The organism is Amycolatopsis sp. NPDC003865 (assembly GCF_053605345.1).
The window spans coordinates 404,944-462,614 of sequence record NZ_JBSGJA010000001.1 but is presented as its reverse complement, the minus strand read 5'-3'; the positions used below and the strand labels follow the sequence as shown (position 1 = coordinate 462,614).

The following is a 57,671-nucleotide window of genomic DNA, read 5'->3' as shown; positions in this document are numbered from 1 at the left end:
GCAGTCGAAGCCGTCCGGCCGTTCGACGACCGAAAGCGTCAGCGCGCACTTCGCCTCGGCCGCCTCGATCCACTGTGGACTGACCGAGCAGCCGGGCAGGCGCAGCGCGGCGAAGTCGGTGTTCTCCAGGACGAACAGGTAGTCGAAGGCCGCGTAACCGGGGTCGAGGTCGGCGAACGCGACGTCCTGGCCGTCCAGCGCCGCACCCGCCGCCCGGCCGAGCCGGCGCAGCTGGCTGTCCAGGTCTTCGCCGGGGTCCACGGAAAGGGGCAGCCGGACGGTGTTGGCGAACATCCCGACGCTGTCTTCGAACTCCCGCACCGGCCGGTTCGCCACCGGGGCGGCGATCCGCGGCCGGGTCCGCCCGGTCACGGCGTGGAGGGTCCAGGCGAACACGCCGAGCAGCAGCTGGAACCGCGTCAGGCCCAGTTCGCCTGCCTGCTCGTCGACGCGCTCGCGGTCGATGCGGGTCGTGTGCAGCCGCCCGGCCAAGGATGCCGCGCCGAGCGGCTCGGCGTCGTCGGACCGCTCGGTCAGCTGGGTGCGGTAGCCGGGGGAGGCGAACCAGCGCGACTGCCAGGCGGCGAAGTCGAGTGGCGTGTGCGCGTCCGGTCTCGGTGGCGCGCCGGACAGTTCCCGGAACAGGACGTTGAGCGACCAGCCGTCGACCGCGATGTGGTGCAGGCAGAGCACGAACGTGCCGCCGGGTCGCCAGGCCGCGCGCAGCAGCCTGCCCGAGGCGAGGTCGAACGGCGCCGTGAAGAAGTCCTCGCCGGGTTCGGTCCACGGGTCGTACGGCGCCTTCGTCACCTGCCGCAGGCCGTCGGAGGTGGCTTCGAACGCGGTGCGCAAAGCCGGGTGCCGCTCGACCAGCATGCGCACGTCCCGGCGCAGCGCGTCGACGTCCGGTGCGCCGGTGACGCGGAAGGCCAGCGGCACGTGGTACGCGGTGGAGGCGGGATTTCTCTGCTGCACCAGCCAAAGCCGCTGCTGTTCACTCGTGGCGGGCGCCGTGGTCGCGGTGGTCGGGGCACCCGGTTCCGGGTAGGCCGCCCGCCCCGCGCCCGAGATCGCGGCGGCCAGATCGGCGAAGGTGCCGTGCTGGACGACCGAGGGGGCGAGGTCGGTGCCCCAGCGCTCGCGGACGGCGAACCGCAGCCGCAGCGCCTTGAGCGAGTCGCCCCCGGACCGCAGCCACGTGTCGCCGGGACGGAGGTCCGGGACGTCGAGGGTCTCCGACACGACGTCCAGGACTTCGCGTTCCCACGCGGTCGCCTCCCCGCCGGTGTCCGGCCGCCACGCCCGGTACCCGCCGGCCAGGAGCGCGGTTTCGTCGACCTTCCCGTTCGCGTTCCGGGGCAGTTCGGCGACGCGGAACACGTGGTGCGGCCGCATGTAGGCCGGCACGGTCTCACCCAGGTGCGCTTCGAAGGCGTCGAAGGTCAAGTCGCCGGCGACGACGAAGGCGAGCAGCTCGGCCGTGGCCGCCCGGCGCACGGCCACGTGGACCTGCCGGACCCGCGGATGCGCGAGCAGCCGCTGCTCCAGCTCACCGGGCTCGATCCGGAACCCGCGGACCTTGACCTGGCGGTCGGTGCGCCCGACGTAGGCGAACCGGCCGCCCGGGAGCACCCGGACCAGGTCGCCGGTGCGGTAGAAGCGCGCGCGGCCCTCGTCGAGCCACGGCAGCCGGACGAACCGCTGCCCGGTCTCCGCGGGCAGGCCGCGGTAGCCGAGGGCGACGCCCGCGCCGGAGAGGTACAGCTCGGCGACCTCGCCTTCGCCGGCCACGCGCTGGTCGTGCGTGACCGCCACCGCGCCGGTGCCCGGCAACGGACGGCCGATCGGCACGACGTCGCCGTCGAAGCCGCGCGGGATCGTGTAGCTGAGCGCGAACGTCGTCGTCTCGGTCGGGCCGTAGCCGTTCTGCAGCCGCGTCGGCGAATCCGGGTTGGCCCGGTACCAGCGCCGGATCAGCGGGGCGTTGAGCTGCTCGCCGCCGATGACGACCCGGCGCACGGTCGAGAAGCTGCCCGGCACGGTCTCGGCGACCGCGTTGAACAGCGTCGCGGTCACGAACATCGTGTCGATGCGTTCCCGGACCAGCGCGTCGGCGAACGCCCGCGGATCACCGACGGTGTCGTCGTCGAGGACCACGCACGTGCCGCCGGTCAGCAGCGGCACCCACACCTCGAAGCTGATCGCGTCGAACGCCGGGTTGGCCAGGCAGGCGAACCGCGCGCCGATGTCGAGCCAGCCGGGTTCGGCCAGCCGCAGGATCCCGGCGTCGCGCACTTCGACGCCCTTGGGCCGCCCGGTCGTGCCGGAGGTGGAGAAGAGGAACGACGCCGGCGCGGGCTCGGCGGGGAGCCCGATCTCGGCCGGCGTCGAGCCGGGCAGTTCGTCCTCGACCACCGCGACCGCGCCGGAGTCGGCGAGGATGGCGTCGCGGCGCGCGGGCGGGCTCTGCCGGTCCAGCGGCACGACCTGACCGCCGAGGCGCAGCACGCCCAGCATGACCTGGACCAGCTCGAGGGACCGCGGCAGGCCGACGGCGACCGCGTCACCCGGGCGCACCCCCCGCCGGGTCAGCTCGTCCGCGACGGCGGCGGCCTTCGCGTTCAGCTCGGCGTAGGTCAGGTGCCGGCGGCCGTCGGACACGGCGACGGCGTCCGGGTGCCGCAGGGCCCGGTCGTGGACGCGGCGGGCGATCGACGTCATCGGGCCGCCAGCTCGGCGGTGACGAGCTTGGCGACCAGCGGCAGCGCGTCGCTTTCCAGCATGTCCCAGTGCCCGCAGTCCGCGGGGACCACTTCGAACCCGCCGCGGGCGCGGCGCCGCCAGAACTCCACCGCGCCGGGGACCGGGTCCTCGCCGACGGCTTGGACGAACACCACCCGCGCCGCCGACTCGCCGGGATCGTGCTCGCGCGCGGTCAGCCGGTTGTGGTTGTACGTGCGGTGGTAGCGCTCGATCTGCGCGTCCTCGATCCCGGGGTACATCCCGTTGAAGCGCACCAGTTTCTCCCGGAACTCGGCCGCCGGAACGGGTTCGATCGCCGCTTTCGCGGCGGGGTCGTCGGTCGCGGCCGTGTCCAGCAGGACGACGCTGACGCGCGGGTGGTGTGCGGCCAGCCGCCTGCCCATCTCGTAGGCCACCAGCCCGCCGTACGAAAGTCCGCAAAGGACCAAGGTTTCCTCCGGCCGCGGGGCCACGAGCCGCAGGTACTCCTCGGCCATCGCCTCGACGCTCGGCAGCGGCTCTTCGCCGGGGTTGAGCCCGGGGGACTGGATGCCGAGCACGCCGGCGTCCCCGGGGAGCAGTCCGCTGAGCGGCAGGTAGCAGAACGCCGTGCCGCCCGCCGGGTGCACGCAGACGACGCGGGCCCGGCCGTCGCCGCGGCGGAACTCGACCAGGCTGCCGGTCTCCGCCGGCCGGTCCGCGCGCAGCAGGGCGGCCTGCGCCTCGATGGTCGGGTGCAGGATGACGTCCCGGATCGGCAGCTCGCGGCCGAACTCCGCGCCGATGGCATGGGCCAGCTTGATCGCGGAGATCGACGTGCCGCCGACGTCGAAGAAGCCGTCCGAGACACCGATCGAGGGGTGCAGCAGCAGGTCTCGCCAGATCCGCAGCAGTGCCAGCTCGACGTGGTCGCGCGGGGCGGCGGTGTTGACCGCGGCGGGCGCGCTCGTGCGGGCGCGCGTCAGCACGGCGTCGCGGTCGAGCTTGCCGCTGCGGCTCAAGGGCAGCCGGTCGAACTCGGCGAACACCGACGGGATCATGTAGTCCGGCAGCCGGCCGGCCAGCGCGGTCCGCCACTCGTGCGGGGTCCGGCCACCGCCGCCCGCGACCCCGGCGACGAGCCGCGGCTCGCCTTCGCGGTCCACCAGCACGGCGGCCTCGCGGACCCCGGGCACGGCCAGCAGCGCGGCCGTCACCTCGCCGGGCTCGATGCGGAACCCGCGCAGCTTGATCTGGTCGTCGCGACGGCCGGCGTACTCGGCTTCCCCGTCCGAGAGCCACCGCGCCAGATCGCCGGTCCGGTACATCCGCTCGCCGGGCACGAACGGGTCCGGCACGAACCGCTCGGCGGTCAGCGCCGGCCGGTGCAGGTACCCGCGGGCCAGGCAGGCGCCGGCCAGGAAGACCTCGCCCACGACGCCGGGTGGCACCGGCCGCAGCCGCTCGTCCAGGAGGTACAGCCGCGAGCCGGGCAGCGGCCGCCCGATCGGCGCCGGGCGGTCGCGGGGCTGCGGGTCGAAGTGCGCGGTGGCGTAGAGCGTGGCTTCGGTCGGTCCGTAGCCGAAGCAGATCCGCAGGCCCGGGAGGGCGGCCTCGAACCGGGCGAGCGCGGACTCCGGCAGCGGTTCGACGCCGGTCAGCAGCTGCCGCAACGCGAGCCCGTGCAGGCGCGTGGGGTCTTCGTCGACCCACCGGACGTAGGCGGGCGGCAGGAACGCCTGGACCACCCGGTGGTCCCGGAGCCACGCCAGCAGCGCCGCCGGGTCGGGCCGGACGGCTTCGGGCACGACGTGCAGCACCGCGCCGGTGGTGAGGGGGAGCAGCAGTTCGTGCACCGAGGCGTCGAAGCCGATGCTCGACCACGCCGACGTCGCCTCGCCGGGCGTCGCGCCGAAGCGGTCGAGCCACTGGTCGAACAGGGCGAGGACGCTGTGGTGGGTGACGGCGACCCCCTTCGGGCGCCCGGTCGAGCCCGAGGTGTAGATGACGTAGGCCGTTTCGCCGCGGTCGGTCGTCGCCGGCCGCCGGGTCTCGTCGCCTTCGGTTTCGAGGGCGGCGACGTCGTCCGCGAGGACCAGCACCGGGCGGGCGTCCTCGACCATCGCGGCGCGCCGGGCGGCGGGCTGGGCCGGGTCGAGCGGGAGGTAGGCGGCGCCGGTCTTCAGCACCCCGAGGACGGCGACCACCAGCTCGGCCGACCGTCCACTGAGGATGGCCACGACCTCGCCCCGCCCGGCTCCGCGGGCGCGCAGGGCGTTCGCGAGCCGGGTGCTGCGGCGGTCCAGCTCGCCGTAGGTGAGGGTGTGGCCGGCACAGACGAGCGCCGGGGCGTCCGGCGTGGTGTCGGCGTGGGTGGTGAACCGGTCGACCAGGCCGCCCGGGCGGGGGTGCGCTTGCGGGCCGGTGCTCCAGGCCGTGAGGATTTCCCGGCGTTCGGCGTCGTCGAGCAGTTCGTAGCTCGCGAGATCGGCCTCGGGGCGCGTCGCCAGCTGGTCCAGCAGCCGGACGAGGTAGCGGGCGTACCGCTCGGCGGTGGCGTGGTCGAAGAGGGCCACGGCGTAGTCGAGGTGCCCGGCGACGCCACCGTCCTCGGCGGCGAGGCCGAGGGCGAGGTCGAACTTGGCCGGCGCGTGCTCGACGTCGAGGGATTCGACGGAGACGCCGGGCAGGTCGAGGACGTCGTGCAGGGTCGGCACCCACGCGAACATCGTCTGGAACAGCGGGGTGTGCGCCGGGCTGCGCGGCGGGTTCACCAGCTCGACGACCCGTTCGAACGGCAGCCCGACGTGGTCGATGGCGCCCCGCAGGGCCGCGCGGACCTGCTTGAGCAGCCCGGCACCGGTGGGCGACCCGGTCAGCTCGGCGCGCACGGCGAGGGTGTTGACGAAGAACCCGATCGTGTCGGGGTACTCGCCGCCGGCCCCGCGGTTGGCGGTCGGGACGCCGACAACGATGTCAGTTTGCGCGGAAAGGCGGTGCAGGAGGATGAACCAGCAGGTCAGGATGGTGGAGTAGAGCGTGACGCCGTGTTCGCGCGCCACGGTCTTCAGCCGGGTGGTGAGACCGGGCCTGAGGGAGACCGGCACACGCGCGCCGCGGTGGTCCTGCCGGGCCGGGCGCGGCCGGTCGGTGGGGAGGTCCAGCACCGGCGCCACGCCGTCGAGCTGTTCGCGCCAGTACGCCTCGTGCCCTTTCGGGCCGTCGCCGGCCAGCCAGTCCCGTTGCTCTTCCGAGTGGTCGCGGTAGGGCCGCGCGGGCGGCAGGTCCGGTGCGGTGCCGCTCAGCCGAGCGGCGTAGAGGAGGCCGAGTTCGCGCAGGAGCAGCGTCCGGGACCAGCCGTCGAAGACGACGTGGTGGACGGTGATCAGCAGGACGTGGAACTGTCGGTCCTCGTCGGTGGCGTGGCAGTCGGGGGGCGGCGCCCCAGCCACCAGCCGCGCGCGGGCGAGCGGCGCGCGCGTGAGGTCGAACGGCTCGAAGGCATCGCCGCGCCGCAGTCCGTCCGCCTCGTCCGCCCGGCCGCCGACATCGGTGACCGGGCAGGGAAAGCCGTGACCGGCGGGTTCGACGATTTGCACGGGCCCGCCGTCCTCGACGACGATCCGCGTGCGCAGGGCTTCGTGCCGGTCGGCGAGGTCGTCGAAGGCCCGTTGGAGGGCTTCGCGGTCCAGAGGGCCCCGCAGCGCGAAGGCCATGGTCTCGTTGTAGGCCGGTCCGGCCCCGTCCAGCTGGGAAACGGTCCAAAGGCGCTGCTGGCCGGACGACAGCGGGGCGGACACTCGCATCGAGGACGGCCTTTCCTGGCGGGGCGGGCGAACGGGTACAGCGTCGTGCCGTCGCAGCCGAGGTCGGGGAAACGCTCTCTGTCTGTCCGGACAGTTAACACCACACCATCGGGTGATGACGAGGGGTGACGGAAGTTTGCCCGGAAGTCCCTGCCGCGGGTTCCCGGCCGGACGGGGCGCCGGGGGCGGCGGGGTTCCGGGCCGGGGCAGTCCACTGTGGACACGGCGAGCGCGGCGCGGCGACCCGGCGCCCGCCGTGGCCGGGCCGAGCGCCGGATGCGCCTACCGGAAGCGCGCCTGACTGCGTGCGCGCGTCGCCCACCAGCACAGAACGCCGCAGCGGGCCCCTTACCGCCCTGCGACCTCGGCCGCGGTGAGCGCCCGGTTCCACACCACGACGTCGTCCACACTGCCCGGCCAGAAATCGCTGTGCCGGCCACCGGAAACCGCGCGCCCGATCGCGAGCGGGCCGGGCGCCGCGTCCCCGGCGGGCTGGGTCCACGTCCTGGCCTGCGCCACGCCGTCGACATACAGCACGTACGTTCCCGCGTCGGCGTCGTGCACGCCCACCAGGTGGTACCACCGCCCGGTCTCCGGGACCGCGTCCGACAACGCCCGTCCCGAGCCGGTCGAGAACGCCCACCGGTTGTCGGCGGCCGAATACTGCAGGTAGAACCCGCTGCTCGGGTCGCCGTCCTGGCTGACCGCCGTCGCCCACGAACCCGTGCGGTCCAGCCGGACCCACGCGCCGACCGAGTAGTGGCCCGTCGTGTCCACCACCGGCCCGCTCGTCTGCGCGGACTGACCCGAGCCGTCGAACTGCGCCGCCGTGCCGGTCACGCCGGGGACCCAGGAGCCGGTCAGGGTGGCGTCGTGGGAGCCGGCGGTGTCGTGGGCCGTCGTGCCGGTGCCCTCGTCGAACGTCCACGCGCCGACCGGGTCGTGCTGACCCGCGGCGTGGGCGACCTGGAGGTTCTGCCGCTGGTGCGTGGACGCGGCGCCGCCGGGACCCCGGTAGGACGCGGTCGCCGTCAGCGTCGCCGCGCTGCCCGGCTCGGCGTCCGCCGGGGCGCTCAGCGCGTAGGTCCACGTCCGGGACCCGCCGGGCGGGATGGTGGCGGTGGACTGCCCGGCGGGGACGGCCGACCAGCCGGCCGGCACGGCGACCGCCACGCGCGCGGCGACCAGCGGGCTCCGCGTCGTGTTCCGCACCGTCACGGTCACCGGTGTGCTCCCCTTGACCGTGACGACCCCGCCGGCCGGCCCGACGGTGATCCGGGCGTCGGGGCTCGACGGCGTCCAGGACTGCAGTTCGGTGACCCCGACGAACGCGCCCGGCGGGTTGGTGAACACGAGCCGGACCTTGCTCGTCGTCAGCGCCGGGAAGGTGATCCGGTTGACGCCGTTGCCCACCGGCGCGGCCGGTGCGCGGACCTGGCCGGGAACCTCCTGCCAGGCCGAGCCCGTCCAGTACTCCAAGCGGTACGCGGCGGCCGGCCGGACCCCGCCGCCGTCGTCGTAGCCGTGCCAGCGGATGTCGGAAACCGTTGTGGGAGCACCGAAATCGACGCCGTAGAAGTCACTGGCGTTCGGCGACGAGTAGTTGGTCCAGCGCGTGTTCTCGGGCACCTCGTCGTACCAGACCTTGCCGTCGAGGGCGTTCCACGCGTTGTCGTAGGTCCAGGTGTAGGACGTGATCGGCCGGGGGTAGCCGGTGCGCAGCGGGTTGGCGGCGTCGTTCACCAGGTCGTCGGACCGGGGGAGCACCGTGGCGCCGACGTCGATGGTGGTGTTCCGCAGCGTCGCCGAGCGCTGGACGAGCCGCCCGTCGACGTACAGCCGCATCCCCGCGCCCTGACCGTAGTGCCGGCCGTCGCGGTCCCACAGCACGGTCACGTCGTGCCCGTGGTACGGCGCGTTTTCGACGGCGAAGTGGTCCCATGTGGACGGTGTGAGCGGCCGGACGTCCAGCGTGGTCCCCGGCTGCGGGCGGAGGCCGAGCAGTCCGGAAAGGACGAGGTCGGTGTAGGTCGAGTGGTTGTAGTCCTCGCTGTGGTTCGTCCCGTCGTAGATCCAGGAATCCCGGTCGGGGTCGTGGGCTTCGGCGACGTAGGGCCTGCCGTTCTTGGTCTGGGTGCGGGCGTAGGTCGCCAGTGCCGTCGCATAGTCCTCTTTGGACGCCACGGACTGGGCCGGGTAGTCGTCGAGGAGGTTCGCCATGCCCGTCAAGGTCTGCGAAGTCGCGAAGGGCCAGCTCGGCCCGTCCCAGCGGCAGCAGTTGCCGGCGTCCTTCATGAAGAACGGGCTGCGGCGCTCCGCCGTGGTCGGGCCGTAGGCGCTCGCGAAGCCGTTCGGGTCGAGCAGCTGGGACCACGCCGCGCTGTCGGCCGGCTGGGCCGCGCCGAACATCCAGGGCACGAACCCGATCTGCTCGCGGCTGCCCGACAGCCGGTGGTCCGGGTTGCCGTCGCGCGGCATCGCGTAGTAGAAGCCGCGCGACGGGTCCCACAGCCACTTCCGCAGCGCGGCCTTCAGCCCGGCGGCGCGCTCGGCGTACTCGGCGGCGAGCCGGTGGTCGCCCGCGGAGTCCGCGATGCGGCTGATCGCGACGGCGTCGCTGTACTGGTAGGAGTTCAGCGTCGGGCGGTACCCGGCACCGCCGTGGTAGGGCTCGGGCGACTCGTAGGAGGAGGCGGAGAACTCCATGGCGTCCCAGACCGGCACCGACCAGTAGAGGCCCAGGTCGGCGTTGAACTGCTTGTCCCAGCCGCGGTACTGGCGCACCAGGGCGGGCAGCAGGTCGCGCAGCGGTGCGAAGTCGCCGGTCACCTGGGCCTGCCCGTAGGCGGACGTGGCCAGCCAGACGCTGTACTCGTGCGCCCAGTCGGTCGTGTCGGCGTTGACGTCGTCGGTGGCCGGCTTGGGGCCGGCGCCGGGCCCGGTGAGCCAGAACCTGAGGTAGTCCTGGGCGTAGCCGGGGTCGCGCAGCCAGCGCCCCTCGGTCAGCTGGTGCCCGGCGGCGGCGTTGATCGCCTGGTAGGGCGCGGCGTAGCCGCAGCAGTCGAGGAACTCCGTCGAGATCCAGCCGTCGGCGGGGTCGGTGTAGCGCAGGTGCTCCTTCCAGGCCCGCCACCGGTAGTAGTAGACGCTCTGCATCGTGGCGTCCGGCAGGTCGACGAACGGGATGTTCGCCTCGTACCACGCGGGATCGGCGTAGCCGGCGAGCGCGGCGGTGTGGTCGAGGAAGTGTGTCCCGCCACCCGGTGCGGGGGTGTTCCCGGTCGCGTTCGCGACGTCGGCGAAACCGAGCTGGGCGACGAGGACGGCCGTGGCCAGCCAGGCTCCGGTACGTCTCCAGGACCGCCGCATCACGCCTCCCGCGAAGGATTTACAACGTTGTAAAACACAGGCTCGACCACTATCGCTCAAGAGAGCCCAAAAGGGAACACCCGGCGTGGGGACAAGGCCGGACAGGAACGCCCGCCGGTAAGTCCGGAATGCCTGGCCGGTGCACGGTTCCGGAGCGCGACAATGATCACTCCCGGCGCCGGCGGCCGCGCCGGCGCCGCATGATGGGCTCGAGATGGTCGAAGAGTTCCGCCTGCGCTCGGTCGCCGCGGCGGCGTACGGGCCGGCGGCCCTCTTCGGGCTGTCCGAAGGAGCCGTGCTGCCCGTCATCGTGCTCAGCGCGATCGATCGCGGCGCGAGCCCGTCGACGGCCGCGCTGATCGCCGCGATGCTCGGCGTCGGGTCGCTCGCCGCGAACATCCCGGCGGGCGTCCTCGCGACGCGGGTCGGCGAACGCCGGACGATGCTGGTGGCCGCGGCCGTCATGGTCGCGGGTGTCTCGACCTGCCTGGCCGACCTCGGCCGCGGCCTGTGGTCGCTGCTGCTCTACGGCGGCGGCGTCGTGCTGATCGGGGCCGCGAGCGCCGTCTACGGCCTCGCCCGCCAGTCCTACCTGACCGAGATCGTCCCGCCGCACCTGCGCGCCCGCGCGCTGTCGACGCTGGGCGGCAGCATGCGGATCGGCCTCTTCCTCGGGCCGTTCACCGGAGCCGCGGCGATGCGGTTCGCCGGGCTGCCCGGCGCGTACTACGTGAGCCTGGCCGCGATCGCCGCCGCGGCCGCGCTGGTGCTGCGGGTGCCCGACCTCGAGGTCACCGCCGACGACCGGGCCGCCGCGTCGGCGGTCACGACGCGGAAGATGCTGGGCCGGCAGTGGCGGGTGTACGCGACCCTCGGCGTCGGAGTACTGCTGTTGTCGGCGATCCGGCAGACCCGCCAGACGGTCGTTCCCCTGTGGGCGGCGCACATCGGGCTGTCACCGACGACCAGTTCGATCATCTACGGCGTCGCCGGCGCCATCGACGCGCTGACGTTCTACCCGGCGGGCAAGGTCATGGACCGCCACGGCAGGCGGTGGGTGGCCGTGCCCTCGACCCTCGTGCTCGGCACGGCCTTCCTCCTCATGCCGCTGACCCACGGCGCGGTCCTGCTGACGGCCGCGGCCGTGGTGATGGGTTTCGGCAACGGCATCGGCTCGGGCATCGTGATGACGCTCGGCGCCGACGTGTCGCCGTCGGTGGGCCGGCCGACCCACCTCGGGATCTGGAACGAGCTCGCGGACATCGGTACCGGGGTGGGCCCGTTGATCCTGTCCGCGGTGACGGCGGTGGCGGGTCTCGGCGCCGGGATCGCGGCCAGTGGTCTGGTGGGTTTCCTGGCGGCGGGGGCGATGTGGCGGTGGATCCCGCGCCGCGCCGCCGGCCGGTCCCGGGCGTGACGCTGCCGGGAGCGCCGGCGTCAGGCGCCGGGCCGGTTGCCGGTGGGGATCGTGATCGGCGTGGTCGTCGGCGAGGAAACCTTGTTCAGGAACAGCATCGCGATCGCGCGGAGGAACTGGTCGAACAGGAAGAACCCGGCCGGCGCGATCGGCAGCAGCCCCTCGCGGAACGCGATGTAGGCCGGCCACCCGGTACGGACCAGCGCGGCCGCCGCGTAGTCGCGGGGCAGGCCGAGCCAGTCGCCGACCGCGTCGCTGAGCACGTACCGCACGAACTCGTCGAGGAACCCGCGCGTGACCCCGAGATCGATCTGCGCGGTCAGCCCGAGCAGGTCCTCGGCCAGCTCCCTGCCCTCGGTCGTGGGGGAGAGCAGCGGGGTCAGCACCCGCGCCGACTGCGCGTCCGCCTCGGCCCACGTCTTGGGGATGAACTCGTCCCGCACGCCGAGCAGGTGGATGGCGACCTGCCACTGGTGCAGGAAGGCCTCCTCGTCCGCGGCCGACATCGGGACGCGCCATTCGAGCAGCTTCCGGTGCACGTAGGTGCCGAGACTGTGGAAGGTCACCAGGATGTCGCCGTTGCTGATCGGGATCTGCTCGTCGGCGACCGCGCGCCAGTGCGGTGACTGCGGCAGCAGGTGGCGCACGGCGGCGTGCACCAGGCGCGTCTTGGTGGCCGTGACGACGAACTGGCCGCTCGGCTGGAACGCGTTCAAGTCGCTCAGGTCGTAGCCGAAGGTGAACGTCTTGGCCGCGCGGTCCTGCATGTTCGCCCCGCCGGCGGACCAGTAGACCGACTTGGCCTCCCGCGGGATGACCGTGCTCATGATGCCGCTGCCGAGGCCGTAGAGCAGGAACAGGTAGGTGTCCTTGCGCCGGTTGAAGTCCGCGGCGCGGCGCAGCTTCACGGGGTCGGCCCACGACGGCAGCCGGTTGACCCGCTGGAGGTAGCCGGCGAGGTCGGTGGGCAGCCCGGTGGGCAACGGGTCGCTGTTGTTCACCCACGGCCGCAGCGCGGTGTTGACCGCGGGCACCCCGCCGGTGTCGAGGACGCCCGCCATCAGGCGGTCGGCTTCGTCGTCCCAGACCCACCACGGGTCGGTGGTGGTGCCCGCCGACGCCCAGGCCGGGACGACGCCGGTCGCGCTCGCCAAACCCAGCGCGACGCCGAGCGAAAGGACGTTCCTCCTGCTGAGATTGCTCATTGACTTACCTAGCTTCCTTGGTAGGTATATGCCCTGTCGAGCCCGCATCCGAGGAGAGATTCTCCATTAACATAGCGAGCGGTGTCTCCGGTCGGCAAGAGTGAGCGGGGGTCGTGCGGGGCCCGTCGTGGTTGACTGGCGGGCATGGCCCCGTTCGCGCTCGACCCCGCCCGGCGGCCGCGGTGACCGCGGAGCCGGCGGCGGCCGTCCGGCCGCGCAACCGCAAGCAGCTCATCGTCGAAGCGGCGGCCACGGTTTTCAGCGAGCGCGGCTATCACGCGGCGTCCATGGAGGAGATCGCGGCCGGGGTCGGGATCACCGCGGCCGCGCTGTACCGGCACTTCCCGAACAAGTACGCGCTGTTCGCCGAGTGCGCGAACATCATGGCCGATCGCCTCGTCGCGGCGCTCGACGAGGTGCCGCCGGACGCGGCACTGGCGGACGTGCTCGCCGCCGTCACCCGGGTCACCGTCGCCCACCGGGCGGCCGGTGGCGTGTACCGGTGGGAGGCCCGGTACCTCGACCGCGACGACCGCCGGGTCCTGAAGGGCAAGTTCGCGCGCGTCGTCGGCCGGGTGGCGGACGTGGCGCAGCGCGAACACCCGCTGCCCGGCGGGCACCTGCGTGCCGTCGCGGCGCTGGGCGTGATCGGGTCGATCACGATGCACCACAACTCGATCGGCCGGCGCCGCGTCGAAGACCTGCTGCAGGCGTCCGCGCTGCGCGTGGTCGCGACCGATCCGACGGCGGCCGCGGACGCGGGCCTCGTCGAACTGCCCGCCCGGCCGGTGCCGCGCACGCGGCGCTCGGAGATCCTCGCGGCCGCGATCCCGCTGTTCGAACGCGACGGGTTCACCGCCGTCACCAACGGCATGATCGCCGACGCCGTGGGGCTGGTGCCGTCCGGGCTCTACCGGTACTTCCCCGGCAAGGCGGACATCCTGGCGGCGGCGTGCCTGCAGGCCGCGGACCTGCTGGCCCAAGCGGTCGAGCACAACCTGCGCGGGGTGACCGGCGTGGCCGCCCTGACCGCCCTCACCGCCACGTATGTGGCCTACAGCTTCGAACACAGCGCGCTCAACAGCGTGGCCAACGCCGAAGTCGTCGGCTTGCCCGCCGGGCTGCGCCGTCCGCTGATCGCCGCGCAGCGCGAGCACATCGCCGTGTGGGAGGAACACCTGCGCCGGGCCCGGCCGGACCTCGACGCGCGTCAGGCAAGGGTGTTGGTGCACGCCGGCTTCGGCGTGGTCGTCGAAGCCGGGCGCCACCTGCGCTGGCAGGACAGCCCCGAGCACCGGGCGGCCGTCGCCGCGCTGCTCATGAGCGCCTTGGACCGGTGACCGGCTGTCCGGTTCAGGTGCTCGTGGTGACGCGCGCGGGGGTCGGGCCGTAGCCGGGCCAGGTCAGGCGCCCCCGGCCGGCCAGGTACTCGATGTGGGCGACCGTCTCGGCCACCGCCGACAACCGCATGAAGCCGATCTCCGGCCACGGCCGTGACCACGTCAGCCGCGTCGCGATCTCCCACGGCGTCGGCCACCCGAGCTCGGTGACGACCGCGACGATCTCCGCGCACCGCCGGTCGTGGTGCTCGCGCAGCAGTTCGCCGCGCCGGGCGAGCCCGCGGAAGCGGTACTCGTGCGCGGGCAGCGCGTCGTGGTCGTCATACGTCGCCGTCCGCTCCAGCGAGCCGAGGAACTGGCCGAGGGGCGGCTCTTCGGCGCCCGGCCACGAGCCGATCGCCGGGGTGATCCGGGGCAGCACGTGGTCGCCGGTGAGCAGCAGCTGCGCGTCCGGCTCCTGCAGGCAGAGGTGACCGGGGGTGTGCCCGGGCGTCCACACGGCCCGCAACCGGCGGCCGCGCACCGGGACGAGGTCGCCGTCCTCCAGCAGGACGTCCGGGTCGGGCAGCTCCGCGGCCGGCCGCGGAGCGGCCCCGAGCGCGTCGAGGAGGTCGGCGATCTCCGCTTCCGGGGCGCCGCAGCCCCGCAGCCACGTCGTGATCTCGGTGCGGGTGTCGCCGTGCTCGTCGCGGCGGCGCTGGGGGAGCGTGTCGCGTTCGGCCGGGTGCATGCCGATCCACGCGCCGGACGCCGCGCGCAGCCGGGCGGACAGCCCGTGGTGGTCGGGGTGGACGTGCGTGGTGACGATCCCGGCCACGTCGGCGGTCGACGCGCCCGCGGTGGCGAGCCCCTCGAGCAGGGCCGTCCAGCCTTCGTCGGTGTCCCAGCCGGGGTCGACGACCACCAGTCCTTCGTCGGCGGGGACGAGGTAGGAAAGCGTGTAGCGCAGCGGGTTGTCCGGGATCGGCACCGGCACCGACCACAGCCCGCCCGGCAGCTTCTCGACCGGCGGCCGCCGCCGCGCCCGCCACGCCGCCTGCTGCTCGGTGCCGAGCACTTCGATTCCCGGCATGTGTGCACCTTCCGCGAGATACTGAACAAGGTGCGTCCAGTAATGGTCCGACTCTATAGTGGGCGGATTCCGTTCGGCAACGACCCCGAGCACGGGGCGAGGTGAGGCGCATGGCGGGCGAAGCCGGGCGGCCCCGCGACCCCGAGGTCGACCGGCGGGTGCTGAGCGCGGCCGCGGAGGTCTTCGGCGAGGACGGCTGGGGCCGGTTCACGGTCGACTCCGTGGCCCGGCGCGCCGGGGTGGGCAAGGCCTCGATCTACCTGCGCTGGCCGAACAAGACGGAACTGCTGGCCTGCTGCCTGGAAGCGCGGGTCACGCCGGTCGCCGACATCGACACCGGCTCGGTGCGCGAAGACCTGGTCCGCCTCGCCGAGCAGATGCTGACGGCGTTCTTCGGCGAGTCGGGCCGCGCGACGACGAGGCTGCTGCTGGAGGCGGACCGGATCCCGGGCGTGGCGGAGCGGGTGGCCCGCCTGCGCCAGGCCCAGGTGCTGGCGGCGCGCGCGATCGTCCGCCGCGGCATCGCCCGGGGTGAGCTGCACGGCGGAACGAGCGTGACACTCCTGCTGGACGCGATCGTCGGCGGCTGCCTCAACCACGCGCTGGCGACCCCGGCCCACCTGCGGCCCCAGGTCGCGGCCGGGCTGACCGGCTACGCCGGCGAGCTGGTCGACTTCGTCCTCGGCGCGGTGACCGCGGGGTGACCGCCGCTCAGCCGTAGACCTCGAACCGGGCGAGCTGGCCGGCCGGCCACCCGGTGTTGCCGGTGCAGGTCACGCGCAGGAACCGCCGCGCACCACCGGGAAGCGCGATCGTGACGCTGTTGCCCCGCGCCGGGTCGAACACGTACCCCGTCGCCGGGACGAGCGTGTCGAACGTGCCGCCGTCGGCCGAACCGGACACGGTGAGCGTCTGGGTGCGGGTGCCCCACGCGCTCGCGGGCGGGACCGCCAGCACGATCCGCGTCACCGCGGTCGCCGCGCCGAGATCGACCTGGAGCCACTGGGGGAACGCGTTGTTCGCGCTTTCCCAGTAGGTGTCCGGGTTTCCGTCGACCGCGTTGCCCCCGCCGTAGTTCTGCGTGTGGCTGCTTTCGCTCGTGGCGCGGCCGCGGGCCAGATCCACCGAGCCGCCGGTGGTGAGCGTGGGCCGGGTCGGGCGGACCGCCGTCAGCGGGAGCTCGCCCTTGAGCATCCGGCCACCGTCGGCGGTCAGCCGCAGGTAGTAGTCCGCCGAACAGGCCGTCCCGTCCTCGTCGAGGGCGAGCAGGCCGGAGCCCACCGGGGTCATCGAGGCGTTCTCCGCCGTCTTCGCGATCTGGTTGCCTTCGCCGTATTCGTCGAACATCGAGATGTAGATGCCGGCCACGCCGGCGCGTACCACGTTGTAGAACTGGCGCCACATGAAGTCGCCGTGGGCGCGCTGCCGCCCCGAGACGTCGCCGGGCAGGACGCACGGCTGGTAGTCGATGCCGTGGGCGGCGCAGTCGGCCTGGTCGGGCACGGTCAGGTTCGCATACGCCCAGTCCGCACCCGCCGCGTCGCCGATCGCGCCGACCATCCACGGCGAGAGCATGTGGAACGAGCGGTAGACGTCGCCGAAGCCGGGCCGCGACCCGCCGTCGCTCGTGCGCCATTCCCGCGGCACGCCGCCGATGACGTAACAGCCCTGGGCCTTGAACCAGTTCACGACGTCGAGGCAGGTACCGGCGTCCCACGGGTGGTTGGCGTCGTTGTACCCGAAACCCCAGACACAGACGACCGGTTTGCCGTTCTGGCGGGCGTAGGCCGGCGACGCGGTGTGCGCGGACATCTTCGCGGTCCAGTCGGCTTTCATCTCCGTCTGCATGGCCGCCCAGCCGGTGGCGTCGTACATGATGTAGAACTTCCGCCCCTGCGCCTCGGCGGCGGCGCGGACCTTGGCGGCCATCGCGTCGCGCGTGGGGCCTTCGCTGCTGTTGGGGTTGAAGCGCTGCAGAGCGGCGGTGTCGCAGCCGTTCTCCCGCATCCACCGGAAGTGCGTGTCGACGGTCTGCTGGTCGTAGGACGAGAAGAGCCCGGCCGCTTGGCCGTTTCCGAGGTTGCCGTAGGCGGTCGGGTAGGTGCGGGTGTACTCGCGCAGGTCCGGCCAGGCCTTGATGACGTTGTTGCCCGGCGACGGCGTCCGGCCCCAGTCCTGGCTCCAGTGCCACCAGCCGCCGATCGGCGCGCCGTCGCCGGCACAGGCGAACCAGCCCTGGTACCCGACGGTGATCTTGCCGACGACGTCTCCCGGCGGGCTCGCCGCGGCGGCGCCCGGCGCGCCGAGGGCGGAAAGCGCGCCCAAGGCCGCGGCCGAACCGAGGAAGACCCTGCGCGAGATCGCCATGCCAGTTCCTCTCGCCACGCTGCTCGAGTACGTGACCGGACTGTAGGCGGCCGGACAGGAACTGGCAATAGTCGAACCGATTGCGGAAATTTTCGTACCGATCTCCGCAAGAAATGACGTCAGCTCAGGTCCATCGCGTCCGGATCCTTCTTCTTCGCCCAGTAGTCCGCGATGTCGGCGTCGGTGATGTTCTTGAGCTGCGGCGGGTCGAGCTCGCCGCGCTCGAGCTTCGCCCAGTCCTCGGCCGTCGGGTTCTTGTAGAAGCCGCCATAACCCGGCCATTCGCCCGTGCGCGCCGCGTCGCGGGCGCCGTGCATCTCGGCCGCGTCCCACTTGTCGATCGGCTTCGTGGTCACCGTGCCGTGGTCCGCGGTGTGCCCGCCGGTCGGAACCGCCTGGCCCGCCTGCGGGTTGTACCGCATGCCCTCGCCGCTGGAGCGCATGTCGTCGACCATCTTGTGGTACGAGTCGTCCGCGATGGCCATCCGCTTCTGCTCGTCCTCCCAGGCCTTGCGGTCCGGGTGGTTCGGGTCGTTCTTGACGGCGTCCCGCCGGTCCTGCTCCGCCTTCGCCGCGTCCGCCTTGTCCTTGTCGTACAGCGGGTGGTCTTCGTGGTGGACGTGGTTCTTGTCGTTGCCGTGGTAGACCTGGTCGGAAAAGGTGTGGTCGCCCGCCTTGCCGAAACCCTGCTGGTGGCCGTAGCCGAGCTGGTTGAGCTGGACCGCGGTGCTCGGGTCGTTGGCCTCGATGGCGTTGCGCTGCGCGTTCCGGTACGAACCGAGGCGGTCGTCGTACTTGAGGTTCGCGTCCGGCGAGGTGTTCGGTGCGTCCCGGACGTCGCCCTTGGTGAACCCGGACTCGTGGTTCGCGCCGCCCTTGCCCGTGCCGGGGTGGAAGCGGTGGTTGGCGTGGTCCTCGTAGTAGGCGTAAGCGTTGTTCTCCAGCGGCTTGTTGTCCTTGTCCTTCCGCAAGCCCTTCGCGCCGCCGTTGTCGCTCAGGATGTCGTACCCGGCGGCGTGCTCGTTCTGGTGCGTCTTGTCCCCGTCGATCTTGTAGTCGTACTTCTCGTTGAGGCGCTTGCGCTCGGCGTTGCGGTCGCCGTAGGTGCTCTCCGGGTACTTGCGGTTGCTCGTCGACGGCCCGTCGTTCCCGCGGGCGTAGGGGTGGGCCTGGGCCCGGGCGGCCGCCGCCGCGCACGGCGTGGTCCGCTGCGGGCCCAGCCCGAGCGGGTCCGTCATGGCGGTCGGGTTGTCCACATAGGACATCGAGTCCGGCGCCGGGGTCAGGCCCAGCGGGTCGTGCGAGAGGAACCGGCCGGTCTCGGGGTCGTAGTAGCGGTGGCGGTTGTAGTGCAGCCCGGTCTCCGGGTCGTGGTACTGGCCGGGGAACCGCAGCGGGGTACGCGCCGTGCCCCCGGCCGAGACGGCCGGGCCCCACAGCGCCGTGTGCAGGTGACCGGCCAGCGCGCCGGTGTCGTCGACCAGTTCCGCGGGCGCGCCGACGAGGTCGGGCACGATGGCGTGGAACCGGTCCCCGCCGGCGCCGAGGACGCGCTCGGTCTGGGTGAGCGGGAGCGGCGAGCCGGGTGCGTACTCCCACACCGTCGCCACCGGCGGCCTGCCCGGTCCACTGTGGACCTGTTCGGCCGGGACCTGGCCGTCCCAGGCGAACTCGACCTGCTCGGCGACGGCGCCGCTGCCGTCGAGGCGCTGCTTGGCGATCCGGCGGCCGAACGGGTCGTACCGGTACCGCCACACCGTGCCGTCGGGGGTGCGCACGCCGGTCAGCCGGTTTTCCGCGCTCCACTCGTAGGTCCACCGCTGCCCGTGGCGTTCGCGGGCGACGACCCGGCCTTCGCCGTCGTGGCTGTAGCGCGTCGGACCGGCCGAGGTGAGCAGGGTGCCGGTGTAGGACCGGGGCCCGCCGGACTGCGTCCCGCCGGACCAGCCCGCCCCGGTGACGGCGCCGCTCGCGTCGTACTCGTAGTCCTCTTGCCAGTGCGGACCGCGCACGGCGCGGACCCGGCCGCGCGGGTCGACGTCGAGGGTGCGCTGCCCGGAGATCAGGTCGGTCACGCGAGCGAGGTAGCCGTCGGGCAGGTAGCCGTACTCGCGCCGCTGCAGCGTGTCCGGGCCGCGCAGCACCGTCTGCGCGGCCAGCTGCCCGGTGGGTGTCCAGTCCTGCCGCAGCTGCGCCACCGGCCCGGTCCGGGTGACCAGTTCGCGCACGGTTTCCCGGCCCGCGGCGTCGTAACCGAACCGCAGGGTGCGCCCGGCGGTCGTCAGGGCGACCGGGCGGGCGGCGGCGTCGTAGCCGACGACCGACTCCGCGCCCGAGGGCGTCCGGCGGCTCACGCGGCGCCCGAGGGCGTCGTAGCGGTAGGTCACGACCCGGCCGTTGATCGACTCCGCCACCACGCGGCCGAGCGCGTCGTAGGTGAACCGGACTTCGCTGTGCGCGTTGGCCGCCGACACCATCCGGTCGGCCTCGTCGTAGGTGAACACGGCGACCTCGTCGGCGCTGCTGCGCCGCACGACCCGGCCCACGCTGTCGCGTTCGAGGGCGATGGTCTGCCCGGCGCCGTTGGTGCGCGACACGAGCCGGCCCGCGGCGTCGTAGCCGTAGCGCAGGACCCGGCCGTTGTAGTCGGTTTCCCCGATCTTCCGGCCCGCCGCGTCGTACTCGTAGCGCCACACCAGGCCGCGCTCGTTGGTGACCGAGGTGAGCCGCAGTTCGGTGTCGTAGCCGTACTTCAGCGTGCCGCCGTCGGGATCCCGCTCGCTGACCGGCAGGTCGAAGTGGGCGTACTCGATGCGGGTGACGCCGCCGCGCGGGTCCGTCCGCTCCTCGAAGCTCCCGTGGGCCGTCGCGGCGAACCGCTCGACCGCGCCGTCGGCGTCGCGCCGCTGCACGAGCTTGCCCGCGGCGTCGCTGACGAAGGTCGTGGTGTGGCCCAGCGGGTCGGTCTCGGTCGTGGTGTTGCCGAGCGCGTCGTAGCCGTAGCGCCACGTGGCGCCGTCCGGCGCGGTGACGAGCAGGGGGAGCCCGGCGGCGTTGGCCTGGATCCGGGTGACCCCGCCGAGGGCGTCGGTCACCGAATCGAGGGTGCCGGTGAAGGGGTCGTAGGTGTAGGAGGTCGCGGCGCCGGCCGGGTCGACGGCGCGGGCGAGGCTGCCGGCGGAGTCGTACTCGTAGCGCCACACGGCCCCGTCCGGCCCGGTCACCGCGACCGGGCGGTGCCGGTCGTCGTAGCCGATGACCATCCGCCCGCCGTCGGGCCGCGTGACGGCGGTGAGGTTGCCGGCCTCGTCGTAGTCCCAGCGCGTGACGTTGCCGAGTTCGTCGGTCTCGGCCACCACGCGCCCGAAGCGGTCCCGCTCGGCGCTCGTGGTGTTCCCGAGCGGGTCGGTCTGCCCGATCACGCGCAGCCGCTCGTCGAGCCGGTAGCGGGTGACGTTGCCGAGCGAGTCGGTGACCGTCGTTTCCCCCTCCGCGAAGGCCAGCGCCGTGTCCAGGTAGCCGTCGGTGCCCTGGGCGCGCACGCAGCGGCCCTGGCTGTCGTAGCCGTAGCGGTACCAGCGGCCGTTGACGTCCTCCCAGCGCGTGAGCCTGCCGTCGGCGTCGTAGGTGAACTCCTGCGGCGTGCCCACCGCGTCGACGACCCGCACGAGCCGGCGCGCGGAGTCGTAGGTGTACTCCGCCAGCGGGACCGGGGAACCCGCCGCGCGCACGGCGGTCACCAGGCCGCCGGCGCTGTCGATCTCGACGCGGTAGCCGCCGGAGTGCTCGATCGCCACCGGCACGCCGTCGCGGTAGCGCAGGACGATCCGGTTCCTCGTCCCGTCCACGACCGCGCGCAGCGGCAGCGTGGCGTCGCCGGGACGGCCCGCGAAGTAGCGCATGCGGTCGGACTGCGGGTCGCCGACGACGAACCCGTGCCGGACCCGCCGCAGCGCCAGGTAGGGCCCGCTGTCCGGGACGACCGCCTCCACGCCCACCGGGACCGGGAAGCGCAGCAGCGTGCCGTCGGCCAGCGCGAGGTGCAGCCCGTCCGGCTCCACTTCGAGACGTTCGTCCAGCGTCGAGGCCCACGTCGGGCCGAACAGCCGCCCGGCGCGGTAGGACGACAGGTGCGTGCGCTCGAGCACCAGCGGCAGGGCGCCGGGCAGCGAAACGTCCTCCTGCACGAGCATCACGGCCCCGGTCGCGACGTCGATCGGGTCGCCGCAGTCGGTCTTGTCCTTGGTCTGCGTGGTGTGTTCGTCCGGCTTGGGGTTGTTGTCCTTGATGCGCCCGCCGTCGCCGCCCTTGGGGTTGCCCTTCGGCGTGCTCGACGGCGTGGTGTCCGGGCCCTTCGACGCCGGGGGCGGCGTGGGGTCCGGGCTCTTGGGCGTGTCGTCGGGGCCCTTCGACGCGGGCGGCGGGTCGCTCTTCGGCGGGGGCGGGGTGTGGTCACCGGACGGCGTGGTCGAGTCGCCCTTGGCGCCCGACGGGGTCGTGTTCCCGTCGCCGCCCTTCGGCGTGGGCGGCGGGTCGGTCTTCGGCGGGGGAGCGTCCGGCCCGCCCTTGCCGTGGGGGCCGTCCAGGCCCTTCGGGTTGCCGTTGATGTCGGCGTGCTTCGGCGCCGGGGCGGCTTTGCCCGGTTTGATGTTCTTCAGGGCCTTGGCGGCGTCGGAGAACAGGTCGCCGGCGCGCTTGAGGAGCGGGATCAGCGCCTGCAGCGCCTTGACGAGCCGCTTGGTCAGGTCGGCGATCTTCGACGCCGTCTTCGCGACGGCGTTGATCACCTGGGGGACGACCCAGGTGAGCCCGATGCCGAGAGTGAACACGACCTGCAGGGCCCAGCTGATCAGGTGGCCGACGAGTTCGGCGATGATGTCGCGCACGAGCGCGCGCACCGCGGCGACGACCTCGCCGGCGGTTTTGACGCCGCTGGAAGCGCCTTCGCAGCCCTTTTGCGCCGTTTCCAGCAACGTGACGGTGTCCTGGGCGCGCTGGCGGTAGGCGTCGCCGGCGTTGCCGGTCCAGGACGCGGTGTCGGCCTTGACCATGCCGGTCAGGTCTTCGCCGATGCTGCCGAGTTCGGTGGCGACGTTCTTCCAGGTTTCGGACTGGGCGGCGATTTCGTCGGCGTTGCCGGTGAGGGCGTTGAGGGCTTCCTTGAGGGGCCCGACGTGTTCGATGAGCCAGCCGACGCCGGCGGCGAGGATGGCGCCGAAGGGGTCCATCGCCATGGAGAGCGCGTCGAGGGCGGTGCCGACGGCGCCGAGGGCGACCGACGCCCAGTCGCCGCTTTCGATCGCGGATTTCAGGTCGTTGGCCGACTCCAGCAGCGAAATGCCCGAATACGCCTTCGTCGAATCCTGCGTCTGCGCGATCAGCGGGTTGCTCACGGGTGCTTCTTCCCCTCCTCCGGCCTGACGGCCACAAGCGAAGTTAACAAGTGGTGGCGGCGGGAAGAATGCGAGCCCCTCGGGTTGCCCTTTCGGTCAGGCGTTCGTGTCCCCGAGGCTGCGACCGGGCTCACACCCGCGGGCTGTCACAGGGCCCGCGCACCCGGTGTCTTGAGGTCGTTCACCCGCCACGACACGAGTGAGGACGAAGCCATGGAACCCCGAATCGACCTGTTCGCCACCGACACCGGCGCCCGGCTCGGCAAGCGGTTCGCCAACCTCGGGCAGGTGGTCGCCCGGTCGCCGCTGCCGAAGTCCACCCAGGAGCTGGTGAGCCTGCGGGCCAGCCAGATCAACGGGTGCGGATGGTGCATCGACATGCACACGAAAGAGGCCGCGGCCGCCGGGGAGACCGCCGTCCGGCTGCACCTCGTCGCCGCCTGGCGGGAGTCGACCGTGTTCACCGAGGCCGAGCGGGCCGCGCTCGCGCTGGCCGAGGAGGGCACCCGGCTCGCCGACCACCACGACGGCGTCTCCGACGCGACCTGGGCCCGGGTCCGCGAGCACTACGACGACGAGCAGGTCGCCGCGCTGGTCGCGCTGGTCGCCCTGATCAACGCCGCCAACCGGCTCGCCGTGATCGTGCACCAGAAGGGTGGTTCCTACGAACCGGGGATGTTCGCGGCCGTCGAGGGCTGACGCCGCAGCAGGCCGGCGAGGACGGTGCCGAGCACGACCACCGGGGTGATCGCCAGGAAAGCCCCGCCGATCGTGTGCGCGACGTCCTCGCCGAGCAGGCTGCCGAACACCGCCACCCCGAACGCCGCGCCGATCGAGCGGGCGAAGGTGACCACCGCGCTCGCCGCGCCGATGTCGGCCGGGGACACCGCGTTCTGCGCCGCCGTCAGCGCCACCATCGGGACCATGCCGATGCCGACGCCGGCGACCAGGAAGTACGCGATCAGGGCGAGCTGGGCCGTCCCCGGGGCCAGGGTGCTCAGCAGCAGGAGCCCGGCGACGTTCAGCCCCATGCCGGTCACCAGGACCACCCGCAGCCGCGCGGGGTTCGCGACCCACCGGCCGGCCAGCGACTGGCTGACGACCAGCCCGATCACCAGCGGCAGCAGGTGCACGCCGGAGAGCGTGGCCGACACGCCGTCGGCGACCTGCAGGAACGTCGGCAGGTAGACCAGCACGCTGAACATCGCCACGTTGGCGATGAACCCGACGAGCGAGGCGACGACGACCGTGCGGGAGGCGAACATCGACAGCGGCAGGACCGGCGCGGCGGCCCGGCGTTCGACCGGGATCACCAGCAGGGCCAGCGCGACCGCCGCGGCCGCGAGCCCCAGGGTGCCCGGGGACGTCCAGCCCCAGCGCGGCCCGAACGAGGTGATCAGGACCAGCGCGGTGGCCGCGCCGGCCAGCAGCAGCGCACCGGGGTAGTCGACGCGTGCCGTGGGCCTGCGGACCGCGGCCGGCAGGGCACGCGCCGCGAGGACGACCGCGACCAGCCCGACGGGCACGTTGACCAGGAAGGCCCACCGCCACGACAGGTGGTCGGTGAACAGGCCGCCGAGCAGCGGGCCGGCGATGCTGGCGACGCCGTACACCGAGCCGAACCGGCCTTGGTGGCGCCCGCGCTCGGCGGGTTCGACGATGTCGCCGACGAGCGCGAAGGTCAGGACGATCATGCCGCCGCCGGCCAGGCCCTGGACCCCGCGGGCGGCGACCAGCTGGGGGAGGTCCCGGGCCAGCCCGCAGAGGGCGGACGCGACCAGGAACGCCGTCGTGGCGACGAGGTACAGGCGCTTGCGCCCGAGCATGTCGCCGAGCTTGCCCCACAGCGGGGTGGCGGCGGTCGAGGCGAGCAGGTAGGAGGCGGTGATCCAGGCGATGTCGCGGAAGCCGCCGAGGTCGGCGGCGATCTTCGGCAGCGCCGTGGAAACGATGGTCTGGTCCAGCGCGGCCAGCAGGACGGCGAGGATCAGCGCCGCCATCGCCGGGCGCACCGCGGGTCTGACGGGGACGTCGAGGGTCATCGGACTCCGCCTTCCGGGATCGTGATGGTCTGGTACTCGGTGTAGGTGCCGAGGCCGACGGCGCCGTATTCGCGGCCGAGACCGCTGGCCTTGAAGCCGCCGAACGGGCCGTCGAAGCCGATCGGCGCGCCGTTGACGGTGACGGTGCCGGTCCGCACGCGGCGCGCGACGGCCAGCGCGTGCGCCGGGTCCGCCGACCACACCCCGCCGGAGAGGCCGTACTCGGAGTCGTTGGCGATGCGGACCGCGTCGTCCTCGTCGTCGTAGGCGATGACGACCAGGACCGGGCCGAAGATCTCCTCCTGCGCGATGCGCATGCCGTTGTCGACGTCGGCGAAGAGCGTCGGCGTCACGTAGTTGCCCTTTTCCAGCCCCGCCGGGACTTCCGGGCCGCCGGTGACGAGCCGCGCGCCTTCGGAGACGCCGAGGCGGATGTAGTCGAGGACGCGCTGCTGCTGGTCGCGGCGGATCATCGGGCCGATGAAGGTCGCCTCGTCGGCCGGGTCGCCGACGCCGAGGGACTCGATGAGCGTCTTGAGCCCGGCGACGACCTCCTCGTAGCGGCTGCGCGGCGCGAGGATGCGGGTCTGGGCGATGCAGGATTCGGCGTTGTTGAGCAGGGAGCCGAACTTGAGGCCCTGGACCGCCGCCTCGATGTCGGCGTCGGGCAGGATGATCGCGGCGGACTTGCCGCCCAGTTCGAGGCTGACCCGCTTGAGCTGCTCCCCGGCGAGCGAGGCGATGCGGCGCCCGGCGCGGGTCGATCCGGTGAAGGCGATCTTGTCGACGCCCGGGTGCTTGACGAGGTATTCGCTCGTCTCGCGGTCCGCGGGCAGGACGCTGATGACGCCGTCCGGCAGCCCGGTTTCCGCCAGCAGATCGGCGAGCAGGCTCATGCTCGGCGTGTTCTCGGGCGAGACCTTGAGGACGACGCTGTTGCCGGCGAGCAGCGCCGGGACGATCTTGGCCATGGCCGAGGAGAACGGCGAGTTCCACGGGATGATCGCGGCGACCACGCCGATCGCCTCGCGGCGCACGACCGACCGGAACGGCAGTGCCGGGTCCGACGGTTCGAGGGTCGTCTCCCAGTCGAACTCCGCGGCCGCCTTGAGGTAGGCGTTGGCCTGCCGGGCGAGTCCGGGCTGGCCGGCCTTGGTGAACCACAGCGCCGAGCCGTTCTCCGCGGAGATGAGCGCGGCGATCTCGTCCGCGCGCTTCTCGCGGAGGGCGGCCAGCCGGCGGAGCACGGCGATCCGCTCGGCGGGGGTGGTGCGCGGCCAGGGGCCTTCGTCGAAGGCCTTCCGGGCCGCCTCGACGGCGCGGTCGACGTCGGCGGGCAGCGCCTGCGCGGCGCGGGCGATGACCGCGTTGTCGTGCGGGGAAACGATGTCCAGCAGCTCGGCGCTGCTCGGGGTGGTCCACGCGCCGCCGACGAAGAGCTGATTGCGGGTGATCACTGGGTGCCTCCTGGTACTCGATATGCCACATCAATGTAGCACTTACTGCGAACAAGAGTCGCATGTGTGAGGCGGTGCACAGCGGCGCGCTTGTTCTCCCGGGCGAGGTGGTCGCGCTGTCGCGGCGGTCACATCAAGTCGCACGATGTGTCACTAGGTGCTCTAATTGACACATCGATGACGCACTTAGTGACAGGAGCACGGCAATGAACAAGACCTGGTTGATCACCGGCGCTTCCCGGGGCTTCGGCCGCAGCCTCACCGAGGCGGTCTTGGCGGCGGGTGACTCCGTCCTCGCCACCGCGCGGCAGCCCGGGCAACTGGCCGACCTGGTGGCCCGGTACGGCAACCGGATCCGGCCGTTCGCCCTCGACGTCACCGACGCCGGTGCGGCCGCCGGCGCGGTCGAGGAAGCCACGGCCGCGTTCGGCCGCCTCGACGTGGTCGTCAACAACGCCGGCTACGCGAACAGCGCGCCCATCGAGGAGATGGCCGAGGCCGACTTCCGCGCGCAGATCGAGACCAACCTCTTCGGCGTCGTGAACGTCACGCGGGCCGCGCTGCCCGTCTTCCGGGCGCAGCGCTCCGGCACCTTCGTGCAGTTCTCCTCCATCGGCGGCCGCGTCGGCGGCACCCCCGGCATGGGCGCCTACCAGACCGCGAAGTTCGCGGTGGAGGGCTTCTCGGAGGTGCTCGCGAGCGAGACGGCTCCCTTCGGGGTCAAGGTGATCATCGTCGAGCCCGGGGCGTTCCGGACCGACTGGCAGGGCTCGTCGATGACCCGGCACGCCGTGGGCGCCGACTACGAGGGGACGGTCGGCGCCATCCACCGCTACCGGGAGGCCCACGACGGAAACCAGCCGGGCGACCCGGCCCGCGGCGCGCGGGTCGTCGTCGACGTGGTCGGCTCGGACGACCCGCCCCGGCGGCTCATCCTCGGCGGCGACGCCGTCGTGGCCGCCCGGAAGGCCGCCGAGGAGCGGGCCGTCGAGACCGAGCGGTGGGCCGAGGCGAGCCGCGCGGCCGACTTCCCGCTCGAAGACCGGTGAGCGGCCTCAGCCGGGTGACGGTTACGCCGGGGAAAGCGACACCGGAGGGTAGGTTGAGGACGTGAGAGCCGACGCCGCGCGCAACCTGGAACTCCTGCTGACGACGGGCGCCCGCATGCTCGCCGAAGACCCGGGCGCGAGCATCGCGGCGATCGCGGCGGAGGCCGGCGTGGACCGCCGGACGGTGTACCGGCGCTTCACCGGCCGCGAAGAACTGCTGACGGCCGTGTACCAAGCCCGGCTCGACGCGATCGAGGCGGCGATCGAAGCGGCCCGCCTCCGCGAGGCGCCGGTGCCGGTGGCCCTGCACCGGTACGTCGAGGAGATCGTCGGGGTCAACCGCAAGTGGCCGACGGAGGTCAGCCGCATGCGTTCGGACCCGGAGATCTGGGCCCGCCGCCTGCGCGCGATCGACGAGGTGGACGCGTTCCTCCAGCGCGCCGCCGACGAAGGTTTCCTCCGCACCGGGCTGCCCGCCCGCTGGCCGGGCAACGTGCTCGGCCAGCTGGTGCACCTGTCCACGCGGGAGCTGCCCGAGCTGAGCGACGCCCAGGCGGCCGACGTCATCGTCGACACGTTCCTGCGGGCGTTCGGCGCGCACTGAGCCGTCAGCTCCGCCGGGCGTCCGACCGGGCCCGCGCGCGCTACGCCGAGCTGGGGCCGGCCGCCCGCCGCATCGTCAGTTCTCCGCGGACGTAACGCACTTCGGCCATCCGCAGATCGTCCTCTTCGAGCGGCGGCAGGCCGTGCACCGCGAGCAGCTCCCGGACCGTGCGGCCCGCCACCGCCCAGCCGAGCCCGGCCAGGTAGGGGGCGGCCTCGTTGCGCTCGCCGAAGTAGCGCAGTCCGGCCAGGTCCGAGTCGAAGTTCGCCGACCGGAACAACGCGGAGACGCGGTCCAGGCTCTGCTTCGTCCGTTCCTCTTCGCCCGGGCGCGGGTTGGGCCGGCTTTCGGTGGCCACCCGGCTGCCCGGCGCGCTCAGCTCGGTGATGGTGTCCAGCAAGCGGTCCTGCGCCTCGGGGGGCAGGTAGCCGAGCAGGCCTTCGGCGCTCCACGCGGTCGGCAGCGCCGGATCGAACCCGGCCGCGCGCAGGGCGGCGGGCCAGTCGTCGCGCAGGTCGGCCGCCACCACGCGCCGCCGGGCGGTCGGTTCCGCGCCCAGGCGGGCCAGCGCGCGCGTCTTGAACTCGACGACCTCGGGCCGGTCCAGCTCGTACACCACCGTTCCGGCCGGCCAGTCCAGCCGGTACGCGCGGGAATCCAGCCCCGAAGCCAGGATCACGGCCTGCGCGATGCCGGCGCCGGCCGCGTCGAGGAAGAACTCGTCGTAGAACCGGGTGCGCACCTTGGCGCCGTCGACCGCTGCCCGCCCCACCAGGTCGCCGGGTGGCTCCTCGCCCGTCGCGAGCCGGGTGAGCAGATCGACGCCGACCGCGCGGACGAGCGGTGCGGCGAAGGGGTCGTCGACGAGCGCGTCGTCCGCACGGGTGGCGATCGCCCGGGTCATCGCGGCCATGGTCGCGGTCGCGCCGACACTGGACGCCAGGTCCCACGTGTCGCCGTCGCGGCGGGAGGAAGTCATGGTGCGATCATGCCCGCGAGCGACCACGGCCCGCTCGCGCTCGTGGCGTCCGCCGCGGCCGAGGTGTTCGGGCGCTGGCCCGGTGGAGGGCGCGACCCCCAACGACGCGCCCGCCACCGGGTCGCCCCGGCATTCCCCCTCTTTCGCCGTGCCCCTAGGGTTCCCGACGCCGTCCTCGTTTCGTCCTCGCGCCGGCATCCGGGGTGCGACCTGCGTGTTTCGGAGCCGGGGCGCGCGGCGCTGGTCTGGCGAAGAGGGGGATGCGATGAGGTTCCGGATTCTCGGGACGCTGGAAGCACGGGCGTCCGGGGATCGGGTCACCCTGGCGAGCCCGCGCCAGCAGCGCGCGCTCGCCGTATTGCTGCTCAGCCCGAACTCCGTCGTGCCGGTGGAGCGCATGGTCGACGCGCTCTGGGAGGACGAGCCGCCCGCCACCGCCGTGAAGCAGGTGCGGAACTGCGTTTCCGCCCTGCGGGCCCGGCTCGGCGAGGCCGGCGCGTCGATCGTCACCGACGGCCCGGGGTACCGCCTGGAAGCCGGGGTCGACGATCTCGACGCCCTCCGCTTCCGACGGCACGTCGCGGCCGCGCGAGGACTCGCCGGACAGGCGAAACTCGTCGACGCCGTCGAAGAAATCCGGGCCGCGCTGGGGTTGTGGCGTGGCCCGGCGCTCGACGGGCTGCGGACGGCGACGCTGGCCGGCCGGGCCGCGGTGCTCGACGAGCAGCGCGCCGACGCGGTGGAGCTCTGCGCCGAATGGCGGCTGCGGCTCGGCGAAACGGGCGAGGTCGTCCGCGAGCTGACCGAGTTCTGCGGCGAGCACCCGATGCGCGAGCTGTCGCACCTGCTCTTGATGCGCGCCCTCGCGAAGGAAGGCCGCTACGCCGAGGCGTCGACGCTGTTCCACGGCCTGCGGCGGCGGCTGGCCGACGAGCTCGGCGTCGACCCGAACCCCGAGCTGCGGCGGCTGCACGAACAGATCCTCGCCGAGGCCACCCCGGGTGAACCCGAGCCCGAACCGGAACCCGCGCCGGAGCGCCACTTCTTCGACCGGGCGGTCACCGAGCTCGCCGAAGCCGTCACGTGGCAGTGGCGCGCGGAAGCCGAACTGCGGTCGCTGCACCGGCCGCAGCCGATCGTCCTGCGCTGGTCGGCTCTGCGGGGAAGGCCGCGCGGCGAGCTCGACGACATCGCGGAGACCTTCGCGGCGTTGCCCGTGCCGCAGCTGGTCGTCCTCGGCGAACCGGGTTCCGGGAAGTCGGTGCTCGCCCTGATGCTGACCCTGGAGCTGCTGCGCGCCCGCGTGCCGGGCGGCCCGGTGCCGGTCCTGCTTTCGCCGGCGTCGTGGGATCCCCGCCGCGACCACCTGGACCGGTGGCTGGCGACCCGGCTCGCCGAGGACCACCCGGCCCTGCTCAACGCCCGCGAATACGGGCGCGACGCCCCCACCCGGCTGGTCCTCGGCGGGCACGTCCTGCCGGTGCTCGACGGCCTCGACGAGATGCCGGCCGACCTGCGCGTCGCGGCGCTCGACGCACTGGACCAGACCATGGGGACGGGCCGCCCGCTCGTGCTGACGTGCCGCTCCGCCGAGTACGACCAGGTCGTCCGGGATGCCGGCCGGGTGCTGGGCGCCGCCACGGTGGTGCGGCTCGAACCGGTCGCCCGCCAGGAGGCGATCACGTACCTGTCGGCGCGGGACGGCCGGGACCGCTGGGGTCCGGTGGCCGAGCGGCTGCGCCGCGACCCGGAGGCGCCGCTGGCCCGCGTGCTGCGGACGCCGTTGATGGTCGACCTCGCGCGGATCGGCTACGGCCGTCCCGACGCGGATCCGGCGGAGCTGCTCGGCGCTGCGGACGTCGAAGCGCTCGAAGGACAGCTGCTCGATTCGTTCGTCCCCAACGCCTACGCGCAGGTGCCGCAGCCGCCGGGGCGGAACCCGAAGACGAGCCCGTCCGGGCGGTACACCGCGGCGCAGGCGACGCGCTGGCTGGGTTTCCTGGCCCGGCACCTCGAGCAGGCGCGCAGCCGCGACCTGGCGTGGTGGCAGCTGTACCGGGCGGTGCCGGCGCGGACCCGGTCCGCTCTGGCGGGCGTGCTGGTCGCGCTGTTCTTCGTCGTCACCGGCTGGGTCGACGACGGCCCGGCGCTGGCCGCGATCTACGGCGGCTCGTTCGGCGGCGCGGCCTGCCTGACCCACCGCTTCGGGCGCGCGCCCGAGCCGTTGCGCACCGAAGTGCGGTTCGCCGGGGCCGCGCGGAAGTTCGCCGGCCGGTTCGCGATCGGGGCCGTCGTGGGCGTGCTGCTCGGCCTGGGCTGGTCGCTGGCGACCGGGCTGGTCGTCTTCCTGGCCGTGGTGTTCGGCCTGGTGTTCGCGGTGCACGTGTGGCTCGCGAAGCCGGTCGACGCCAGCCGCGTGTCCAGTCCGCGGACGATCCTGCGCAACGAGCGCACCGGGGCGATCGCGTTGTCGGTCTCGTTCCTGGTGTCGCTGGGGTTGTTCGACGGGATGGCGTTCGCGTTCACCGCGAACACGCGGTTCCTGCCGGTGCTGGGCGGCCGCTACGACCTGGCGCTGGCCGTCGCCGGCGGGCTCGCGGGCGCGCTGTTCGGGTGGTTCATGGCCCGCGGTACCGCCGCCGTGTGCTACGGCCTGGCGGGCGCGATCGCCGGCGGCCAGGTGTTCCCGCCGGCGACGGATCCGGTGCTGCCGGTCGTGGCCGGCGTGTGCTTCGGCGGCGGGATCGGCTTGGCGGTCCTGGTGACGCGGGCGTGGGGTACCTACTTCGTCCACCACGTCTGGCTCGCGGCGACGGGCCGCTTGCCGTGGCGCCTGATGCACTTCCTCGACGACGCCCACCGCCGCGGCGTGCTCCGGCAGGCCGGCGGCGTCTACCAGTTCCGCCACGCCCGCGTGCAAGAGCGGCTGGCCGCGACCGGCCAGGAGGAGAAGCCGTGACCGGCGGGGAAATCGTGCCGGGCGGGCGCCTGGCCGGTCAGCCCTCGCCGGGCACCAGGGCGGCCGCCGCGTCGACGAACGCTTCGATCAGCGGTGACCGTCGCGAAGCGAGCCACGCCAGGCACACCCGGTTCGGCGCGATGTCCTCCACCGGGACGGCGACCACGTCCGGCCGGGTGTAGAACGCCGCGGTCGAGCGCGGGATGATGCTGATCCCCGCCTCGGCGGCGACCAGCTCCAGCTTTTCCTCGACGCTGTGGATCGGCGGGACTTCCCCGCGCGGCCCGACGGCGATGTCCCGCCACTCCGGGACGGCGTCGGGGTCCTGCAGCAGGTGCTCGTCGGCGAGTTCGGCGACGGAGACCGATTCCTTGCCCGCCAGGCGGTGCCCGGCCGGCACGGTCACGACCCGCGGTTCCTCGAACAGCGGCCGCACCGCCAGCCCGCGCCGGTCGAAGGGCAGCCGGACGACGCCGACGTCGACCCGGCCGTCGTGCAGGACCTCGACCTGGTCGTGCCAGCTGGTGCGCAGCAGCCGGACGGCGAGGTCCGGCCGCCGCTCGGCCAGCACCCGCACCGCCGGGGTGACGACGATGCCGGGCATGAACCCGACGGTGAGCACGGGCTTCGCGGCCGCGGCGACCCGCCGCCGGACCGCGTCGGCGGCGGAAAGCAGGCCGCGCGCGTCTTCGAGGAGCCGCTCGCCGGCCGGGGTGAGCACGGTGCCTCGGCGGTCCCGCACGAACAGGGCGGTCTTCAGTTCGTCCTCGAGCGCGCGGATCTGGCGGGACAGGGCGGGCTGGGCGACGTGCAGGCGGTCGGCGGCCCGCCCGAAGTGCAGCTCTTCGGCCACGGCGACGAATCTTCTGATGCGCTCTAGATCAAGCGCTGACCTGCGGTTATCCACTTTGTCACTCCAGATCCCGATCTGGTCTCCCCGCGCCGGCAAAAACGATCACCAGAACGGGCAGGTACTCCCGTCCCGGCCATCCTGCCGTGCGCCGCCACGAACCGCGCTGATTTCAGGCCCGGACGTAGAAGGAGCCGCTCGATGCTGTGTCTACAGCGTCGGGCAACGCGGCATGAGTGTATGACCGCTGCGCCGAACGACGTAGCACTTTAGATCAATTAGCGGATCGTAAAGCAATTTTTACCCCCACTATAGATGCACTATGTTAATAGATCACCCGCATGGCAGATGTCAACAGTTGGGTTGGCAAATACGCTTATCTGTCGTTATATCTCAGCGACGCGTGTCAAATTAATACGAGGGGTGTAATGCGTAAGCGCAACAAGAGGATTACCTCACTTCTCCTTGCGACCTTTTGTTCTTTAGTCTCCGGGGCTTCGTTGGCTTCGGCAACGACAGTTGCAGGCTCGAATCTCGTTGATATTCCCGCAAACGAATTGCAGGCATTGGTAAGCGCAGCTTACGGAAACTCGACCTTGTATTCAGGTCTACGTTTCGACGTAGTGAGAAATACTTACATTCTCGGCGCAGTTGACGTTGACGCCGCCACCAGGAACCTGAATCAGCTTTTTCACGGTAACACTGTAAATAGGACGAGTTCGATCGCGGACTCCTCGATTCGAGTGGAGGTCACAAAGCAAAGCACGAGCCGAAGCATTCTCAAATCTGTCATGTCGCAAGTGGCGGCCGATGTCAAGAACAAGAATATCGCTGACGGTCGAGTAACTGCCTGGCACATCGACGAAGATACCAATCAGGTCGTAATCGAGATCGCCAATCCGTCCGACAAAGACGTTCTGGCATTGCGCGATCGTTACGGATCGGGACTTGTCAGGGTTATTTCTGGTAGTCGGCCGATAACGGCGAGGAAAGTGACAACCTCGGAGAAGCCGATAAAACTTCAGAAAGTGAGTAAAAGCTCGATTGCAATGCTTGATCAGGCTAAATCTCCGAGCCGACTTCTTGATTTCGCGGCGTACAACTCCGCGGTTCGCATTTTTACGCTTGACCCCAACGGTAACAAAATTTATCAGTGCACTACCGCGATGCACCGGAAGTCGTTGACCGAAGTGGTCACTGCGGGGCATTGTGGACCGACGGGCGCCACATTTTATCAGGGATACTACGACCAGGCTGCCAGTACCGCCTACTATACGGACATTCTCGGCACTGTCAGCTTGAGTATTGACGGAAATGGCAATCCTGATTTCGCGAATATTAAGGCATCCGTCCCGCTTTCCGACCAGCAGTACACCTCCGATGTCGTTAATCTCGAAGAATACGTCGCCACAACCCAGACTAGCGATTCGATCAAGTTTGTGGTCGGTCAGAGCGTTTGCACAAACGGGTCATTCACAGGGTACGTGTGTCGCGGTGCGACGGTCAATGCCGTAGATATTTGCATAGACACCGACGCGGCAGACCTGGTCTGCGGCATTGACCGCGCAACATCTGGTGATGGCGGCTCGATCGTGCAGTCCGGCGACAGTGGTGGCCCTATTCTGACTGGATCCCTTTCCGCTGGGGCTCAGGTAGGAGGCGTAATAGTCGCAGAGGACCGCTTTGGCCTCGACGTCTTCACATCTGAAGCCAGTCGCACCTAACCAGTCGGATAGCCTGAACTGTGATATAGTAGGGGTGAGCCGTGACAATGACTCACCCCTACTATATCGACTCGGACAAGGCTGAGAAGTGAATAGCTCAAGACGGTATGGCTTGCTGGCAGGGAGTGTCCTCGTTATCATCGTTGCGATCGGGGTCGTTTTTTATTTAATCGATAAATCCCAGCCCCCGCACGCTACTCTGGTTCCCCCGGTAACTGGGACGATTAAATCGCTTGTCCAAGTGACTCCTACTGCGACTAAATAATCAAACGTCTAAAATAAGCGATTCTCACGTTCGCGTGAGGTCGGTCGCTCTGCAGTCTGGAAGAACAGCAGCTCTTCGGCCACGGCGACGAAGTACCGCAGCTTCCGCAGGTCGAGGTCCACGGCGGGTCACCACCTCCTGTTCCCCTCGGATCGGCGCACCGCCCGGGGCACCCCGTCAGTCTACTGTGGAGTGTTGCGCGCGTACTCGGTCAACGCGCTGCGGTTCTCCAGGTGGGACTTCGCCATCAGGCTCGCCACGTGCTTTTCCACCGTGCGCGGGGAAATGTGCAGCCGGCGGGCGATGTCCTTGTTGCCCATGTTGTCGGCCAGCAGCTGCAGCACCTCGTACTCGCGGACCGTCACGCCCGCCGAGCGCAGCTCCGCCGGGAGGCGGTCCGAACCCGTGCGGCGCTGGCCGACCGGGGCGCCGATCTTGCGCAGCAGCCCGCGGCACGCGCTCGCCACCGCGCTCACCTCGGCCTGGTGGAAGAACTCCTCGGCCTCCTTGAGCCACGTCACCGGGTTGCCCCAGCCGTCAGCCGCCGCGGACTCGGCCACCATGCGCAGCCCCAGGTGCCTGCTCACCGGGAACGGGGCCGCCGCCTCGATCGCCGCGGCCACCGCGGCGTCGGCCTGCTCGGCGTCACCCGCACGGCCGTGGCGGACCGCGTCGCCCAGCAGCACGAACTGGCGGTTCCAGCGCATGCCGCTCACCGCCGCCGGGGGCCGGTCCGGTGGCGGTACGTCGTCGAGCGCCTCCATCAGCAGCCGCAGGCCGTGCTGGCCCGCCAGGTGGAAGCGGCTCGGCTGGCGCTCCTCCAGCGCCAGCACCTGCGCCAGCTCGCGACGGGCGCGTTCGGCGTCCTCTTCGAGCAGGGAACAGAACACCTGGGCCAGCCCGACGCTCAGCACGAGCTCCTGCGCCGTCGCCCCGCCTTCGGCGCGGAAGTCCTCGAGCGCGCGCTCCATCCGCGGCCGGTCCGCCTGGTGGGCGGCCACCATCGCGCGCGTCATGTGTGTGTACTGCAGCAGCGCGACCAGCCGGAGCCGGCCCAGCACCGCCAGGTTCTCGTCGAGGATGCGCTCAGCCTGCGCGAACTCACCGCGCATCACCGCGTGCACCGCGAGGCTCGCGTCGACCGCGCAGGTCAGCGTGATCGCGCCGGTGCGCTGGGCCTCCGCGCGGGCCAGGTCGAACGTCCGGATGTCGCCCTCGGCGAGCATCCGGTGCCCGCCGAGACGGACCAGCACCTGGGTGCGCAGGTGCGTCAGCTGGTGCCGCTCGGCCAGCCGCCGCGCCAGCTGCAGGTAGCGCTCGGCCTCGGCCAGGTCCGACTCCAGCGCCACCATGCCGAGCACCTGCAGCGCCTGGCACGACACGAACGGGACGCCGGCTCGTTCGGCGACCTCCCACGCCTGCTCGGCCAGCTTCCGGGCCCGCTCGGTGTGGGCCGGGCCGGGGATGTCGAGCCACAGCGTCGCTTCGACAGCGTCCAGAGCCGCGTTCTGCTCCTCGGTCATCTCGCCGCCGAGCGGGGCGCGGGCCTGCTCGATCTGGTTGAGGCACTCGTCGTGGCGGCCGCCGATGTAGGCCGCCCACGCCAGCTGGACGTGCAGGTCGACGGCCCGCTCCAGGCTGCCGATCTCGGCGAACCGGGCGGAAAACTCGACGGCCCGGTCGAACTGCCCGGTCTGCCCGAGCGCGTGCAGCAGGGACTCCAGCGCGTCGGCCCGGTCGTCGGGGCTCGCCGTGGCCAGCAGCTCGACGGCGCGGGTCAGCATCGTCACCGCGGAGTCGGCCGCGCCGCCGTCGAGCGCGCGGCGGCCGGCCTCGGCGAACAGCCGGCCGGCGCCGGGGTGGTCCATCGCCGTCAGCCGCAGCGCCGCGGCCAGCGCGCACAGCTCGCCGGGCAGGCCGGGGTGCAGCTGTTCGACGGCGTCGGCGGCCCGGCGCGCCAGGTTCGCCTTCGTCGACGGCACGAGCCGGGCCAGCAGCGCCTCGGCGGTCAGCGGGTGCCGGAAGGCGTACCAGCCGGGCGTGGTCTCGTCGGTGGTGACCAGGTGCGCGGCGACGCTCGCGCTGATGTGGTTGTGCAGCATGCGGTCGTCCATGTCGGTCACCGCTTGCACGACCGACAGCGGGAACCGCCGGCCCAGCACGGCGGCCACCGACAGCAGCGTCTCGCCGTCCTGGCCGAGCGCGTCGACGCGGGCGGCGATGCTGCTGATCAGCGCCTCGGGCACGCGCGCCTGCAACTCGCCGACGACCTGCCAGCCGCCTGGCCCGCCGACGAGCAGGCCGTCGCCGAGCATGCCGTGCAGCAGCTCCTCGACGACGAACGGCACGCCCTCGCTGTTCTGCCACAACAGGTTCGCGACGGCCGCGGGCACGGCGGCCGGCTCGGTCTCCAGGCACGCGGCCGCGAACTCCCGGGTGCGTTCGGCGTCGAGCCGGGTCAGTTCGAAGGTGTGGCTGGACGAGCGCTGCGCCGCGGCCGAGGCCAGCCGCAGCGCCTCGCCCGGTTCGCCGCGCAGGGTGCCGATCAGCATCACGCGGCTGGACGCGAGGTTGTCGACGAGGTACTCGACGATGAACAGGGTCTCCGCGTCGGCGTTGTGCAGGTCCTCCAGCACGATCAGGCAGCCGCCGTCGCGGCCGGCGACCGACAGCAGCCGGAACACCGCTTCGGCCAGCACCAGGAGGTTGCCGTTGTCGTGCGGGCGGTCACCGCGGTACCAGTCGGGCACGAGCCGGGCGAGCACCGGCACGAGCGGGTCGAGTTCGGGTGCGGCGGGCGGCAGGCCGCCGCGGAAGTGCGACAGCAGGGCCTCGGCCAGCGGCCGGAACGGCACCATCGGGCCGATCGAGCTGGCCCGCCCGCGTAGCACCGGGAGCCCGGTCGCCAACGCCCGCGAGGCGACGTCGGCGGCGAGCCGGGACTTCCCGATCCCGCCTTCGCCGACAAGGAAGAAGGCCCCACCGTGGTCGGTGCGGGCCTTCTCCAGAGCCTGGGACAGCGCGCCGAGCTCCCTGTCGCGTCCGATGAGACGCGTCGACCGGATGCCCATCGCGGTCACTATAACCGGACTGGCCACATCCGGACGTAGGTCGAATTACCGACGCCCCGGGTGTCTCGCTATTCGGTGAAACCGCCCGTGACGACCGTGATGTCCATCGTGGTCAGGGAGTTCTGGCCGACCCGCGCCGCCCGGCCGGACAGAGCGTGGTTGCGGGCGCCCGTGCGGGCCGACGTCGGGAGGGTCAAGTCGCCGATCGGGTTGTCGAGGTCGTGCTCGGTCATGCGGGTGGCTCCACTCTCGGTAGTGCTGGGTCGGACGGTTATTCGGCGAAACCGATACTGACGGTGAAGACGGGCGTGATGTCGAGGGTGTCGGCGCCGTGGTGGCTCAGCCGTGCGGTCCGGCCGGACAGGGCGCGGTTGCGCGCGCCGGTCCGGGTCGGCACCGGGAGGGTGGGGTCGCCGATGGGGTTGTCCGTGCCGGTGAAGTCGTGCTCGCTCATGGTGTGTTCTCCGCTTTCGGTCGCGATCGGGGCGGGGGAGGGGACTTCAGAGGGCGAAGGTGCCGTTGGTGACGACGGTGGGGCCACCGAGCGTCTCGAGGGTCATCCCGGAGACGCGGGGCCGGGTGCCGGCCAGTGCCTGGTTGCGGGCACCGGCGCGGTTCGCGCGGGGGAGCACCAGGGCACCGATGGTGGCTTCGACGGTCTCGGCGGTGGTTTCGCGCATCGTTTCGTTCTCTCCTCGGGTGGGGAAGGGATCAGCGGGTCGGGGGTTGCAGGAGCAGGGCGGACGGGACGCGGCGGCCGAAGCCGAGCCGCAGCAGGCCGTAGCCGATGCCGGCCAGGCCGGTGAGCAGGCCGGGGGAGGCGACGCCGTCGGGCGTGCCGCAGCGCGCGCCGTCCTGCTCGACGGCGGTGAGCAGCTGCCCGGTGCGCGTGGCCACCGCGGCGGCGGCACCTTGGTGCCCGGCTTCGGCGAGGAAGCCGAGGACGTCGGTGATGCCGGTTTCGCCGTGGCAGAGGCTCAGGTCGCGCAGCGGGTCCTGGCCGGCGAGCGCCGCGACCTGCTCGTCGAGGCCGAGCAGCCCGGGTTCGCCTGCGTAGGCGAGGACCTGGCCGGCCAGGCCGGAGCACCAGCCGTGCCCGGTGGCGGTCTTCGCGGGCGGCAGGGTCGCGGTTTCGCGCGGGTACCCCGCCAGCGCCCAGTCGACGCCGGCCGCGCCGTGCGCGAACCCGGGGTCGGCGAGGTCGGGGTCGATCGAGCGGACGGCGAGCTCGGCCGCGTAGGCGTCGGCCAGCAGCGTGGCGCCGGCGAGCCCGGTCTGGGTGGCGACCGAGCGCAGGGCGACGAGGCCGCCGGCCAGGCCGGTGGTGTACCGCGGGGACGTCTCGGGCGTCGGCGCGGGCATCACGGCGACCGTGCGGGCGGTCAGGTCCAGCAGGTCGGGCCGGTCGAGCAGCCGCGAAAGCCGGGCCGCCGCGTAGGCGACACCGCCGAGCCCGAGCAGTCCGCCGGGACCGGCCGCGGCGGCGAGGTCCGGGTCGGCCTCCAGCGCCGAGACCAGGCCGGGCAGCCCGGAAAGCGCCTTCCCGGCCAGTTCGCGGTAGCGGTCGATGCCGGTCAGCTCGGCCAGCTGGGCCAGGAACAGCGCGACCCCGGTGTAGCCCTCGCCGAGCCCGGCGCCCATCGGCAGCACGGTCCAGTACTTCTCGTCGACGAGCTCCAGCCCGACCCAGTTGACGCGCCCGCCGCCCGAGGCCGCGCGGGCGACGATCGCGTCGGCGATGCCGCAGGCGGCCGAGAGCAGGTGCGCCGGTTCGGGGCTCTTGCTCGGCAGGACGGCGTCGGTGACGCCGGTGCCGGTGTGGGTCTCGGCGGCGGGCCCGGTGGCCAGCGCGGCGGAGATCAGCCACTCCTGGTCGCGGCGGTCGATCGTCGTCATCCCGGCGACCTTCGCGCGCACCGACACCAGCGGCGGTTCGGCCAGCAGGCCGGGCAGCCGGTTGCCCGCGGCGTCCCAGAGGTCCGTCGTGCCGGCCCGGCCGGTGAACATCGGGACGTCGCCCGCCCACAGGTCGGTCAGCTCGGCGGCGATCAGGCCGCGGCGGACGTCGTCGGTGCTGTCGTCGTGCAGCAGCCCGAAGGCCTCGTCGCGCGCGGCGGCGTCGGCCAGCAGCGACGGGTGCGTGGTCTCGTCGAGCAGCCGCGTGTAGAAGCTGGTCGGCCGGACCAGGACGCGGATGCCGGCTTCGGCGCAGCGGTCGAGCAGCGGCCCGAACTCCGCCGCGCCGGCGGCGATGGCGTCGTACCCGGCGCGGAACCCGGCCAGCAGCGCGGCGCCGTGCTCGGCCGGCTCGACGTCGACGCCGCCGAGGGTGGGCCGGTTGACGCCGGTGCCGACGCCGCCGGGCACGCGGGTCAGCCGCATCCGGTCGGTGCCGGCGTCGAGCCAGTCGACGCGGGTGAGCGCCGGGGCCGCCGCGCGGCCGCCGCCCAGGCCCGAGATGTCGACCGCGCCGTGCTCGCCGACGATCATCTGCGGCAGCAGCATGGTCCGGTGCACCGACCGGGCGAGCAGCTCGGAAGCCGGGTCTGGGGCGCTCGCAGCGTCTTCATCGGCGGGCAGCACCGGCTGGAACAGCGTCTCGATGTCGATCAGGACGGGCTGGTCGCCGGCGGCGATGATGTTCTCGAAGTGCACGTCGGTGCCGTCGAGGGCGTGCAGCAGGGCGAGCAGCACACCCTGGCGGCGGTAGAACCGGTCGACCTCGGTGAGGTCGGCGCACGGCCGGTGCTCGACGAACCGCAGCCAGCCGTAGCCGGGGCGCACCAGCACGTCCACCGTGCTGAGCTCGAGGCCGGGCACGCGCGGGTTGAGCCACTCGACCAGGCCGGTGAACGCCGCGTGCAGGTCGAGCGGGCGCGGCTTGTAGATCACCCGCGCGCCGCCGGCGAACCGCAGCTCCCGGACCGAGCGGCCGCGCTGGTGCGCGTCGCCGGTGCCGCCGCTGATCTCCACGAGCGCGCCGGGCTCCGGACCGGTGAACGCGGTGAGCGCGGCGCGGTCGGCGTCGAAGCGGTCGAGCAGCTCGGTGACGGCCGCGATCGCGTACAGCGACGCCTGCGCGGCGAGCCGGGCGAGCACGGGGTAGCGGTGCAGCAGGTCGGTGAGCCCGGCCGGGGTGCCGGTCCGCCGCACGAAGTCGGCGAACCGCTCTTCCCCGGTGTCCCCGGCCAGGATCCCCGCGCGGCGGGCCCGGCCCAGCTCCAGCACGAGGCTGCGGGCGGTGAGCCCGGCGAGCTGGTGCCCCAGCCGCGTCGCGCAGCCGTCGGCGACCGCGGTGGCGTCGACGGCGGGCGAAGCCGCTGCGGCGCCGGCGATCGCGGCGCGGGCCGCGTCGGTGAAGGGGCGGAACACCGCGGCGAAGGCGGTGCGCCAGTGCGCGGAACTTTCCCGGGAAAGCTCCACGGCCGCACTTTCACGTGAAAGTGCGGCTTCCGCGAAGTCGACCCACGCGGGGCGGGCGCCGCCGGGGCGGCGCTCCTGCGTGGTCAGCGCCGCGGCCCACCAGGTGGGCGGGAGCGTCGTGGTCGCCGGGTTCGGCTGCGGGGGAATCACGGGATCGAGCATGCCAGCGGGTGACGTGGGTTACATGGGGGTGCTGCGCCCGCATTCCCGCGCGGCATGGGGGCTTCGTAGGGGTTCATGGGGGCACCGCCGGGAAAACGCCTGGTCGCCGACGGGGTGGTTGCGCCGTTCGGACGTGGCGGTTGCGCTGTTCGGCGGGCGGGCTCGGCAGGGGTTGACGACGGCCCGCGCCGCCCGATCCCCCATGCGGGGCACCCCGGACCCACCTGGTTCCGCGATCGCGCGCGCGGCCGCGTCGCCCGCGCGCGAGGCGGGCCACGGGCCGGGTGCGGCGCCGGAATGCGGGGCCGCCGCACCCATGTGCGGGCGCCGCCCGCCGATGACGATTCGTCGTGAGAAGTTCGCGGCTCGCCCCGCGGACGTTCCCCGAACGCACAGGGAGCGACGCACGATGACCACGTTCCAGATCGAGCAGACCCCCGACGGGCCCGGTGTGGCCGCCGGGTCCCCGCTCAAGTTCGTCCTGTCCAGCGTCCAGTCCGACTCGCACATGTGGAACCTCGTCGCCCTCCAGCTGATCATGGAGGAGATGGGGCACGAGGTGGTCAACCTCGGCGCCTGCGTCCCGGTGGAGCGGCTGCTCGCCGCCTGCCGCGCCGAGCGCCCCGACTGCCTGGTGATCAGCACCATCAACGGCCACGGCCACGTCGACGGCGCCCGGGTGATCTCCGCGCTGCGCGCCGACCCCGCGCTCGCCGGGCTGCCCGCCGTGATCGGCGGCAAGCTGGGCGTGCGCGGCGACGCCGACGCCGAGCTGGAGACCGAGCTGCTGGCCCTGGGCTACGACGCGGTCTTCCACGTCGGCGCCGGCGACTCCGGCCAGGCGATCGAGTCCTTCCGCGAGTTCGTCGCCGCGAACGTCCGGACCTTGCGGTGACTGCTGCCCGGTCGGTGTTCAGCAGCTTCGTGGCCGAGCACCGGCGCCGCCGGACGCTGGTCGTGCAGCCGCGGATGGGGTTCTCCGACCCCGCCGTGATGCGCCGCGGGCTGCGCGCGGTGGCCGGGGCCGGCGTGCCGGCCGTGGGCACCGTGACCCTGGACAGCTACACCCGCACCGGGCAGCACGACCTCGCCGCCATGTCGATCGCCTCCGGTGTCCCGCTCAACGGCTACCCGCTGGTGGCACTCGGGGCCGCCGCCACCGCCGAGCTGGTGGCCGGGCTGCCCGGCTTCCCGGTCCAGGTGCGGCACGGGTCGGCGCAGCCCGAAGACATCTTCGCGGCGATGCTCGAAGCCGGGCTCGACGCGTCCGAAGGCGGACCGGTGTCCTACTGCCTGCCCTACAGCAGCGTCCCGCTGCGGACGGCGACGAAGTCGTGGTCGAGGTCGGCGGCGCTGCTGGCCGAGCAGGCCGTCGACTGCCACCTCGAGAGCTTCGGCGGCTGCATGCTCGGCCAGCTGTGCCCGCCGGGGCTGCTGGTCGCGCTGTCGGTGCTGGAGTGCCTGTTCTTCGCCGAGCACGGCGTGCGCAGCGTCTCGGCCAGCTACGCGCAGCAGACCAGCCCGGAGCAGGACGCCGAAGCGCTGTGGGCGATGCGGCGGCTGTGCGCGGAGGAACTGTCCTCTGTGGACCACCACGTGGTGCTCTACACCTACATGGGCCTGTTCCCGGAGTCCGCGGCGGGGGCGCGGGAGCTGGTCGCCGAAAGCGTGCGGCTGGCCGTGCGCACCGGTACCGAGCGGCTGATCGTCAAGACCACCGCGGAGGCGCATCGCATCCCGACGGTCGAGGAGAACGTCGAGGCGCTGCGGCTGGCGCACGCGACGGCGCTGGACCAGCCGCCGCCGGGTTCGCCGCCGCCGGGGGACACCGAGGTGTACCTGCAGGCGCGGCTGCTCGTCGACGAGGTGCGCTCGCTCGCGCCCACGCTCGCCGAGGCGCTGCCGGCGGCGTTCGAGCGCGGCCTGCTCGACGTCCCGTACTGCCTGCACCCCGACAACGGCGGCGAAACCCGGTGCGTGCTCGACGACGACGGCCGCCTGCAGTGGTGGCACACCGGGCGGATGCCGCTGCCCGCCGCGCTCGGCGGCCGCCGCGGCCACGACCGGGTCACCGCGACCCGGCTGCTCGCCGACCTGTCCTACCACCGCCGAAGGCTCGACCCGGTCCTGTCCTGATCCACATCGACCAGCTGGGAGTGAGAACGCCATGTCCTACCCCGATCCGCCGGACCCGCGCACGCACCTGACCTCGGAGACCACGCGGCACGTGCTGGGCCTGCAGCACCGGATGCTCGCCGAAGCGCGCGCGTTCCTCGCCGCCCGCGGCTTCACCGAGCTGCTGCCGCCGGTGATCGGCCCGGTCACCGACCCGGGCGGCCGCGGCGCGAAGCAGGTCGACGTCGACTTCTACGGTCACCGGTACAAGCTGATGACCAGCGCGATCCTGTACAAGCAGGCGTCGCTGCTCGGCTTCTCGAAGATCTTCTACGTGGCGCCGAACGTGCGGCTGGAACCCTTGGAGACGGCGAACACCAGCCGGCACCTGGCCGAGTTCCACCAGCTCGACGTCGAGGTCGCCGGCGCGTCCCGCGACGACGTGCTCGACCTGCTGCAGGACCTGGTCGCGCACGTGGTCCGCCGGGTCGTCGAGGACGCGGGCGACGTGCTGGAGGCACTCGGGCGCGACTCGGGCGCGTTCACCGACCTGCTCGGCGGCGCGTTCGGCAGGCTGTCGCACGCGACCGCCGTCGAGACGCTGCGCGAGCTCGGCCACCCGCAGAGCGCGGACGCCGAGATCGACTGGGCCGGCGAGGCGATCCTGTCGGAGAAGCACGCGCGGCCGTTCTTCCTGGTCGACTACCCGAAGGGCTCGCGGGGGTTCTACGACCGCGAAAGCGCTTCCACACCCGGTGTCCTGCGCAACTTCGACCTGATCGCGCCCGAGGGGTACGGCGAGCTGTGCAGCGGCAGCGAGCGCGAGCACGACTACGGCCGGATCGTCACGCGGATGCGCGAGACGGGGGAGAACCCGGCGAAGTACGCGTGGTACCTGGACCTGGTCCGCTCGGGGATCCCGGCCAGCGCCGGGTTCGGGCTGGGCGTGCAGCGGTTCACCCGGTACGTGGCCGGGCTGGACGCGGTGTGGCGGGCGACGGCGTTCCCGAAGCTGCCGGGGGTGGTTTCGCCGTGACCGCCTTGCACGCCGCGGATTTCCCCGCCGAGCTCGTCCGGGCGCGCGCCCTGCACGGCGCTTCGGCGGTGTTCCCCGCTGCTTCTTCCTACGGGACTTCCCTGTTCGGTGCCGGTTCGGCCCCTTCCGCGGACGTTCTGGAGTCGGCGCGGCTGGTGCCGCCGGTGTTCGTGCCGCGGCGCCTGGAGAAGCTGATCGAGCTGGGCCGGGAACCGTTGTACGGCGACGTCTCGCTGTCGACGTCGATCGGCGGGTTCGCGTCCGCGTTGCCGCTGTACCTGTCGGCGTTCGGGTCGACGCAGGTGGCGGGCCGCGGGCTCGGCGCGTCGGCGTCGGCGCAGGCCGCGCGCCTGGGCATCCCGATGGTGATCGGCGAGAACGTCGTCCCGATGCACGGCCACGGCCGCGTGGACGGCGCGTCGGCCGGGACGCTCCTGGAGCGGCTGCGGGCGTACGCGGACGCGGTGCCCGACGGACTCGGCGGTGTGGTCGTCCAGCAGAGCACGGAGGACGCGGACGCCGAGGTCTGGAACCTGGTGTATTCGGACCCGTCGGCGCTGCCGCTGCTGGAGTCCGGGCGGCTGGCGTTCGAGCTGAAGGTCGGCCAGGGCGCCAAGCCGGGACTCGGTGGGATGACCTTGGTCTCCGCTTCGGAGGCCGCCTCGCTGGCCTCGCTGTACGCGGTGGACCAGTCGCTGGGGTCCGAGGTGCTGCGGAGCAGTTCGCCGGGGACGTTCACCGACGAGATCCTCCGCCAGCAGATCCGCTTGATGCGCAACAACTTCCCGCGCGCCGGGGTGTGGGTGAAGCTCCCGCCCGGGCGCGACATCGGTGCGGCGGCTTCGGTCGCGTGGGCGGCGGGTGCTTCCGCGGTCACCGTGGACGGTGCCGAAGGAGGTTCGGGCTGGGCGCCGTTGTCGTTCGCTTCGGTGGGGCTGCCGCTGGCGGAGTGCCTGTCCCGCATCGGAACCCCGGCCGGCTGCTTGCTGGCGTCGGGCCGGATGTGGGAGGGGACGCGGGTGGCGAAGGTCCTGGCCCTGGGTGCCCGCGCGGCGGGGCTGGGCCGGGCGGCGCTGCTGGCGGTGGACACGGACCCGGCCGAGGGATTGGTCCGGTTCGTGGCGGCGCTGGCGTTGGAGCTGCGGCTGCTGCTGAGCGCGCTGGGGCAATACCGGGCGGACGCGCTGACCCCGGAGGACGTGTGGTTCCCGGGCCAGGCGGAGCGGGTGGCGGAAGAGGTGCTGTCATGACGACAGCGGCCGAGCCGAGTACCACTGCACCGGCGAATCCGTCCACCAAAACACTTCCCGCTCCCTTCCTCGGTCTCGTCCTCGCCATGGGCCTCTCCTCCTTCGGGGACGCCGTCTGGCTCATCGCCCTCTCCGTCACCCTCGTCGGCACCGCCGGGCCCGCGCTCGCCGGCCTGGTCCTCGCCCTCGGGTCGCTCCCCAAGGTCCTCACTCTGCTCGTCGGTGGCGCCGTCGCCGACCGGGCCGGGCCGCGGCGGGTTCTCGTCACCACCGACCTCGTCCGGGCGGCCGCCATGCTCGCCGGGGCCGCCGGGGTCCTGCTCGTCGGGCCCGACCTCTCCCTGCTCACCGCCCTCATCGTCGTCATGGCCGTCGCCAGTGCCTTCTTCATTCCCGCCTCCGACGCGCTCCGGCCGAACCTCCTGCCGCCCGAACAGCTCGTGCGGGGCAACGCCGTCTACCTCGCCGCCCTGCGGGGCGGGCAGGCCGCCGGGGGTGCGCTCGGGTCGTGGCTGGCCGGGCTCGGGGGACTCGTCACCGTCGCCGTCGTCAACGGCGTCAGCTTCGCCGTCTCCGCGCTCGCCGCCGGCAACACCAAAACCCTGACCAGCACGGAACCCCGGCAGCGCGTCAAGCTCAGGCAGCTCGGCCGCGAGATCGCCGAAGGCTGCCGGTATGTCGCCAAGCGACCCGCCCTGCGGACCGCCATGGTCGTCACCGGCCTCCTCGAACTCAGCGGTGCCGGCCCGATCAACCTAGGCCTGGTCCTGCTGGGCGGGACAACCGGCGCCGGCTGGTTGCTCACCGCCATGACGCTCGGCGCCTCGCTCGCCTTCGTCGTCTCGGTCAAGTGGCCGCCGCGCGAGAAGGCCGGGCGGCTCGCGACGGCGGGACTCGCCGCGCAGGCCGGCTGCCTCGCCCTGCTGGCCACTGGCAGCCTCGCCGTCGGCGTCGCCGCCTTCTTCACCCTCGGCCTGGTCGCCGGGCTCACCGCGCTCGTGCTCGTGAGCCTCGCCCAGCGGTGGTCGACGAAGGAGATGCGCGGCCGCGTGATGTCGATCCTCGCCCTCTTCACCCTGGCCGCCACCCCGGTCGGGAACCTGCTCATCGGCGTGCTCGTCGAGACGCTCGGCGTCCCGCTCACCATGCTCGCCCACGCCGCGGTCGCGCTCGTCGCGCTCGCCCTGCTCGTCGCCACCCCGGCACTCGGCCGGGCCGCACTCACAGAGGAGAAGCAGAAATGACCAACCCCTTCGAAGACGAGAACGGCACCTTCCTGGTCCTGGTCAACGCCGAGAACCAGCACTCGCTCTGGCCGTCCACCGTGGACGTCCCGGCCGGCTGGACGAAGGTCCACGGCGAGGACACCCGGGCCGCCTGCCTCGAGTACGTCGAAAAGAACTGGACCGACCTGCGCCCGGCGAGCCTCGTCGCCGCGATGCGCTGACCCCTCTCCCCGCCGGCAGTGAACGAACTGGAGCTGATCACCGTGAACCACGACGCCCGGCAGCTGCTGGCGGCCTGGAACGACACCACCACCGACGTCCCGGAAGCGGGCCGCACGCTCACCCGGCTGCTCGCCGAGCAGGCGGCCCGCACCCCGGACGCGACGGCGCTGGTGTTCGAAGGCGAGTCCCTGACCTACCGCGACCTCCACCGGCGGGCCGACGGGCTCGCGAACCTCCTGGTCGAGCGGGGCGTGGGCCCCGGTGTCCTCACCGGTGTCTGCGCCGACCGGAGCCTTGAGCTGGTGATCGCCCTGCTGGGGGTGCTCAAGGCCGGCGGCGCCTACGTCCCGCTCGACCCGGACTACCCGGCCGACCGGCTGGCCTACATGGTCGCCGACAGCGCCGCGCCGGTCGTCCTCACCCAGACCCACCACCGGGACCTGTTCGACACCGAGACCATCCTCCTCGACGAGGTGGACTTCGGCGCGAACCCGGTCACCGGGCCGGAAGCGTCCACAAAGGACCTCGCGTACGCCATCTACACCTCCGGTTCCACCGGCCGCCCCAAGGGTGTGCTGGTGCCGCACGAAGGCATCGTCAACCGGCTCATGTGGACGCAGGCCGAGTACGGCCTCGGCGCCGACGACCGCGTGCTGCAGAAGACACCGTCCAGTTTCGACGTCTCCGTCTGGGAGTTCTTCTGGCCCCTGCTGACCGGCGCCACGCTCGTCGTCGCGCGGCCCGGCGGTCACCGCGACCCGGCCTACCTGGCCGAGCTCATCCGCGCCGAGCGGATCACGACCGTCCACTTCGTCCCGTCGATGCTGCAGGCGTTCCTGCTCGACCCCGCCGCCGCGACCTGCACCGGCCTGCGCCGCGTCCTGTGCAGCGGCGAAGCCCTGCCCGCCGAGCTGCAGGCCCGGTTCTTCGCCACGCTCCCGGGCGTCGAGCTGCACAACCTGTACGGCCCGACCGAAGCCTCGGTCGACGTCACCTCCTGGGCGTGCCGGCCCGGCGAGACGAGCGTCCCCATCGGACGTCCGGTGTGGAACACCCGCACGTACGTCCTCGACGCCGAGCTGAAGCCGGTCGCGCCCGGCGTCGCCGGCGAGCTGTACCTCGCCGGGATCCAGCTGGCCCGCGGCTACCACGGCCGCCCCGGCCTGACGTCCGAGCGGTTCGTGGCCAGCCCTCATCGGCCGGGCGAGCGGATGTACCGCACCGGCGACCTCGCACGCTGGTCCGACGACGGCGCCCTGCACTACCTCGGCCGCACCGACCACCAGGTCAAGATCCGCGGCCTGCGCGTCGAACTGGGCGAGATCGAGGCCGTCCTCGACCGCCAGCCCGGCGTCGGCGGCTCCTGCGTGCTGGCCCGAGAGGACCGCGAAGGCGACCAGCGCCTGGTCGGCTACGTCGTCCCGGACGGCGCCGCCCCGGACGTCGGCGCCTTGCGCGCGGCCCTGGCCGAGAACCTGCCGGAGTACATGGTCCCGGCCGCGTTCGTCGTCCTCGAAGACCTGCCGCTGACCCCCAGCGGCAAGCTCGACCGCAAGGCCCTCCCCGCGCCGGACTGGTCCGCCGCCCGCACCGGCCGCGCGCCGCGCACGCCCCGCGAAGCCGCGCTCTGCGCCCTGTTCTCGGAAATCCTCGGGGTCGACGGCGTCGGCATCGACGACGGCTTCCTCGCCCTCGGCGGCCACTCCCTCCTGGCCGCCAAGCTCGTCTCCCGCATCCGCGCCACGCTCGGCGTCGAGGCCGGCATCGGGGACGTCTTCCGCGCGCCGACCCCGGCCGGCCTGGCCGAACTCCTCGAAGACGCCCCCGCTGCCCGCCCGGCCCTGACCCCGCGCCACCGCCCCGAGCCGATGCCGCTGTCGTTCGCCCAGCGCCGGCTGTGGTTCCTCGACCAGGCCGACACCCGGAACGCGAGCTACCACGTCCCGCAGGCCGTCCGCCTGACCGGCCCGGTCGACGCGGACGTGCTGCGTCAGTCGGTGAACGACGTCGTGGCCCGCCACGAAGCCCTCCGGACGATCTTCACCCGCGCCGGCGACGAGCCGGTGCAGCACATCCTGCCGTCCGGCGAAGTCCGGTGGACCACCGATGAGTCCACCGAGGACACACTGGCCGCCGATCTGACCGCCGCCACCGAGGCCGGCTTCGACCTCGCCCGCGAACTGCCGATCCGCGCCACCCTCTTCACCCTGCCCGGCGACACCGCTGTGCTGCTGCTGGTCGTGCACCACATCGCGAGCGACGGCTGGTCCTTCGCCCCGCTCCTGCGCGACCTGTCGATCGCCTACGCCGCCCGCGTCACCGGCGACGCTCCGAAGTGGACACCGCTGCCGGTCCAGTACGCGGACTACACGCTGTGGCAACGGGAACTCCCCGTCGAGCGCGACCTCGCGTACTGGCGGGCCACCCTGGCCGGGTTGCCCGAAGAGCTGCCGCTGCCCACCGACCGCCCGCGACCGGCGGTCGCGAGCCACCGCGGCGGCGTCGTCCCGATGGACGTCCCCGCCGACGTCCACCGCAAGCTGGCCGACCTGGCCGCGGCGGAAGGCGCGACGCTGTTCATGGTGCTGCAGGCCGCGTTCGCCGCCTTGCTCACCCGCCTCGGCGCGGGCGACGACGTCCCGGTCGGCTCGCCGGTCGCGGGCCGCACCGACGCCGCCCTCGACGACCTCGTCGGGTTCTTCGTCAACACCGTCGTCCTGCGCACCGCCACCGGCGGCGACCCGACGTTCCGCGAACTCCTGGATCGTGCCCGCGACACCTGCCTGGCCGCGTTCGAGCACTCCGAGGTGCCGTTCGAGCGGGTCGTCGAGGAACTGAACCCGGCTCGCTCGCTGGGCCGCCACCCGCTGTTCCAGGTCCTCCTCGTGCTGCAGAACAACCTCGCCGCCGAGCTGGCGATCGAGGGCGTGCGCGCCACGGGCGAGCGCGTCGACATCGGGTACGCGAAGTTCGACCTGGCCGCGATCTTCGAGGAACGCGACGGCGAGCTGACCGGCCTCCTGGAGTTCGCGAGCGACCTGTTCGACCGCGCCACCGCCGCGTCCCTGGCCGGGCGCCTCCTGCGCGTGCTCGCCGCCGTGGCCGCGAACCCCGACGTCCGCCTGGGCGACCTCGACCTCCTCGACGAGGCGGAGCGGCACCAAGCCGAGGCGGGCGGCATGTCCGCGCCCGCCGCGCCGGCCGTCACCCTGCACGAGGTCATCGAGGGCCACGCCCGCCGCACGCCGGACCGCACCGCGCTGCTGTTCGAAGACCAGGTCGTCACCTACGCCGAGCTGGACGCCCGCGCCAACGGCGTAGCCGCGCTCCTGACCGGCGTCGAGCCCGGCCGGATCATCGCGATCTGCCTCGACCGCGGCCCGGACCTGGTCACCGCCATCCTCGGCGTGCTCAAGGCCGGCTGCGGGTACACGCTGCTGGACCCGTCGTTCCCGGCCGAGCGCCGTCAGCTGCTGGCCGAGCAGGTCGACGCGCCGGTCGTGCTCGACGATCTGTCCGCATTGGACACAGTGGACGCCGTAGCGAAGACACCGGGCCGCGCGGTCAGCCCCGCCGGCCCCGCCTGCGTCATGTTCACCTCCGGCTCGACCGGCACGCCCAAGGGCGTCGTCGCCTCCCACGCAGCCGTAGCCACCACCATCCTCGGCCAGGGCTACACCGGCGACGTCTGGTTGCAGACCGCCCCCGTCTCCTGGGACGCCTTCGCCTTCGAGCTGTTCGGCGCCCTGCTCACCGGCGCCGCCTGCGTCCTGCAGCCGGGCCCGAAGCCCGAGCCGGCGCTCATCGCCGAGCTGGTCGAGCGGCACGGTGTCACGACGCTGTTCGTCTCGGCCAGCCTGCTCAACTTCCTCCTCGACGAGTACCCGGCCGTCTTCACGCGGGTCGGCCACGTCTACACCGGCGGTGAGGTCGCTTCGGTCGCGCACCTGACCAAGGCACTCGAGAACTTCCCGGACGTCGGGTTCACCAACGCCTACGGCCCGGTCGAGAACATGATCTTCGTCAGCTCCCACCGCGTCACCCCGGCGGACCTGGGCGCCCCCATCCCGATCGGCGTGCCGCTCAACGGCAAGCGCGCGTACGTCCTGGACGAGCGCCTGCGGCCGGTCGCGCCCGGCGTCTTCGGAGAGCTGTACGCCGCGGGCGGCGGCATCGCGGACGGGTACGTCGGCCGCCCCGAGCTCACCGCCGTCCGGTTCGTCGCCTCGCCGTTCGAAGCGGGGGAGCGGATGTACCGCACCGGCGACCTGGTGCGCCGCCGCGCCGACGGCGTCCTCGAGTACGTCGGCCGCGCCGACGACCAGGTCAAGATCCGCGGGTTCCGCATCGAACCCGGCGAGGTCCGGACGGCGCTGGGCACGCACCCGGCCGTCACGGAATCCGCGGTCGTCGTCCGCGAGGACCGGCCGGGCCAGAAGCTCCTGGTCGCCTACGTCGTCGGCGAGGCCGCCGACTTCCGCGCGCACCTCACCGAACGGCTGCCGGAGCACCTCGTGCCGAGCGCCTTCGTCCTGCTCGACGCGCTGCCGCTGACCCCCAACGGCAAGCTCGACCACCGGGCCCTGCCCGCCCCGGAGCGCACGAGCACGACCCGCGCGGCCCGCACCCCGCGCGAGGAAGTCCTCTGTGGACTCTTCGCCGACGTCCTCGGCGTCGGGACGGTCGGCGTCGACGACGGGTTCTTCGCCCTCGGCGGGCACTCGCTGCTCGCCGCCCGGCTCGTCGCCCGCATCGGGTCGGTGCTGGGCGCCCGGATCGGCGTCGCCGACGTCTTCCGCGCGCCGACCGTCGCCGGCCTGGCCGCGGTCCTGGACAGCGCCCGGGCCGCCCGGCCCGCCGTCGTGGCCCGGCCGCGCCCGGAGGTGCTGCCGCTGTCGTCGGCGCAGCGCAGCCTGTGGTTCGTCGAGCAGCTCGACCAGGCGGGCGCGACCTACAACGTGCCCCGCGCCCTGCGGCTCACCGGCGCCCTCGACGTCCCGGCGCTGCGTCGGGCGTTCGCCGACGTGATCGAGCGCCACGAGGCCCTGCGGACGGTGTTCCCGGACACCGACGGCGTGCCCCGCCAGGAGATCCGGCCGCTCACCGAGCCGCCGTGGACCGAAGCCGCGGTCGACGTCGCCGAGTTCGTCGCGCGCGAGTTCGACCTGGCGACCGACCTGCCGGTCCGCGCGGCGCTGCGGCGCGAGGGCGACGACCACGTCCTGGTGATCGTCACCCACCACATCGCGAGCGACGGCTGGTCCTTCGGCCCGCTGCTGCGCGACTTGTCCACCGCGTACGCCGCCCGCGTCACCGGCGAAAGTCCGCAGTGGACTCCGTTGCCCGTCCAGTACGCGGACTACGCGCTGTGGCAACAGGAGCTGTCCGACGACTCCCTCGGTTACTGGGCCGAAGCACTCGCCGGGCTGCCCGACGAGATCAGCCTGCCCTTCGACCACCCGCGCCCGCCGGTCGCGAGCCACCGCGGGGCCACGCTGCCGGTGCGCCTCGACGCGGACCTGCACGCGCGGCTGCTCGACCTCGCCCGCGGTGAGCACGCGACGCTGTTCATGGTGCTGCAGGCGGGGTTCGCCGCCCTGCTCTCGCGGCTCGGCGCCGGGGACGACATCGCCGTCGGTACCCCCTCGGCAGGCCGCCCCGACGCCGCGCTCGACGATCTCGTCGGCTTCTTCGTCACGACGCTCGTCCTGCGCACGGACCTCAGCGGCGACCCCACCTTCACCGAGCTGGTGAACCGGGTCCGCGAAACCGCGCTCACCGCGTTCGACCACGCCGACGTCCCGTTCGAGCGGGTCGTCGAACGGCTCAACCCGGCGCGCTCGACTGCGCGGCACCCGCTGTTCCAGGTCATGCTGGCGCTGCAGAACAACGTCGCGGCCGACCTGACCCTGCCGGGGCTGACCACGGCGGACGTACCGGTGACCACCGAGACCGCCAAGTTCGACCTCACGCTCAACCTGGAGGAGAACACCGGCGCCGCCGGGGAACCGGCCGGCATCGGCGGGTACCTGGAGTACGCGACCGACCTCCTGGACGCGGGCACGGCGGCCGACCTCGCCGACCGGTTCGTCCGGCTCCTGGCGGCCGCCGTCGCGACGCCCGGCGCCCCTCTGTCCACTGTGGACCTGCTGTCGGACGGCGAGCGCTCGGCGATCGAGACGGCCAACCGCGAGACCGCTCGGCCGCTGCCCGGCACGTCGGTGATCGAGCTGTTCGAACTCCAGGCCGAAGCCACGCCGGACGCCCCGGCCCTGGAGTTCGGCGCGACGACGCTGACCTACGCCGAGCTGAACACCCGGGCCAACCGGCTCGCCCACCACCTGGCCGCCCGCGGCGCCGGGCCCGAGCGGTACGTCGCCCTCGCCCTGCCGCGCGACGAGCAGCTGGTCATCGCGATGCTCGCCGTGCTCAAGACCGGCGCCGGCTACCTCGCGCTCGACCTGGAGTACCCGCCGGACCGCCTGGCGATGATGCTGGAGGACGCCGCCCCGGCGCTGGTCCTCCACCGCGACGACCTCGTCTACACCGACGAGACCGGGAACCTCGAGCACACCGCGTCGCCGGACAGCCCGGCGTACGTGATCTTCACGTCCGGCTCGACCGGCCGTCCCAAGGGCGTCGTCGTACCGCGGCGGCCGCTGCTGAACTTCCTCCTCGACATGGTCGACCGGTTCGGGATGACCGCCGGGGACCGGCTCCTCGCCGTCACGACGGTCGGCTTCGACATCGCCGGCCTGGAGATCTTCGCCCCGCTGCTGGCCGGGGCGACCGTCGTGCTCGCGAGCCGGGACGACGTGCGCGACACCCGTGCCCTGGCCACCCTCGCCGAGGACGTCACGCTCCTGCAGGCCACGCCGAGCCTGTTCCACGCCCTGCTGGCCGAGCCGGTCGACCTCTCGGCCGTGCACGTGCTGGTCGGCGGCGAAGCGCTGCCCGACGACCTCGCCGTCGCGCTGCGGGCGCGGGCCGCGTCGGTCACCAACATGTACGGCCCGACCGAGACGACGATCTGGTCGACGACCGCCCGCGTCGGCGAAGGCTCGCCGACCATCGGCAGGGCGATCGCGAACACGCGGGTCCACGTGCTCGACCGGGCGTTGCGGCCGGTCCCGCCCGGTGTCCCGGGTGAGCTGTACATCGCCGGGGACGGCGTCGTGCGCGGCTACCTCGGCCGGCCCGACCTGACCGCCGACCGGTTCGTCGCCTCACCGTTCGCGGTGGGGGAGCGGATGTACCGCACCGGTGACCTGGTCGCCCGCCGCCGCGACGGCGAGATCCGGTTCCTCGGCCGCGTCGACCACCAGGTCAAGATCCGCGGCTTCCGCATCGAGCTCGGCGAGATCGAAGCCGTGCTGGCCGCGCACCCGGCGGTCGCGCTGCGCGCGGTCGTGGTCCGCGAGGACCGGCCCGGCGACAAGCGCCTGGTCGCGTACTTCGTGCCCAGCGAGCCGGTCGACGCCGAAGAGCTGCGCCGCCACCTCGCGGCCGCGCTGCCGGGGTACATGGTCCCGTCGGCGTTCGTGCTGCTCGACGAGCTGCCGCGGACCCCGAACGGCAAGCTCGACCGCAAGGCCCTGCCCGCGCCCGCCCTGGAGAGCGGCGCCGGCCGGGTCCCGCGCACCGCGCGCGAGCACGCGCTGTGCGAGCTGTTCGCCGAGGTCCTCGGGGTGCCCGAGGTCGGCATCGACGACGGCTTCTTCGACCTGGGCGGGCACTCGCTGCTGGCCACCCGGCTGACCGGGCGGATCCGCGCGGTCCTCGGCCTCGACGTCACCGTGCGGGCGCTGTTCGCGACCCCGACGGTCGCCGGGCTCAGCGAGAGCCTCGGTGACGCCGTCGCCGCGCGCCCGGCCGTCACCCGGCGCGCCCGGCCGGACCGGCTGCCGCTGGCGCCCGGCCAGGAGCGGCTGTGGTTCCTGGCCCGGCTGGACCCCGAGGACACCGCGTACCACATGCCGATGGCGCTGCGGCTGCGCGGCGACATCGACGCCTCGGCGCTGGCCGCCGCGCTGTCCGATGTGGCCGGTCGTCACGAAGCCCTGCGCACGTACTACGCGGAGGACGAGGCCGGGCCGTACCAGGTGATCCTGGACTCCTTCGAAGTCCCGTTCGAGGCCGGCACCGGCTCTGTCGCCGAAGCCGCGCGGACGCCGTTCGACCTGGCCGCCGCGCCGCCGGTGCGGTCGTGGCTGTTCAGCGAGGGCGGCGAGCACGTCCTGCTCGTGCTGACCCACCACATCGCCGGGGACGGCTGGTCGATCCCGGTGCTTCTGCGCGACCTGGCCGACGCGTACGCGGCCCGGCTCGGCGGCAGTGCTCCGGAGTGGACACCGCTGCCGGTGCAGTACGCGGATTACACGCTGTGGCACCGGGAACTCGACTCCGACGTCGAGTACTGGACGCGTACGCTCGCCGGCCTGCCCGAGGAGCTCGCGCTGCCCTACGACCGCGTCCGGCCCGCCAGCGCGGACCACACCGGCGGGTCCGCGCCGGTCGAGATCCCGGCCGGGCTGCACGCGCGGCTCCTGGAGCTGGCCGCCGGGCAGCGGGCGACCCTGTTCATGGTCCTGCAAGCGGCGCTCGCCACGCTGCTGGCGCGGTTCGGCGCCGGGGACGACATCCCCATCGGCACCCCGGTCGCCGGCCGCCCGGACCCGGCGCTCGACGATCTCGTCGGCTTCTTCGTCAACACCGTCGTACTGCGCACCGACGTCAGCGGCGCCCCGGCGTTCACCGAGCTGCTGGACCGCGTCCGCGAAGCCGACCTGACCGCGTTCGAGCACGACGACGTCCCGTTCGAGCGCCTGGTCGAGGAGCTGAACCCGGCCCGCTCGGCGGCCCGGCACCCGCTGTTCCAGGTGATGCTGGTGCTGCAGCGGGACACCCCGCCCGTCGCACTGTCCGGTGTGGACACCGAGCCGTACGAGGTGGCCCGCGCGGTCGCCAAGTTCGACCTCACCCTCGCCCTTGAGGACCACGGCGCGGGCATCACCGGCGCCTTCGAGTACGCCACCGCGTTGTTCGACGCCGTCACCGCCGAGCGCCTGGCGACGGCGTTCATGCGGCTGCTGGAGCAGATCGTCGAGGAGCCCGCGAAGCCGGTGACGGCGTACGACGTGCTCACCACCGGCGAGCGCGACCTCGTCCTGGCGGCGGGCAACGCCGTTCAGGTGAGCGCCGCGCCGGAAGACTGCCTGCACACGATCGTCGAACGGCAGGACCCCGGCGCCGTCGCGATCCTGTTCGGAGGCGAGTCGCTGACCTACGGCGAGCTGAACGCCCGCGCCAACGAGGTCGCCCACCACCTCCTCGACGGCGGCGTCCGCCGCGGCGAGGTCGTGGGGGTTCTGATCGAGCGTGGCTTCGACTTCGCGATCGCCGTCCTCGGCGTGCTCAAGTCCGGTGCCGCGTATACCTTGCTGGACCCGAGCTACCCGGCGGAGCGGCTGGCCGCGGTCACCGAGCAGGCGGGGGTGCGGCGGATCCTGAAGGCGCTGCCGAGCCACCCGGACCGCACGAACCCGGACGTCGAGCTGACCCCGGCCGACCTGGCCTGCGTCATGTTCACCTCCGGCTCGACCGGCGTGCCCAAGGGCGTCGCGACGTCGCACCGCGGAGTCGTCGCGACCATGGGCCAGGGCTACGCGACCTTCGACGCGGGTCAGGTGTGGCTGCAGTGCGCGCCGGTCTCGTGGGACGGCTTCGCGCTCCAGCTGTTCGGCGCGCTGCTCTACGGCGGCCGCACGGTCCTGCAGCCCGGCCAGAACCCCGAGCCGGAGCGGATCGCGGCGCTGGTCGTCGAACACGGTGTCACCGTGCTGCACGCGTCGGCGAGCCTGTTCAACTACCTCCTCGACCAGGAACCGCAGGTCTTCACCGTGCTGCGCCGGGCGATGACGGGCGGCGAGCCTGCCTCGGTCGAGCACGTGACCAAGGCGCTGCGCGAGTACCCGGACGTCCGGCTGATCAACGGCTACGGGCCGGCCGAGAGCATGGGCTACACGACGTTCCACCCGATCACCGAGGCCGACCTCGGCGGCACGGCCATCCCGATCGGCCGGCCGGTGGCGAGCAAGCGCGCGTACGTCCTCGACCCCCGGCTGAACCTGGCCGCTCCCGGTGTCACGGGTGAGCTGTACCTCGCGGGCCACGGGCTCGCCGACGGCTACCGCGGCCTGCCCGCCGCCACGGCCGAGCGGTTCGTGGCTTCGCCGTTCGCGGCAGGGGAGCGGATGTACCGCACCGGCGACCTGGTCCGCTGGCGCGCCGACGGCGTCCTCGAGTACGTCGGCCGGGCCGACGACCAGGTCAAGGTCCGCGGCTTCCGCGTCGAACCCGGGGAGGTGCGGGCGGTGCTGGCGCGGCACGACGGTGTCGAGCAGGCCGCGGTCGTCGTCCGCGACGGGCGGCTGATCGGCTACGTCGTCGGCCCGGCCGAGCCGGCCGCGCTGCGGGCGTACCTGGCCGAGCGGCTGCCGGACTACCTGGTGCCGTCGGCGATCGTGCCGCTGCCCGAGCTGCCCCGG

Annotated in this window: 31 protein-coding genes (2 of these 31 only partly in view); 15 read left to right on the top strand and 16 right to left on the bottom strand. The window is 72.8% G+C overall.

Translation table 11 applies throughout. The annotated features are described in order from the left end of the window. From ACWEVP_RS01985 to ACWEVP_RS01975, 3 genes are all read right to left on the bottom strand, one after another. Positions 1-2,721, bottom strand: the start of a protein-coding gene (locus ACWEVP_RS01985) for an AMP-binding protein (protein ID WP_452060755.1). It extends 5,697 nt beyond the left edge of the window; 2,721 of the gene's 8,418 nt are visible here — the first part of the coding sequence; its start codon is at positions 2,719-2,721; the stop codon falls past the left edge of the window. Beyond that, the gene (locus ACWEVP_RS01980) at positions 2,718-6,527 is read right to left on the bottom strand and encodes a non-ribosomal peptide synthetase (RefSeq protein ID WP_452060754.1); all 3,810 of its coding nucleotides are present in this window, start codon (positions 6,525-6,527) and stop codon (positions 2,718-2,720) included. The genes ACWEVP_RS01985 and ACWEVP_RS01980 overlap by 4 nt, the downstream gene beginning before the upstream one ends. A gap of 348 nt (positions 6,528-6,875) precedes the next feature. After that, a complete protein-coding gene (locus tag ACWEVP_RS01975; RefSeq protein WP_452060753.1) occupies positions 6,876-9,896 on the bottom strand; it encodes an MGH1-like glycoside hydrolase domain-containing protein in 3,021 nt (1,006 codons plus the stop codon). A gap of 214 nt (positions 9,897-10,110) precedes the next feature. On the opposite strand from ACWEVP_RS01975, the gene ACWEVP_RS01970 reads away from it, so the two are divergent. Continuing rightward, positions 10,111-11,313 carry an MFS transporter gene (locus ACWEVP_RS01970; RefSeq protein WP_452060752.1) on the top strand — a complete coding sequence of 401 codons (1,203 nt, stop codon included), beginning with the start codon at positions 10,111-10,113 and terminating at the stop codon, positions 11,311-11,313. A 20-nt stretch (positions 11,314-11,333) separates the two neighbouring features. On the opposite strand, the gene ACWEVP_RS01965 is transcribed toward ACWEVP_RS01970, so the two are convergent. Beyond that, positions 11,334-12,518, bottom strand: a complete 1,185-nt coding sequence (locus ACWEVP_RS01965) for an oxygenase MpaB family protein (RefSeq protein ID WP_452060751.1) — start codon at positions 12,516-12,518, stop codon at positions 11,334-11,336. Between the two features lie 182 nt (positions 12,519-12,700). Between ACWEVP_RS01965 and ACWEVP_RS01960 the strand changes: the two genes are divergently transcribed. Then, positions 12,701-13,858 carry a TetR/AcrR family transcriptional regulator gene (locus ACWEVP_RS01960; RefSeq protein ID WP_452060750.1) on the top strand — a complete coding sequence of 386 codons (1,158 nt, stop codon included), beginning with the start codon at positions 12,701-12,703 and terminating at the stop codon, positions 13,856-13,858. 13 nt (positions 13,859-13,871) lie between these two features. Here the strand turns inward: ACWEVP_RS01960 and ACWEVP_RS01955 are convergent, their stop codons facing one another. Further along, positions 13,872-14,930, bottom strand: coding sequence for an MBL fold metallo-hydrolase (locus ACWEVP_RS01955; protein ID WP_452060749.1), 1,059 nt, complete (start codon positions 14,928-14,930; stop codon positions 13,872-13,874). A 110-nt stretch (positions 14,931-15,040) separates the two neighbouring features. Here ACWEVP_RS01955 and ACWEVP_RS01950 point away from each other — a divergent pair, with 110 nt between their 5' ends. Beyond that, on the top strand, positions 15,041-15,634 hold the full coding sequence (locus tag ACWEVP_RS01950) for a TetR/AcrR family transcriptional regulator (RefSeq protein ID WP_452060748.1): 594 nt from the start codon (positions 15,041-15,043) through the stop codon (positions 15,632-15,634). Positions 15,635-15,641: 7 nt separating this feature from the next. Here ACWEVP_RS01950 and ACWEVP_RS01945 read toward each other — a convergent pair whose 3' ends face one another. Both ACWEVP_RS01945 and ACWEVP_RS01940 read right to left on the bottom strand, forming a co-directional pair. Continuing rightward, the gene (locus tag ACWEVP_RS01945) at positions 15,642-17,297 is read right to left on the bottom strand and encodes a discoidin domain-containing protein (protein ID WP_452060747.1); all 1,656 of its coding nucleotides are present in this window, start codon (positions 17,295-17,297) and stop codon (positions 15,642-15,644) included. 119 nt (positions 17,298-17,416) lie between these two features. Beyond that, a complete protein-coding gene (locus tag ACWEVP_RS01940; protein WP_452060746.1) occupies positions 17,417-22,690 on the bottom strand; it encodes an RHS repeat-associated core domain-containing protein in 5,274 nt (1,757 codons plus the stop codon). Between the two features lie 213 nt (positions 22,691-22,903). Between ACWEVP_RS01940 and ACWEVP_RS01935 the strand changes: the two genes are divergently transcribed. Then, positions 22,904-23,389: a carboxymuconolactone decarboxylase family protein gene (locus tag ACWEVP_RS01935; RefSeq protein WP_452060745.1), complete on the top strand. Its 486-nt coding sequence runs from the start codon at positions 22,904-22,906 to the stop codon at positions 23,387-23,389. Here ACWEVP_RS01935 and ACWEVP_RS01930 read toward each other — a convergent pair. Continuing rightward, positions 23,353-24,732 carry an MDR family MFS transporter gene (locus tag ACWEVP_RS01930; RefSeq protein WP_452060744.1) on the bottom strand — a complete coding sequence of 460 codons (1,380 nt, stop codon included), beginning with the start codon at positions 24,730-24,732 and terminating at the stop codon, positions 23,353-23,355. The genes ACWEVP_RS01935 and ACWEVP_RS01930 overlap by 37 nt on opposite strands. Further along, positions 24,729-26,189 (bottom strand): aldehyde dehydrogenase, encoded by a 1,461-nt coding sequence (locus ACWEVP_RS01925; protein ID WP_452060743.1) that lies wholly within the window; start codon positions 26,187-26,189, stop codon positions 24,729-24,731. The genes ACWEVP_RS01930 and ACWEVP_RS01925 overlap by 4 nt, the downstream gene beginning before the upstream one ends. Positions 26,190-26,395: 206 nt before the next feature. Between ACWEVP_RS01925 and ACWEVP_RS01920 the strand changes: the two genes are divergently transcribed. Then, complete coding sequence (locus ACWEVP_RS01920; protein ID WP_452060742.1) at positions 26,396-27,238, top strand: oxidoreductase; 843 nt, start codon at positions 26,396-26,398, stop codon at positions 27,236-27,238. A gap of 61 nt (positions 27,239-27,299) precedes the next feature. Continuing rightward, a complete protein-coding gene (locus ACWEVP_RS01915) occupies positions 27,300-27,842 on the top strand; it encodes a TetR family transcriptional regulator (protein ID WP_452060741.1) in 543 nt (180 codons plus the stop codon). A 40-nt stretch (positions 27,843-27,882) separates the two neighbouring features. On the opposite strand, the gene ACWEVP_RS01910 is transcribed toward ACWEVP_RS01915, so the two are convergent. Beyond that, positions 27,883-28,821, bottom strand: coding sequence for an SAM-dependent methyltransferase (locus tag ACWEVP_RS01910; RefSeq protein ID WP_452060740.1), 939 nt, complete (start codon positions 28,819-28,821; stop codon positions 27,883-27,885). A 265-nt stretch (positions 28,822-29,086) separates the two neighbouring features. Here ACWEVP_RS01910 and ACWEVP_RS01905 point away from each other — a divergent pair, with 265 nt between their 5' ends. Continuing rightward, positions 29,087-31,780 carry a BTAD domain-containing putative transcriptional regulator gene (locus ACWEVP_RS01905; RefSeq protein ID WP_452060739.1) on the top strand — a complete coding sequence of 898 codons (2,694 nt, stop codon included), beginning with the start codon at positions 29,087-29,089 and terminating at the stop codon, positions 31,778-31,780. Between the two features lie 37 nt (positions 31,781-31,817). Here the strand turns inward: ACWEVP_RS01905 and ACWEVP_RS01900 are convergent, their stop codons facing one another. After that, on the bottom strand, positions 31,818-32,687 hold the full coding sequence (locus tag ACWEVP_RS01900; protein WP_452060738.1) for a LysR family transcriptional regulator: 870 nt from the start codon (positions 32,685-32,687) through the stop codon (positions 31,818-31,820). Between the two features lie 284 nt (positions 32,688-32,971). On the opposite strand from ACWEVP_RS01900, the gene ACWEVP_RS01895 reads away from it, so the two are divergent. Then, a complete protein-coding gene (locus tag ACWEVP_RS01895) occupies positions 32,972-34,354 on the top strand; it encodes a hypothetical protein (RefSeq protein ID WP_452060737.1) in 1,383 nt (460 codons plus the stop codon). Between the two features lie 447 nt (positions 34,355-34,801). Here the strand turns inward: ACWEVP_RS01895 and ACWEVP_RS01890 are convergent, their stop codons facing one another. The 5 genes from ACWEVP_RS01890 to ACWEVP_RS01870 form a co-directional block, all read right to left on the bottom strand. Further along, positions 34,802-37,690, bottom strand: coding sequence for a helix-turn-helix transcriptional regulator (locus tag ACWEVP_RS01890; protein WP_452060736.1), 2,889 nt, complete (start codon positions 37,688-37,690; stop codon positions 34,802-34,804). A 68-nt stretch (positions 37,691-37,758) separates the two neighbouring features. Beyond that, entirely contained in the window at positions 37,759-37,923 is a 165-nt protein-coding gene (locus ACWEVP_RS01885; RefSeq protein ID WP_372666078.1) for a hypothetical protein, read from the bottom strand. Positions 37,924-37,961: 38 nt separating this feature from the next. Further along, the gene (locus ACWEVP_RS01880) at positions 37,962-38,144 is read right to left on the bottom strand and encodes a hypothetical protein (protein ID WP_452060735.1); all 183 of its coding nucleotides are present in this window, start codon (positions 38,142-38,144) and stop codon (positions 37,962-37,964) included. 46 nt (positions 38,145-38,190) lie between these two features. Continuing rightward, positions 38,191-38,370: a hypothetical protein gene (locus ACWEVP_RS01875; RefSeq protein ID WP_364455536.1), complete on the bottom strand. Its 180-nt coding sequence runs from the start codon at positions 38,368-38,370 to the stop codon at positions 38,191-38,193. A gap of 31 nt (positions 38,371-38,401) precedes the next feature. Then, the gene (locus ACWEVP_RS01870; RefSeq protein ID WP_452060734.1) at positions 38,402-41,275 is read right to left on the bottom strand and encodes a type 2 lanthipeptide synthetase LanM family protein; all 2,874 of its coding nucleotides are present in this window, start codon (positions 41,273-41,275) and stop codon (positions 38,402-38,404) included. Between the two features lie 409 nt (positions 41,276-41,684). Here ACWEVP_RS01870 and ACWEVP_RS01865 point away from each other — a divergent pair, with 409 nt between their 5' ends. The 7 genes from ACWEVP_RS01865 to ACWEVP_RS01835 all read left to right on the top strand — a co-directional run. After that, positions 41,685-42,170 (top strand): cobalamin B12-binding domain-containing protein, encoded by a 486-nt coding sequence (locus tag ACWEVP_RS01865; RefSeq protein WP_452060733.1) that lies wholly within the window; start codon positions 41,685-41,687, stop codon positions 42,168-42,170. Next, entirely contained in the window at positions 42,167-43,411 is a 1,245-nt protein-coding gene (locus ACWEVP_RS01860) for a methylaspartate mutase (RefSeq protein WP_452060732.1), read from the top strand. Before ACWEVP_RS01865 ends, ACWEVP_RS01860 begins: the two co-directional genes overlap by 4 nt. 31 nt (positions 43,412-43,442) lie before the next feature. Then, entirely contained in the window at positions 43,443-44,426 is a 984-nt protein-coding gene (locus ACWEVP_RS01855) for an asparagine synthetase A (protein WP_452060731.1), read from the top strand. After that, positions 44,423-45,676, top strand: a complete 1,254-nt coding sequence (locus ACWEVP_RS01850) for a glutamate synthase-related protein (RefSeq protein ID WP_452060730.1) — start codon at positions 44,423-44,425, stop codon at positions 45,674-45,676. Before ACWEVP_RS01855 ends, ACWEVP_RS01850 begins: the two co-directional genes overlap by 4 nt. A gap of 86 nt (positions 45,677-45,762) precedes the next feature. Beyond that, positions 45,763-46,920, top strand: a complete 1,158-nt coding sequence (locus ACWEVP_RS01845; RefSeq protein WP_452060729.1) for an MFS transporter — start codon at positions 45,763-45,765, stop codon at positions 46,918-46,920. Then, positions 46,917-47,123, top strand: coding sequence for an MbtH family protein (locus ACWEVP_RS01840; RefSeq protein WP_436385461.1), 207 nt, complete (start codon positions 46,917-46,919; stop codon positions 47,121-47,123). Before ACWEVP_RS01845 ends, ACWEVP_RS01840 begins: the two co-directional genes overlap by 4 nt. Positions 47,124-47,141: 18 nt before the next feature. Next, positions 47,142-57,671, top strand: partial view of a non-ribosomal peptide synthase/polyketide synthase gene (locus ACWEVP_RS01835; protein ID WP_452060728.1) — the 5' portion only. Its footprint extends 9,516 nt past the window's final position; 10,530 of the gene's 20,046 nt are visible here — the first part of the coding sequence; its start codon is at positions 47,142-47,144; its stop codon lies beyond the right edge, outside the window.

Bases quoted from the DNA above. Each gene is read 5' to 3' on its own strand.
- ACWEVP_RS01980 (WP_452060754.1), bottom strand. From the start codon at position 6,527: ATGCGAGTGTCCGCCCCGCTGTCGTCCGGCCAGCAGCGCCTTTGGACC.
- ACWEVP_RS01975 (WP_452060753.1), bottom strand. From the start codon at position 9,896: ATGCGGCGGTCCTGGAGACGTACCGGAGCCTGGCTGGCCACGGCCGTC.
- ACWEVP_RS01970 (WP_452060752.1), top strand. From the start codon at position 10,111: ATGGTCGAAGAGTTCCGCCTGCGCTCGGTCGCCGCGGCGGCGTACGGG.
- ACWEVP_RS01965 (WP_452060751.1), bottom strand. From the start codon at position 12,518: ATGAGCAATCTCAGCAGGAGGAACGTCCTTTCGCTCGGCGTCGCGCTG.
- ACWEVP_RS01955 (WP_452060749.1), bottom strand. From the start codon at position 14,930: ATGCCGGGAATCGAAGTGCTCGGCACCGAGCAGCAGGCGGCGTGGCGG.
- ACWEVP_RS01950 (WP_452060748.1), top strand. From the start codon at position 15,041: ATGGCGGGCGAAGCCGGGCGGCCCCGCGACCCCGAGGTCGACCGGCGG.
- ACWEVP_RS01945 (WP_452060747.1), bottom strand. From the start codon at position 17,297: ATGGCGATCTCGCGCAGGGTCTTCCTCGGTTCGGCCGCGGCCTTGGGC.
- ACWEVP_RS01935 (WP_452060745.1), top strand. From the start codon at position 22,904: ATGGAACCCCGAATCGACCTGTTCGCCACCGACACCGGCGCCCGGCTC.
- ACWEVP_RS01930 (WP_452060744.1), bottom strand. From the start codon at position 24,732: ATGACCCTCGACGTCCCCGTCAGACCCGCGGTGCGCCCGGCGATGGCG.
- ACWEVP_RS01920 (WP_452060742.1), top strand. From the start codon at position 26,396: ATGAACAAGACCTGGTTGATCACCGGCGCTTCCCGGGGCTTCGGCCGC.
- ACWEVP_RS01910 (WP_452060740.1), bottom strand. From the start codon at position 28,821: ATGACTTCCTCCCGCCGCGACGGCGACACGTGGGACCTGGCGTCCAGT.
- ACWEVP_RS01905 (WP_452060739.1), top strand. From the start codon at position 29,087: ATGAGGTTCCGGATTCTCGGGACGCTGGAAGCACGGGCGTCCGGGGAT.
- ACWEVP_RS01895 (WP_452060737.1), top strand. From the start codon at position 32,972: ATGGCAGATGTCAACAGTTGGGTTGGCAAATACGCTTATCTGTCGTTA.
- ACWEVP_RS01890 (WP_452060736.1), bottom strand. From the start codon at position 37,690: ATGGGCATCCGGTCGACGCGTCTCATCGGACGCGACAGGGAGCTCGGC.
- ACWEVP_RS01885 (WP_372666078.1), bottom strand. From the start codon at position 37,923: ATGACCGAGCACGACCTCGACAACCCGATCGGCGACTTGACCCTCCCG.
- ACWEVP_RS01880 (WP_452060735.1), bottom strand. From the start codon at position 38,144: ATGAGCGAGCACGACTTCACCGGCACGGACAACCCCATCGGCGACCCC.
- ACWEVP_RS01875 (WP_364455536.1), bottom strand. From the start codon at position 38,370: ATGCGCGAAACCACCGCCGAGACCGTCGAAGCCACCATCGGTGCCCTG.
- ACWEVP_RS01870 (WP_452060734.1), bottom strand. From the start codon at position 41,275: ATGCTCGATCCCGTGATTCCCCCGCAGCCGAACCCGGCGACCACGACG.
- ACWEVP_RS01865 (WP_452060733.1), top strand. From the start codon at position 41,685: ATGACCACGTTCCAGATCGAGCAGACCCCCGACGGGCCCGGTGTGGCC.
- ACWEVP_RS01855 (WP_452060731.1), top strand. From the start codon at position 43,443: ATGTCCTACCCCGATCCGCCGGACCCGCGCACGCACCTGACCTCGGAG.
- ACWEVP_RS01845 (WP_452060729.1), top strand. From the start codon at position 45,763: ATGGGCCTCTCCTCCTTCGGGGACGCCGTCTGGCTCATCGCCCTCTCC.
- ACWEVP_RS01840 (WP_436385461.1), top strand. From the start codon at position 46,917: ATGACCAACCCCTTCGAAGACGAGAACGGCACCTTCCTGGTCCTGGTC.